45 protein-coding genes, 1 tRNA gene and 1 pseudogene (1 of these 47 running past the window's edge) are annotated in these 57671 nt (G+C 72.9%); 25 read left to right on the top strand and 22 right to left on the bottom strand.

Features of this window, described 5'->3' with window-relative positions; genetic code table 11:
- Positions 1-2 precede the first annotated feature (2 nt).
- A complete protein-coding gene (locus JXZ78_RS35405; RefSeq protein WP_238783588.1) occupies positions 3-1127 on the top strand; it encodes a metallophosphoesterase in 1125 nt (374 codons plus the stop codon).
- 28 nt (positions 1128-1155) lie between these two features.
- Here the strand turns inward: JXZ78_RS35405 and JXZ78_RS35410 are convergent.
- Positions 1156-1257: pseudogene (locus JXZ78_RS35410) on the bottom strand (IS5 family transposase); the annotation flags it as partial.
- A gap of 129 nt (positions 1258-1386) precedes the next feature.
- Here JXZ78_RS35410 and JXZ78_RS35415 point away from each other — a divergent pair.
- The 6 genes from JXZ78_RS35415 (at position 1387) to JXZ78_RS35440 (ending at position 9562) form a co-directional block, all read left to right on the top strand.
- A complete protein-coding gene (locus JXZ78_RS35415) occupies positions 1387-2181 on the top strand; it encodes an SDR family oxidoreductase (protein ID WP_030023967.1) in 795 nt (264 codons plus the stop codon).
- A 217-nt stretch (positions 2182-2398) separates the two neighbouring features.
- Positions 2399-3949, top strand: a complete 1551-nt coding sequence (locus tag JXZ78_RS35420; RefSeq protein WP_078624610.1) for an esterase/lipase family protein — start codon at positions 2399-2401, stop codon at positions 3947-3949.
- A gap of 126 nt (positions 3950-4075) precedes the next feature.
- Positions 4076-4513, top strand: coding sequence for a hypothetical protein (locus JXZ78_RS35425; RefSeq protein WP_030023965.1), 438 nt, complete (start codon positions 4076-4078; stop codon positions 4511-4513).
- Positions 4514-4623: 110 nt separating this feature from the next.
- Positions 4624-5769: a PLP-dependent cysteine synthase family protein gene (locus tag JXZ78_RS35430; RefSeq protein ID WP_275128544.1), complete on the top strand. Its 1146-nt coding sequence runs from the start codon at positions 4624-4626 to the stop codon at positions 5767-5769.
- Positions 5766-7016, top strand: a complete 1251-nt coding sequence (locus JXZ78_RS35435) for an MFS transporter (protein WP_030023964.1) — start codon at positions 5766-5768, stop codon at positions 7014-7016. Before JXZ78_RS35430 ends, JXZ78_RS35435 begins: the two co-directional genes overlap by 4 nt.
- 284 nt (positions 7017-7300) lie before the next feature.
- On the top strand, positions 7301-9562 hold the full coding sequence (locus JXZ78_RS35440) for a SpoIIE family protein phosphatase (RefSeq protein WP_050502945.1): 2262 nt from the start codon (positions 7301-7303) through the stop codon (positions 9560-9562).
- Here the strand turns inward: JXZ78_RS35440 and JXZ78_RS35445 are convergent, their stop codons facing one another.
- From JXZ78_RS35445 to JXZ78_RS35455, 3 genes are all read right to left on the bottom strand, one after another.
- Positions 9563-11224: a transglycosylase family protein gene (locus JXZ78_RS35445; protein ID WP_030023962.1), complete on the bottom strand. Its 1662-nt coding sequence runs from the start codon at positions 11222-11224 to the stop codon at positions 9563-9565.
- Positions 11225-11308: 84 nt separating this feature from the next.
- The gene (locus JXZ78_RS35450) at positions 11309-13435 is read right to left on the bottom strand and encodes an FG-GAP-like repeat-containing protein (RefSeq protein WP_050502944.1); all 2127 of its coding nucleotides are present in this window, start codon (positions 13433-13435) and stop codon (positions 11309-11311) included.
- A gap of 229 nt (positions 13436-13664) precedes the next feature.
- Entirely contained in the window at positions 13665-13928 is a 264-nt protein-coding gene (locus JXZ78_RS35455; RefSeq protein WP_106968908.1) for a hypothetical protein, read from the bottom strand.
- Between the two features lie 467 nt (positions 13929-14395).
- Between JXZ78_RS35455 and JXZ78_RS35460 the strand changes: the two genes are divergently transcribed.
- Entirely contained in the window at positions 14396-15382 is a 987-nt protein-coding gene (locus tag JXZ78_RS35460) for a helix-turn-helix transcriptional regulator (protein WP_030023958.1), read from the top strand.
- 69 nt (positions 15383-15451) lie between these two features.
- Here the strand turns inward: JXZ78_RS35460 and JXZ78_RS35465 are convergent, their stop codons facing one another.
- Complete coding sequence (locus JXZ78_RS35465) at positions 15452-16843, bottom strand: NADP-dependent succinic semialdehyde dehydrogenase (protein WP_030023957.1); 1392 nt, start codon at positions 16841-16843, stop codon at positions 15452-15454.
- A gap of 565 nt (positions 16844-17408) precedes the next feature.
- On the opposite strand from JXZ78_RS35465, the gene JXZ78_RS35470 reads away from it, so the two are divergent.
- The gene (locus JXZ78_RS35470; RefSeq protein WP_050502952.1) at positions 17409-18146 is read left to right on the top strand and encodes a L,D-transpeptidase family protein; all 738 of its coding nucleotides are present in this window, start codon (positions 17409-17411) and stop codon (positions 18144-18146) included.
- Here the strand turns inward: JXZ78_RS35470 and JXZ78_RS35475 are convergent.
- Genes JXZ78_RS35475 through JXZ78_RS35495 form a run of 5 tightly spaced genes read right to left on the bottom strand, consistent with a single transcriptional unit; the run spans position 18133 to position 24066 of the window.
- Positions 18133-19098, bottom strand: coding sequence for an ABC transporter ATP-binding protein (locus tag JXZ78_RS35475; RefSeq protein WP_238783597.1), 966 nt, complete (start codon positions 19096-19098; stop codon positions 18133-18135). The two genes, JXZ78_RS35470 and JXZ78_RS35475, sit on opposite strands and share 14 nt — an antisense overlap.
- Complete coding sequence (locus tag JXZ78_RS35480) at positions 19013-20368, bottom strand: ABC transporter ATP-binding protein (protein ID WP_238783590.1); 1356 nt, start codon at positions 20366-20368, stop codon at positions 19013-19015. Before JXZ78_RS35480 ends, JXZ78_RS35475 begins: the two co-directional genes overlap by 86 nt.
- A 10-nt stretch (positions 20369-20378) precedes the next feature.
- Positions 20379-21299 carry an ABC transporter permease gene (locus JXZ78_RS35485; protein WP_167745475.1) on the bottom strand — a complete coding sequence of 307 codons (921 nt, stop codon included), beginning with the start codon at positions 21297-21299 and terminating at the stop codon, positions 20379-20381.
- An 11-nt stretch (positions 21300-21310) separates the two neighbouring features.
- A complete protein-coding gene (locus JXZ78_RS35490) occupies positions 21311-22261 on the bottom strand; it encodes an ABC transporter permease (RefSeq protein WP_238783591.1) in 951 nt (316 codons plus the stop codon).
- A complete protein-coding gene (locus JXZ78_RS35495; RefSeq protein WP_238783592.1) occupies positions 22258-24066 on the bottom strand; it encodes a peptide ABC transporter substrate-binding protein in 1809 nt (602 codons plus the stop codon). The genes JXZ78_RS35490 and JXZ78_RS35495 overlap by 4 nt, the downstream gene beginning before the upstream one ends.
- 256 nt (positions 24067-24322) lie before the next feature.
- On the opposite strand from JXZ78_RS35495, the gene JXZ78_RS35500 reads away from it, so the two are divergent.
- From JXZ78_RS35500 to JXZ78_RS35510, 3 genes are all read left to right on the top strand, one after another.
- Entirely contained in the window at positions 24323-25501 is a 1179-nt protein-coding gene (locus JXZ78_RS35500; protein WP_033039650.1) for an ROK family transcriptional regulator, read from the top strand.
- Between the two features lie 63 nt (positions 25502-25564).
- Positions 25565-27064 (top strand): M81 family metallopeptidase, encoded by a 1500-nt coding sequence (locus JXZ78_RS35505; protein ID WP_030023947.1) that lies wholly within the window; start codon positions 25565-25567, stop codon positions 27062-27064.
- Between the two features lie 108 nt (positions 27065-27172).
- Positions 27173-29551, top strand: a complete 2379-nt coding sequence (locus JXZ78_RS35510) for a phosphoketolase family protein (RefSeq protein ID WP_030023946.1) — start codon at positions 27173-27175, stop codon at positions 29549-29551.
- Between the two features lie 52 nt (positions 29552-29603).
- Here JXZ78_RS35510 and JXZ78_RS35515 read toward each other — a convergent pair whose 3' ends face one another.
- The 4 genes from JXZ78_RS35515 to JXZ78_RS35530 all read right to left on the bottom strand — a co-directional run bounded on the left by JXZ78_RS35515 (position 29604) and on the right by JXZ78_RS35530 (position 35846).
- Positions 29604-30884 (bottom strand): MFS transporter, encoded by a 1281-nt coding sequence (locus tag JXZ78_RS35515; protein ID WP_063726168.1) that lies wholly within the window; start codon positions 30882-30884, stop codon positions 29604-29606.
- 69 nt (positions 30885-30953) lie between these two features.
- The gene (locus JXZ78_RS35520) at positions 30954-32126 is read right to left on the bottom strand and encodes an amidohydrolase family protein (protein WP_050502941.1); all 1173 of its coding nucleotides are present in this window, start codon (positions 32124-32126) and stop codon (positions 30954-30956) included.
- 85 nt (positions 32127-32211) lie between these two features.
- Entirely contained in the window at positions 32212-33621 is a 1410-nt protein-coding gene (locus tag JXZ78_RS35525) for a glutamine synthetase family protein (protein WP_033039647.1), read from the bottom strand.
- A gap of 161 nt (positions 33622-33782) precedes the next feature.
- The gene (locus tag JXZ78_RS35530) at positions 33783-35846 is read right to left on the bottom strand and encodes a SpoIIE family protein phosphatase (RefSeq protein ID WP_030023940.1); all 2064 of its coding nucleotides are present in this window, start codon (positions 35844-35846) and stop codon (positions 33783-33785) included.
- A gap of 224 nt (positions 35847-36070) precedes the next feature.
- Between JXZ78_RS35530 and JXZ78_RS35535 the strand changes: the two genes are divergently transcribed.
- From JXZ78_RS35535 to JXZ78_RS35570, 8 genes are all read left to right on the top strand, one after another.
- Positions 36071-36928, top strand: a complete 858-nt coding sequence (locus JXZ78_RS35535) for a TetR/AcrR family transcriptional regulator (RefSeq protein ID WP_030023938.1) — start codon at positions 36071-36073, stop codon at positions 36926-36928.
- Positions 36929-36967: 39 nt separating this feature from the next.
- Entirely contained in the window at positions 36968-37855 is an 888-nt protein-coding gene (locus JXZ78_RS35540; RefSeq protein WP_030023937.1) for a beta-keto acid cleavage family enzyme, read from the top strand.
- Between the two features lie 44 nt (positions 37856-37899).
- Positions 37900-38856 carry a 3-hydroxyacyl-CoA dehydrogenase NAD-binding domain-containing protein gene (locus tag JXZ78_RS35545; RefSeq protein ID WP_030023936.1) on the top strand — a complete coding sequence of 319 codons (957 nt, stop codon included), beginning with the start codon at positions 37900-37902 and terminating at the stop codon, positions 38854-38856.
- Entirely contained in the window at positions 38853-39311 is a 459-nt protein-coding gene (locus JXZ78_RS35550) for a thioesterase family protein (RefSeq protein WP_030023934.1), read from the top strand. Before JXZ78_RS35545 ends, JXZ78_RS35550 begins: the two co-directional genes overlap by 4 nt.
- A 142-nt stretch (positions 39312-39453) precedes the next feature.
- Positions 39454-39786, top strand: a complete 333-nt coding sequence (locus JXZ78_RS35555) for a DUF427 domain-containing protein (protein WP_030023932.1) — start codon at positions 39454-39456, stop codon at positions 39784-39786.
- 123 nt (positions 39787-39909) lie between these two features.
- Positions 39910-40890, top strand: coding sequence for a metallophosphoesterase family protein (locus JXZ78_RS35560; protein ID WP_030023931.1), 981 nt, complete (start codon positions 39910-39912; stop codon positions 40888-40890).
- A gap of 21 nt (positions 40891-40911) precedes the next feature.
- Positions 40912-42162 carry an MFS transporter gene (locus JXZ78_RS35565; RefSeq protein WP_030023930.1) on the top strand — a complete coding sequence of 417 codons (1251 nt, stop codon included), beginning with the start codon at positions 40912-40914 and terminating at the stop codon, positions 42160-42162.
- An 89-nt stretch (positions 42163-42251) separates the two neighbouring features.
- Positions 42252-43286, top strand: a complete 1035-nt coding sequence (locus JXZ78_RS35570; RefSeq protein ID WP_030023929.1) for a TolB-like translocation protein — start codon at positions 42252-42254, stop codon at positions 43284-43286.
- A 95-nt stretch (positions 43287-43381) separates the two neighbouring features.
- Here JXZ78_RS35570 and JXZ78_RS35575 read toward each other — a convergent pair whose 3' ends face one another.
- The 6 genes from JXZ78_RS35575 to JXZ78_RS35600 form a co-directional block, all read right to left on the bottom strand.
- Positions 43382-44074 (bottom strand): DUF309 domain-containing protein, encoded by a 693-nt coding sequence (locus tag JXZ78_RS35575; protein WP_372498473.1) that lies wholly within the window; start codon positions 44072-44074, stop codon positions 43382-43384.
- 168 nt (positions 44075-44242) lie between these two features.
- The gene (locus JXZ78_RS35580) at positions 44243-45493 is read right to left on the bottom strand and encodes a D-alanyl-D-alanine carboxypeptidase family protein (RefSeq protein ID WP_238783593.1); all 1251 of its coding nucleotides are present in this window, start codon (positions 45491-45493) and stop codon (positions 44243-44245) included.
- 337 nt (positions 45494-45830) lie between these two features.
- Positions 45831-47132, bottom strand: coding sequence for a cytochrome P450 family protein (locus JXZ78_RS35585; RefSeq protein ID WP_238783594.1), 1302 nt, complete (start codon positions 47130-47132; stop codon positions 45831-45833).
- 454 nt (positions 47133-47586) lie between these two features.
- Positions 47587-48891, bottom strand: a complete 1305-nt coding sequence (locus JXZ78_RS35590) for an MAB_1171c family putative transporter (RefSeq protein WP_030023924.1) — start codon at positions 48889-48891, stop codon at positions 47587-47589.
- A complete protein-coding gene (locus JXZ78_RS35595; protein ID WP_157851734.1) occupies positions 48884-49156 on the bottom strand; it encodes a hypothetical protein in 273 nt (90 codons plus the stop codon). Before JXZ78_RS35595 ends, JXZ78_RS35590 begins: the two co-directional genes overlap by 8 nt.
- Positions 49157-49507: 351 nt before the next feature.
- Positions 49508-49581, bottom strand: a tRNA-Pro gene (locus JXZ78_RS35600).
- Between the two features lie 139 nt (positions 49582-49720).
- Here JXZ78_RS35600 and JXZ78_RS35605 point away from each other — a divergent pair.
- On the top strand, positions 49721-50014 hold the full coding sequence (locus tag JXZ78_RS35605; RefSeq protein WP_030023922.1) for a YiaA/YiaB family inner membrane protein: 294 nt from the start codon (positions 49721-49723) through the stop codon (positions 50012-50014).
- On the opposite strand, the gene soxR is transcribed toward JXZ78_RS35605, so the two are convergent.
- Positions 49995-50534 carry a redox-sensitive transcriptional activator SoxR gene (gene soxR, locus JXZ78_RS35610; protein WP_033039642.1) on the bottom strand — a complete coding sequence of 180 codons (540 nt, stop codon included), beginning with the start codon at positions 50532-50534 and terminating at the stop codon, positions 49995-49997. The genes JXZ78_RS35605 and soxR overlap by 20 nt on opposite strands.
- A gap of 55 nt (positions 50535-50589) precedes the next feature.
- Here soxR and JXZ78_RS35615 point away from each other — a divergent pair, with 55 nt between their 5' ends.
- The 3 genes from JXZ78_RS35615 to JXZ78_RS35625 all read left to right on the top strand — a co-directional run bounded on the left by JXZ78_RS35615 (position 50590) and on the right by JXZ78_RS35625 (position 55786).
- Entirely contained in the window at positions 50590-51339 is a 750-nt protein-coding gene (locus JXZ78_RS35615; RefSeq protein ID WP_050502940.1) for a thiamine pyrophosphate-binding protein, read from the top strand.
- Between the two features lie 102 nt (positions 51340-51441).
- Positions 51442-52344, top strand: coding sequence for a transketolase family protein (locus JXZ78_RS35620; protein ID WP_030023919.1), 903 nt, complete (start codon positions 51442-51444; stop codon positions 52342-52344).
- Positions 52345-52540: 196 nt separating this feature from the next.
- On the top strand, positions 52541-55786 hold the full coding sequence (locus tag JXZ78_RS35625; protein ID WP_030023917.1) for an amidohydrolase family protein: 3246 nt from the start codon (positions 52541-52543) through the stop codon (positions 55784-55786).
- A 40-nt stretch (positions 55787-55826) separates the two neighbouring features.
- Here JXZ78_RS35625 and JXZ78_RS35630 read toward each other — a convergent pair whose 3' ends face one another.
- Positions 55827-57026, bottom strand: coding sequence for a Gfo/Idh/MocA family protein (locus tag JXZ78_RS35630; protein WP_030023915.1), 1200 nt, complete (start codon positions 57024-57026; stop codon positions 55827-55829).
- Between the two features lie 397 nt (positions 57027-57423).
- Here JXZ78_RS35630 and JXZ78_RS35635 point away from each other — a divergent pair, with 397 nt between their 5' ends.
- Positions 57424-57671, top strand: partial view of an acyl-CoA dehydrogenase family protein gene (locus JXZ78_RS35635; protein ID WP_030023913.1) — the start only. Its footprint extends 1039 nt past the window's final position; 248 of the gene's 1287 nt are visible here — the first part of the coding sequence; the start codon lies at positions 57424-57426; the stop codon falls past the right edge of the window.

Genomic DNA, 57671 nt, shown 5'->3' on the forward strand with positions numbered 1-57671 from the left:
GTGTGCACCGGCGGACGCTGCTGGGCGGGGCGGTGGCGGGAGCGGCGCTGGCCGCGCTGCCGTTCGGGGCGCAGCGGCCCGCGGTCGCCGCGCCGCGGGCGGGCGCCCCGGGGCGGTTTCCGCTCCCGTCCGCGCCGGGCCCCTCCGACGAGTACGCCGTCCTGATCACCGGCGACGCCGGGACGGGCACGGCGGAGCAGTACGCGGTCACGGCGGCGGCCGCGGAGGTCTGCCGCGCCGAACACGTCGGGCTGGCGGTCGGCCTCGGGGACAACATCTACGAGAACGGCCCGGAGTCCGACCACGACTCGGAGTTCACGGAGAAGTTCGAGCTGCCCAACACCGGTATCGACGTGCCGTGGCTGATGGTGCTGGGCAACCACGACTGTTCGGGGCTGATCCCCGGCAGCGGCGGCGACCCCTCCCGCGGTGACCGCGAGGTCGCGTACGCCGCCACGTCCCGCCGCTGGTACATGCCGGGCCGCTACTACAACGTCGCCCTCCCGGCAGACGGCTCCCAGGGGGAACCGCTCGTCGAGTTCTTCGCGCTCGACACCAACCCGGTCGCCTCCTACGTAGCGCAGACCGACCCGCACTACTACTGGAACGGCCCGTACATGCGCGAACAGCGCCGCTGGCTGGACGCCGCGCTGACCGCCTCCCGCGCGCGCTGGAAGGTGGTGCTGAGCCACCACCCGTACCTGAACAACGGCAAGCACGGCAGCGCCGGTGCGTACGACGGCTTCGTGATCGGGAACTACACCAGCGGCATCCACCTCAAGAAGCTGTACGAGGAGGTGGTGTGCGGCCGCGCCGACCTGATCATGTCCGGGCACGACCACACCCTGCAGATCCTGGAGCCCACCGACCGTACCCGCGGCACCCGGCAACTCGTCTGCGGCGCCGCGGCCAAGACAGGCGACGGCAGGGCCCACTTCACCCACCCCGCCGCCTGGCAGGACTTCACCCGGCACGGGTTCATGGTGCTGAAGGCGGGGGCCGGCGCGATGACGATCGACGCGTACGTGGTCGACATCGCCACGAAGAAGGCCCGGCTCGCCCACCGGACACGGACCGCTCGGCCGGTGGCTGCGGGGGCCGGGGTGCCGGCGGGGGCTGGGGGCTGAGGGCTGAGGGCTGTTGTGAAAGTACTGTTCACAGCCACTCGTTGAGGACCGCGACCAGCACGGTCGCCTCGTAGCGGACCGCGAGCTTGTCATACCTCGCGGCTACAGCCCGGCGGCGCATGAGGCGGTCGCGGACGCGGTCCGTCGGGACCGGGATCCGCTTGCTTGGAGTGCACTCCAAGGTCATAGCGTTGAGACAGCTGAACCGAACACCCGACGCGTCGGCATCGTCCCGCACGACCAACGAGAATGGCGGCAAGTGGTAGCCAACCAGTTCACAACGCATGCAGAACTTTTCGATCTGCGGGGAAAGCGCGCGCTCGTCACCGGTGGCACCCGGGGCATCGGAATGATGATTGCACGTGGCCTGCTCCAGGCGGGCGTCCACGTGGTCATCAGCTCACGCAACGCGGAAGCGTGCGCTCAGGCGCAGGAACAACTGTCCACCTTCGGTGAGGTGCGGGCCATCCCCGCCGACCTGTCCCGCCACGACGAGTGCCGGCGACTGTCCGACCTCGTCACCGCGGACTCGGAACGTCTCGACATCCTCGTCAACAACGCGGGCGCCATGTGGGACGAGCCGCTGGCGTCGTTCCCGGACGCGGCCTGGGACACGGTCGTCGACCTCAACCTGAAGTCGCCGTTCTGGCTGGTCCAGGCGCTGCTGCCCGCACTTCGCAGGGCGGGCACTGCCGATGATCCCGCGCGGATCATCAACATCGGCAGCATCGCCGCCATCCACGTCCCCCAGCGGCCCAACTACTCGTACTCCAGCAGCAAGGCCGCACTGCATCAACTCACCAGAGTGCTCGCCAAGGAACTAGGACCGCAGCACGTCACCGTGAACGCCGTGGCGCCGGGACCGTTCCCGTCGAAGATGATGGCCGCAACCCTCGACGAGTTCGGCGAGGCGATCGCGGCGTCGGCCCCACTACGCCGGATCGGCCGCGACGACGACATGGCGGGTGTCGCCGCGTTCCTAGCCAGCCGGGCAGGCGCATACCTGACAGGCGCCGTGATCCCCGTCGACGGCGGCATCGCCACCACCGCGTAGGCCGCCTAGGTCCTGTATGCGCAAATCAAGGCCACGATCCCGGTCCCGACGGACCGCGTCCGCCACCGCCTCGAGCGCGGATCGCGAGGCGGACGGCCGCCCAAGTCCGACAAGGACGACTCCACAGGACGACACCTCGGGTGGCGGTTTCCTGCCCTTGCCGCTGTCACATGTCAGCAGCACAGTGTGTGGCTCACCCACCGAAAGGCCGCTGAACATGCCCCGTAAGAAACTCACGTCCGCGCCCGTGTCGGCGAATCCGAGCGGCACCGCCTCGAAGAGAAGGCGGCCGAGTCCCGCTTGGACGGCCACGGCAGTCGGCGTCCTCTGCCTCTCTACGGCGCTGACCACCTCCGCCGACGCGCTGCCTGTGTCTGCCACCCAGGGGCAGGCCCGGACAGGTGCTTACGCCAAGGCCTCACACCGTCCCGTCGTCTTCGTCCACGGCTGGCACTCCGAAGGTGCGGTCTGGAACGGGATGCTGGGTTACGCCGAGACACAGGGATACGAGAGCAGCGCATTACATGTCTACGACTACAGCAGGATGACGAAGCCCGGTGAGCACAATCCTGGAATCGGCGAGATAGCCGGAGACTTCTCCAAAAGAGTCGACGAGATCGCGAGAACGTCGCCGGACGGCAAGGTCGACATCGTGGCCCACTCGATGGGGGGCCTCGTCGCGCGCGCCTACATCAAGAAGCTGGGCGGCGTGGACAAGGTGCAGCACTTCGTCTCCATGGGAAGCCCGCACCATGGCACCATCGTGGCTGACGTGGGGGTGGGTGGGTCCAATGCCGTCAACGCGATCGGGTTCTTCCTCGGAGAGAACAACGTCTTGGTCGGGCATGCGAGAGAGCTCGCCAAGAATTGCGACGCGCAGTGCTGGGACATGGCGAGCAGGTCACCTTTCCTGAGGTCGCTGAACTCGGGGACGGAAGCGCCACGCAGAGCCGACGGGTACCCCCGGTACACGACCTTCCGCTCCAACGTCGACGACGAGCCGGCCGTCCACAAGAACACCAGGGGCGGGTTGAAGCCCAAGATCGGCCTGTGCGACGGCGTCGTCTTCGGTATCACCGACCAGGGCTCCTGGGCCCTCGAAGGCAACGGCCCGAACGTGCGGGGCGGAAAGACCTCCGCCCTCGAGGGAGCGGACAACATCGTCACGACGTGCTTGCCGCACGGCGATTACCTCAACGACCCATGGACGCAGGAGAAGACCCTGGACGCGCTCGCCGAGACCGCCGGCGGCGAGACGGACAAGTACGTGCCCAGGGCACGTAATACCACCACGTGCAACGCGTTGACCCGGACTCACAGCGGCGGTGATTACGTTCAGGCGTGGCTGCAGTCCTGTCTGCAAGTCAGCCCGGCCAAAGAGGTGACTCCGGTCCTCCGGATCCGCGGCTGCGGGCACTACCGCAGACCCGGGTTTTTCGGCGGGCAACGCGTCTGGTACTACGCTCCCGAAGGGTGGGGGGACAACGTGCAGTGTGTGATGACTCGCCATGATCTCTCCCTCAAGAAGGAAACCCGCACCAGGCGAGAACCGGGCAACCATGAAGCGACGTTCGACACGCGTGCCGGTGAGGTGAAGGTCGGCAACCTCTCCCTCCAGGGTGCGGGGACATACCAGCTCTACAGCTCCAGTCTGAGCAGGCCGCACGGCTCGCCGCACATCTCTGTGAACGTCAGGACATGGAATGACGACGACAACTACACGACCTTGAATCCCTCGGTCGAAGGGCCCAGCGTGACGGTCCGGTAGCTGTACTGATCACGAGCGCCGCCGAAAAGGACGCGGGGGTGCGACCGGACGGACGGCACTGCCGACATCGGCCAACCTGCGCGCCCGGCGCGCCTTTCCGCGCATGAACGATTACTGTTGCCGCCGATGACGCCCGACCGTGCGGTACTGCCCGGCTGCTCCGCGTCCCGGACCGGAGCGGTGATCCTGGTACTGCTCGCTGCCCTGGCGCACGTGCTGGTCTGCGCGCACGGGCCGGTTCCGGCAGGCGGCGGCCAGGTCGACACTCCCGTCGCGGCCGCCGCCTTCGAGTGCGCGGGCGCGCCCGGGCAGTTCACGGACGCCGCGGCCGCCCACTCGCTGCACGGGCACGGCAGCGCCGAGCTCTGCTCGGGTCCGGACAGCCCGACGCTCCAGCCCCCACGGCAGATCGCTTCTCCCCTGCCGTTCCTTCCGAGCCTGGTGCCGGCCGTTTTCACCGGAGCCGGGCCGGACGACGTGGCGGCCGACCGGTCGCCGCCCCCGTGCCCCGGGCGCACGGCGGCCGGGCAGGAGCGGGCCCGCCTCGGCGTGTGGCGGACCTGATCGCTCCGGAGGCCGCGCCGGTGCCCCCGCGCGGCCAGTGAGCAGATCCGCCTTTCCCCGACTCACGGCCGGCCGCCGATGCACGGCGCCGGCCGCAGGAGAAACACGCCATGAACCAGCTCACCCGCACTCCCGTGCCCGTCTCCCCGGCCCAACTGCTGGCCGGCGCCCGGCGCCCGATGCACACTCCCGCCGGTCTCGTCGGCGACACCCCCGTCCTGTGGATCGGCGAGCCCTTCACCGCCCCCGGGCGGGGATTCTGGGCCAAGCTCGAAGGCCACAACCCCGGCGGCATCAAGGACCGCACCGCCTTGCACATGGTGCACGAGGCGCGGGCGCGCGGGCAGCTGCGGCCCGGCGCCCGTATCGTCGAATCCACCTCCGGCACCCTCGGCCTCGGCCTGGCGCTGGCCGGCGCCACCTTCGGCCACCCGGTCACCGTCGTGACCGATCCGGGCATGGAGCCCCTGATGACGGGGCTGCTCACGGCCTACGGGGCCGATGTCGACCTCGTGCACCGCCCCCACCCGGCCGGCGGCTGGCAGCAGTCCCGCCGCCACCGTGTCGAGGAACTCCTGGCCGTACAGCCCGAGGCCTGGTGTCCCGACCAGTACAACAACCCCGACAACGTGGCCGCCTACGCCCCGCTGGCCCACGAACTGACCGCCCAGCTCGGGCGGATCGACACCCTGGTGGTCTCGGTGGGCACCGGCGGCCACTCGGCGGGCATCGCGTCCGTACTGCGCGGCTTCTTCCCGCGCCTGCGGGTCGTTGGTGTCGACACCACCGGCTCCACGATCTTCGGCCAGCCCGCCGCGCCCCGCCTGATGCGCGGCCTGGGCTCCAGCATCTACCCCCGCAACGTCGCCTACCACCTCTTCGACGAGGTCCACTGGGTCGCCGCCCCCGAAGCCGTGTGGGCCGCCCGGCGCCTGGCCCGCGACCACTACACCACCGGTGGCTGGAGCGTGGGCGCCGTCGCCCTGGTCGCCCGCTGGCTGGCCCGTACCCTGCCTGCCGAGGAACGGATCGTCACGGTCTTCCCCGACGGCCCGCAGCGCTACGTCGGCACCGTCTTCGACGACGCCTACGGCCGCGAGCACCACCTGCTGGACCGGCTGCCCGCCGAAGATCCCGACGAGATCGACGACCCCGCCCGGCAGGTCGTCACCCGCTGGACCCGCTGCACCCGTGTCACCGACCCGACCCGCCCCGCCACCCCCGACGCACTGAGCACGGCGGGAGTCGCCCGATGAAGCACCTGTGGCGGCAGACCCGCTCCTTCCCGCCCGCGGCACGCCTGCTGATGGCCAACCAGTTCGCCATCAACCTCGCCTTCTACATGCTCATGCCCTATCTCGCCGCCCACCTGGCCGGCACCCTGGGCCTGGCCGCCTGGGCCGTCGGTCTCGTCCTGGGCGTGCGCAACTTCTCGCAGCAGGGCATGTTCCTCATCGGCGGCACCCTCGCCGACCGGGTCGGCTACAAGATCCCCATCATGACCGGCTGCCTGCTGCGCACCGTCGGCTTCGGTCTGCTCGGCTGGGTCGACAGCCTGCCCGCCCTGATCGCCGCCTCCGCGGCGACCGGCTTCGCCGGCGCCCTGTTCAACCCCGCCGTCCGCGCCTACCTCGCCGCCGAAGCGGGAGCGCGGCGGGTGGACGCCTTCGCCACCTTCAACGTCTACTACCAGGCCGGGATGCTCGCGGGCCCGCTCGTCGGCCTGGCGCTGCTGGCCGCCGACTTCCGCCTGGTGTGCACGGTCGCCGCCACCGTCTTCGCCGCGCTCACCCTGCTGCAATGGCGCGCTCTTCCCCGGCTCGGCGGTACGGCCGCCGCCACCCGGGAGCGCGTGCTCGCCCAGTGGCGCGCGGTCGCCTCGAACCGGCCCTTCCTGCTGTTCTCGCTGGCGATGATCGGCTCCTACGTCCTGACCTTCCAGGTCTACCTCGCCCTGCCCCTGGCCGCCTCCGACGCCCTCGGTGACCGGGGCACCCTGGCCACCAGCGGCCTGTTCGTCGTCTCGGCGGCCGTCACCGTCGCCGGCCAGCTCCGGCTGACCGGCTGGGCCAAGGCCCGGTGGAGCCCCAGCCAGGCCCTGGTGCGCGGCCTGGCCGCCATGGGGCTGGCCTTCCTCCCCCTGGCCTGCGTCTCGTCCGGCGTACCCGCGGCGGTCCTCACCGCGCTCGTCGCCGCCGTCGTGCTGCTCGCCGCGGGCAGCGCGGTGGTCCACCCCTTCGAGATGGACACCGTCGTCACGCTGTCCGGGGGACGTCTGGTGGCCACCCACTACGGCCTCTACAACACCGTCTCGGGGCTGGGCATCACCGTGGGCAACCTCGTCACCGGCGCCCTGTGGGACTTCGCCGCCCGCCACGACGCCCGCTGGCTGACCTGGACCGCCCTGGCCGCGACCGGCCTGGCCTGCGCGACGGCCCTGGCCGCCCTCGCCCGTGGCGGACACCTGGCACCGGGCCGCCAGCCGCAACCGGCCCCGGCGTAGCCGGTCGGCGCACCACCGGCATACCCCCCCATGCGCCCTGAAAGTGCGCATTCCGGACCGCTGTCCTAACGTGGGCGCATGGCCGCTTCCCGGTTGCGATGGTCCTCCTTCGGCGGGCCGCGCAGGGAAGCGGCGGGCGTGGTGGCCCCGGCGTCGCCGGCCCCGACTGCCTGGCGGGCAGCCGGGGCCGGCGCGCCTCCGGTGTGCGGCCCCCGCCCCCGGCCGGGAGACACGTCCGGCAGCCGTACGTCCGCACCGGCCGGGGGACAGGAGCGTCGCAGGTCATGACCGGACGGAACACCACTCCGCCCGGCCGCTACGACCCGCGCCGCGGCGTACCGCCCCCGGCTCCCGATCCGGGAAGTGATCCGGAGGCAGTCCCGGGGGCCGATCCGGGGGCCGATCCTGGCGGCGCCGCCTCCGCCCCGTCGCCCGATCCCCTCACCCCCCTCACCCCCCTCGACCTGCGCGAACGTCTCGCCCTCAACCGCACGGGCACGTTCGACTGGGATCTGGACGGCGCGACGCTGGAACTGGACGCGTGCGCGCTGGACGTCTTCGACCTGCGGCCGGACGAGTACGACGGACGGCCCTCGACGCTCACCGCCCGCCTGCCGCCCGAAGAGGGGTACCGGCTGGACGCGGCCGTGTCCCAGGCCGTCCAGGACGGGGCGCCCTCGTACGGCGCGTACTTCCGCGTCCACTGCCGCGACGGCTCACCCCGGTGGACGCACACCCAGGGCCGCATCCTGCGCAACGCGGACGGCCGCCCGTACCGGATCACCGGGCTCGTCCGGGAAGCCGGTACGGAGATGGCCGACTCCGTGCTGCTGCGGTCGCTCCAGGAGAACCGGCAGCGGCAGACCACGATGGTGCAGCAGACCACGGCGGCCCTCTCCCGTGCCCTGTCGGTCGCGGACGTCACCCGGGTGCTCACCGGGACCGGCGGCGCCCGGCGCTTCGGCGCCGACGCGCTGATCCTCGGGCTGGTCGACAACGACCGCTTCGAGGTCATCGCCATCACCGGCCTGCCGGGCACGACGCCCGAGGACATGATGGCCTCCCGGCTCGACGACACCCTGCCGCTGTCGGACGCCGCGCTGTCCCGCCGTGCCGCGTTCCTGTCCTCCCGCGGCGAGCTGATGGCCCGCTACCCGCGGCTGCGCCCGTATCTGGACCGGGTCCCCTCCGGCAGCGCCGTCTTCCTGCCGCTGGTCGCGCAGGACCGCGTCATCGCGGCGCTCGGCCTGTTCAACACCGAGCCCAAGCAGCACTCGGCGGAGGACCGCAACCTCGCGCTGGCGCTCGCCGGTGTCGTGGCCCAGTCACTCCAGCGGGCCATGCTCTTCGACCAGGAACGCGAGTTCGCGACCGGTCTGCAGGCCACGATGCTGCCGCGCCGGGTCCCCGAGATCGCCGGGGGCGAGGTCACCGTCCGCTATCACGCGGCGAGCACCGGGCGGGACATCGGCGGCGACTGGTACGACGTCATCCCGCTGCCCCAGGGGCGGATCGGGCTGGTCGTGGGCGATGTCCAGGGCCACGACACGCACGCCGCGGCCGTCATGGGCCAGCTCCGCATCGCCCTGCGCGCCTACGCCGCCGAGGGCCACTCCCCCGAGACGGTCCTCGTGCGCGCCTCCCGTTTCCTCGCCGAGCTGGAGACCGAACGGTTCGCGACGTGCACGTACGTCCAAGCCGACCTGGAATCCGGCGCGCTGCACGTGGCGCGGGCCGGGCATCTGGGCCCGCTGGTCTGGGACGCGGCCCGGCACACGGACTGGCACCCGGTACGCGGCGGGCTGCCGCTCGGACTGGCCACCGCGTTCGGCCAGGACCACTTCCCGGAGACCCAGCTCTTCCTGGAACCGGACTCCGCCCTGCTGCTGTGCACCGACGGCCTCGTCGAACAGCCCGGTCAGGACATCACCGCCGGCATCGACGCGCTGACCGCCGCGGTACGGGACGGTCCCGCCGAGCTGGAAGCACTGGCCGACCGGCTCTCCGACCAGCTCTGGGCCCGGTCCGGGTCCGGCGACGACATGGCCCTCGTCCTGCTGCACCGGGCGCCGGCGGCCGGGACGACCACCATCACCCCGCGCTTCCGGCTCCATGTCCACCAGGCCGACCCGTCCGGTGCCTCGGAGGTACGGGCGATGCTGCGGCGCACGATGGACCAGTGGCGGGCCGGCTCCATCGCGTACGACATCGAGGTCGCCGCCACCGAACTCATCACCAACGCGCTCACCCACACGGACAGCGGAGCCCTGGTGACGGTCGAACTCCTGCCGCCCGGCCCCGGTCCCGGCAGGGCGGGCGGCCCCCGGCGCCGTGTCCGTCTGGAGGTCGAGGACCGCTCCAGCCGCTGGCCCCGCCGCCGCACCCCCGGCGAGACCGCCACCTCAGGCCGCGGCCTGATGATGGTCGAAGCCCTCTCCGACGCCTGGGGTGCGGAACCGAGGGGCAGCGGCAAGGCCCTCTGGTGCGAGTTCGCGCTGCCGGGCGAGGAACAGCAGCACCCGCCCGCCCGGCCGCGGCCGGACTGATCAGGCCAGGTCGCTGCGGAACCAGTTCCAGGACTGCGCGCTCTCCCAGTTCTTCACGGGCGCCGCGAATCCGCTTCCCGTGCTGGTGAAGGACCACAGGCCGGTGCTGTTCGCGCCGTTGTCCTGCTTGCCGTAGTGGTAGAGAACGCCGAGGTCCGTCTTACCGTCACCGTTGAAGTCGCCCGAGGTGACCTTGCTGGCGTCGGCGTTCCAACTGTCGCTTCCGGAGTCCCACTTCTTGGTCGCCCGGGTGAATCCGGAGCCGGTGCTCGTCAGGGTCCACAGTGCCGTCGTGTTCTTTCCGTCGGCCTGCTGACCGCCGTTGTACAGAATCCCGACGTCCACCTTGCCGTCACCGTCGAAATCACCCGACGTCACCTTCGAACGGTCCCAGCTCCACGACCCCGTCGTCCGGTCGTCGTTGTCCCACTTCTTCACCGGACCGGCGAAACCCGAACCCGTACTGGAAAGGGTCCACAGCGCCGTCATGTTCTTCCCGTCGGCCTGCTGACCGCCGTTGTACAGAATCCCGACGTCCGCCTTCCCGTCACCGTCGAAATCACCCGACGTCACCTTCGAACGGTCCCAGCTCCACGAAGTGGTGCTCTGCCAGGTCCGGACCGGCTTCTTGAAGCCGGATCCCGTGCTGGTGAAGGTCCACAGCGCGGTGTGGTTGGTGCCGTCCGCGTCCTGGCCGTCGTTGTACAGAACCGCGATGTCCGCCTTGCCGTCCCCGTCGAAGTCACCGGTGGTGACCTTGGAGCGGCCCCAGTTCCACGAACCGGTGCCGGCCTCGACGTTGTCCCACACCTTCACCGGTTCGCCGAATCCGGAGCCGTTGGCGGTGAAGGTCCACAGGGCGGCGTGGTTGGCGCCGTCGGCCTCCTGCCCGTAGTCGTAGAGGACGCCGATGTCGTCCTTGCCGTCGCCGTCGAAGTCACCGGACGCCTGGGTCGCCGTGGCCCGGTTGGCGGTGTAGAAGGGCACCGCGGCCGAGAGCGGGCCGGTCTGTCCGGCGTCGTTGGCCGCCCTGACCGTGAGCGTGTGCGGGCCGTCGGCCAGCGTCCTGGTGTCGAGGGTGGTCCGGTAGGCCGGGCCGTGTCCGCTGTCGGTGCCGACGGCGGTGCCGTCGACGAAGAACGTGGCGGAGACCGGGGTGCCGACGGCGTCGGTGACGGACGCGGTCAGCTCGACGGTCCCGGTCGTCATGGCGCCCGTGCCCGGCCCGGTGGCCACGGACACCGGCGGGACGGGGGTGGGGTACGGGGTGCCGTGGTCGGAGCCGAGGCGGGCGGCCGGCCCGCAACGGGGCCAGGCCCGCTCGCCCTGGCCGGCGAGGACCTTCTCGGCTATCAGGACCTGCTGACGCTTGGTGGCGTGGTCCGCGCGGTCGGCGTAGGCGAGACCGCCGTAAGCCTTCCAGGTGGACTGCGCGAACTGAAGTCCACCGTAATAAGGGCCGGCAGGGTTGTACGCCTGCCAGTTCCCGCTGGACTCGCACTGCGCGACCTTCTCCCAGGTGCCGAGCGACGCGGCGGTGGCGGGTGCGGCGGTCAGGGGGACGGAAGCCATGACCGCCGCCGAGACGACGGAGAGCGCGGCGGCGAGGCGTGCGTTGCCGGTGGTGGACCGGCCTCGGGTGGAAGGCGTGCGTCGGGACATGGGGGTGCGTTCGCTCCTGAAGCGTAAGAGTGTGGTGGGACGACGGCCCGGGGGCGGGGCTGCCCGCCCCCGGGCCGGATCGGGTCAGCCGAGGTCGCTGCGGTACCAGTTCCAGCTGCCGGTGTCGCCGTTCTCCCAGGCCTTGACGGGGCCGTGCACGCCGTGCTCCCCGTCGGCGCGGCCGGAGAAGGTGAACAGTGCGGTGTGGTTGACGCCGGCGGAGTCCTCGCCCTGGTTGTAGAGGGCGCCGAGGTCCGTCTTGCCGTCACCGTTGAAGTCGCCGGTCACCAGCTTGGTCCGGTCGGCGTTCCAGCTGCCGGTGGTGCGGTCGTCGTTGTCCCATGCGCGCTTCGGGGCGCGCATACCGTCCGCGGTGCCGTAACCGATGTGGAAGGCCGCGTGGTTGACGCCCTGGGCGTCCTGGCCCTCGTTGTAGAAGATACCGAGGTCGGCCTTGCCGTCACCGTCGAAGTCACCAGCCACCGGCTTGCTGCGCTTCCAGCTCCAGCTGCCGGTCGTGCGGTCGTCGTTGTCCCACACGCGCTTCGGGGCGCGCATACCGTCCGCCGCGCCGTAACCGATGTGGAAGGCGGTGTGGTTGCCGCCCTCGTCGTCCTGGCCCTCGTTGTAGAGAATGCCGAGGTCGGCCTTGCCGTCACCGTTGAAGTCACCGGCCACGGGCTTGCTGCGTTCCCAGTTCCAGCTGCCGGTCGTGCGGTCGTTGTTGTCCCACACGCGCTTCGGGCCGCGGATACCTCCGTCGTAGGAGTAGAGGATGTGGAAGGCGGTGTGGTTGCCGCCCTGGTCGTCCTGGCCCTCGTTGTAGAGAATGCCGAGGTCGGCCTTGCCGTCGCCGTCGAAGTCACCGGCCACGGGCTTGCTGCGCTTCCAGTTCCAGCTGCCGGTGGTGCGGTCGTCGTTGTCCCACACCTTCTCCGGAGCCTTGAAACCGGAACCGGTGCTGATGAATTCGTACAGGGTGGTGATGTTCTTGCCGGAGTCGTCCTGTCCGTTGTTGTACAGGACCGCGATGTCCGCCTTGCCGTCACCGTTGAAGTCGCCGACGCTCAGCTTGCTGCGGTCGGCGTTCCAGCTGCCGGTGGCGGCATTGTCGTTGTCCCACACCTTTTCGGGGGCCTGGAATCCGGAACCGGTGCTGGTGAACTTGTACAGGGTGGTGATGTTCTTGCCGGAGCTGTTCTGCCCGTTGTTGTACAGAACCGCGATGTCTTCCTTGCCGTCACCGTCGAAGTCGCCCGTGGTGGTCGTCGGCACCGCCTTGTTGGCGACGAAGAACCCGGCAGCCGCGGAGACCGGGCCGGCCTGCCCGGCGGCGTTCTTGGCCCGCACGGTCAGCTTGTGGGCGCCGTCGGCGAGTTCGGTGGTGTCCAGCGAGGCGGCGAAGCTGTTCCCCTTGCTGGCCACGGAGTCCACCAGCTCACCGTCGACGTAGAAGTCCGCGCCCGTCGGCGTGCCGACGCTCTCGGCGACCGAGGCGGTCATGGCCACCTGGCCGTCCAGGACGGCGCTGTTGGACGGCCCGGTCACGGTGGCGACGGCGGGGGTGGCGGACGGCGCTCCCGGGTCGCTCTCGGGGTCGACCGCACCGTCGACGATCTTCTTGTAGCGGTAGGCCCGGTAGGTGCTGGTCGGGTGGCCGGACAGCATGGAGGCGTTGAAGTTGCCCACGTAGCGCTGGGTCGGGACGCTCCGGCCGCTCTCCGAGTAGAAGTAGAAGGTCTGGGCCGACCGGTCCTTCCAGCCGGCGAACAGGACGACGTGGGTGTTGGTGTCGTTCAGGATGTCGCCCGGCTGCAGATCCGACCGGCTGATCTGCGTCGACACGTCCCGCAGGCTCCAGGTGTTGCGGCTCTCCGGCAGCTGCCAGGCCATGGATATGTAGCCGGAGCAGTCCTGGCGGTAACGGCCTCCGGTCGCGGAGTCCTGCCAGAAGTTGTACGGCGAGTTGAGCCCGTTCGAGCTGTACGGGACGCGGGCCTGCGCCCAGACCTTGGCCCGGTCGATCACCTGCTGTCTGGTCACCTGGCCACCGGGGGCGGCCCCGTGACCCAGCGTCCCGGTCGACGTCACCGAGCGGTACCCGGCCTGGACCGAGTCCGCGTGTGCGGTGCCGGTCACCAGGGCGACGGACGCAATGGCGGTGGCGAGCAGCAGAGAGGTACCGCGGAGCGCGGTGTTGCTCTTGGACATGGATGTGTCTCCGAACAGCGAGAAATTGCAGGAAAGGGAAAGGGAAAGGGAAAAGAAGGGAAGGAAGAAGAGCCGCGGAACCGGCGTCGCACCACGGGGGAATTCCGGCGCCGCACCACGTGACCACGTGGCAAAGCCGGCCCGCACGGTGCGGCACCCGCCGGTGTCCGGCGGGCCGGTCAGGCCGGACGGACCGGTCAGGTCGGACGGGTCAGACGGATCAGACGCGTCAGACGGCGGGGACGGTGAGACCGCGGGCGGCGAGCGGCCTCCGGGCGCGGGTCAGCAGGGCGCACGCCTGGCGCGCACCGGACAGGTCGTCCTCGGCCCGTACGAAGAAGAAGAGGACCATCCCGTCCTCGACGCCGCGCGCCCGGACGTGTTCCAGACCGTCGGAAGGAACGGCGTGCGCCCACAGCAGGTCGTGGACGAGGGTGGCCTCGTCCTCGGAAGCGGGCCCGTGATCGTCGCGTCCGAGGCGGATGCGGAACACCCGCACCGATGCTCAGTCCCAGCTGATCACGTTGCCGGCGAGGCCGGCCGCACGACCGGCCGCACGACCGGCATCACGACCGGCCCGGCGGGCGCCCGCGGAAGCGGAGCGGGCGGAACCGGGGAACGAGGCAGCCGCGAACGGCCGGGGAAAGCGCAGCACAAGGAGCTCCGATGCACGTCGATGTGGGTGACGGGGTGGCTCGCCGAGGCACCGGGCCGGCCGGACTTGCCGGTGTTGCCGGTGATTCCGGTCCTCGGCCGGGGCAGGGTCGGCGGCACGGTTCCGCCTCGTCCACCCCGTACGACACACCCTGTCGCCCCGTCCTCCGGGCCGGAAGGGTTTTCCACCGGCACCAAGGAGCCAGGCACCTTGGTGCCATTTGCACACTCCTGCGAAAGATCACATAAAATCGCTCGGCCGACGGCAGTGACCGACGGTGCTGACGCCGTCACAAGGGGGAGAGGATGCTCGAAGCGCTGGGGCTGGACGCCCACGCCGAAGCCGTCTATCGGGGGATGCTGGCGCACCCGGCACACGGAGTCGCCGAGCTCGGCGCGCAGCTCGGCCTGACCGAGAGCCAGGTGCGGGAGGGGCTGGACCGGCTCGTGGACCTGAACCTGCTGCGGGCCTCCCGCGACGCCCCCGGCGCGCTACGGCCCGTCAGCCCCGAGGCGGGGCTGGAGGAGCTGCTCTGGCGTCAGGAAGCCGACCTCGTCCGCCGTCAGCAGCAGTTGATGCAGAGCAAGGCGGTCGCGGCCCGGGCCGTCGCCGAATTCGCCGGCCTGCGGCCGCCCCCGGAGAGCCGGCACACCGAGCGGCTGGTCGGGCTGGACGCCATCCAGTCCCGGCTGGAGACCCTCAGCCGGGACCTGCGGCAAGAGTGCCTGTCGATCATGCCGGGCGGCGCCCAGTCCCCGGCCGGCCTCGACGCCTCCCGGCCGCTGGACGAAGAAGCGCTGGCCCGCGGCGTCCGGATGCGGGCCGTCTACCAGGATTCCGCCCGCAACGACGCGGCGACCCTCGCCTACGCGCGGTGGACCGTGGCGCGGGGCGGTGAGGTACGCACCAGCCCCGTCCTGCCGCCCCGGCTGCTGGTCTTCGACCGCACCACCGCCATGGTCCCGATCGACCCGGCGCGCTCCCGTGACGGCGCCCTGTGCACCACGGCTCCCGGCATCGTGGCGTCCCTCGTCGCCCTCTTCGAACTGACCTGGGAGGCCGCTGCGCCCCTCGGGCAGCCGCGCAGACGGACGGCCGAGGACGGGCTGACCACGGGAGAGAGGGAGCTGCTCAAGCTCCTCGCGTCCGGGCTGACCGACGAGGCGGCCGGCCGGCGGCTCGGGGTGTCCCTGCGCACCGTACGCCGCCAGATGGCCTCGCTGATGGAACGCCTGGAGGTGACCAGCCGCTTCGCCGCCGGGCTCAAGGCCGGCCGGCGCGGGTGGGTCTGAGGTCCCCGGCAGCCCGGCCGGAGCCCCGAAAACTTCAGGGGCTCCGGGGGCTCCGGGGGCTCCGGGGACTCACGCCCCGTGCCACACCGTGGTCGCGTTGCAGAACTCGCGAATGCCGTGGCCGGCCAGTTCGCGGCCGTAGCCGGAGCGTTTGACGCCGCCGAAGGGGAGGGCGGGGTGGGAGGCGGTCATGCCGTTGAAGAAGAGCCCGCCGGCTTCGATGTCGCGGACGAGGCGCTGCTGTTCCTCCTCGTCGCGGGTCCACGCGTTGGAGCTGAGGCCGAACGGGGTGTCGTTGGCGGTGGCGATCGCCTCGTCGAGGCTGTTGACCCGGTAGAGCGTGGCGACCGGGCCGAACGCCTCCTCCCGGTGGATGCGCATCTCGGGGGTGATGCCGGCCAGCACGGTCGGCTCGTAGAACCAGCCGGCGGTCAGCTTCTCCGGGCGTTTGCCGCCGCACAGTGCGGCCGCACCCCGGTTCACCGCGTCGTCGACCAGTTCCTCCAGGTCGGCGCGGCCCTGTTCGCTGGCCAGCGGGCCGACGTCGGTGGACTCCTCCATCGGGTCGCCGACGGTCAGGGCGGCCATCCGCTCGGTGAAGCGCACCGCGAACTCGTCGTAGACGTCGGTGTGCACGATGAAGCGCTTGGCGGCGATGCAGGACTGGCCGTTGTTCTGGACCCGGGCGGTGACGGCGGTGCGTACGGCCGCGTCGAGGTCGGCGGAGGGCAGCACGATGTACGGGTCGCTACCGCCCAGTTCCAGCACCGTCTTCTTGATCTCGTCACCGGCGATGGACGCCACGGAGCGGCCGGCCGGTTCGCTGCCGGTGAGCGTCGCGGCGGCGACCCGGCGGTCGCGCAGGATGTCCTCGATCGCGCCGGAGCCGACCAGCAGGGTCTGGAAGCAGCCTTCGGGGAAGCCCGCCCTGCGCAGCAGGTCCTCCACGTACAGCGCGGTCTGCGGCACGTTGGAGGCGTGCTTGAGCAGGCAGGTGTTGCCGGCCATCAGGGCGGGTGCGGCGAACCTGATCACTTGCCAGAGGGGGAAGTTCCACGGCATGACGGCCAGGACGGTGCCCAGCGGCCGGTAGCGGACATAGGCGCGGGACGCCCCAGCGTCCTTGGCGTCGGCGGGGTCCGGTACCTCGTCGGCGAGGAGTTCCTCGGCGTGGTCGGCGTACCAGCGCATCGTCTTCGCGCACTTGGCGGCTTCCGCGCGGGCTGCCGCCAGCGGTTTGCCCATCTCGGTGGTCATGGTGCGCGCGATGCCGTCCTGGCCGGCTTCGAGCAGGCCGGCGGCGTTGCGCAGCAGTTCGCCGCGTTCGGCGAAGGTCGTCGTCCGGTAGGCGCGGAACGTCTGCTCGGCCCGGGCGAGCCGGTCCTCGATCCCGCTCGCGTCGAGGGCGTCGAACGTCTTGAGCGTCTCACCGGTGGCCGGGTCGACCGTGGCGATGGCCATGGGGGTGCACCTCCCGTGGGGTGGTGGGCGGGCTTCGTGAAGGAGTCGGGGCCGCCGGGCCCGCGATTGCGGGCCCGGGGGCCGGTACGGGCCTGGGCCCAGGTGGTCTAGCTGATCGGCCCGGGGGCCGGGGACGGCTCCGGTACGGGGTCGGGGCCCGGCGGGCGCGGTACGGGGTCGGGGCTGGGCGTCGGCGGCTGCGGCGTGGGCGGGGCCGGTGTCGGGCCGGGCGGCCCGGGCACCGGCGGCCCCGGTGTCGGCCCCGGCACGGGGCCGGGCCCGGGGCCCGGCTCGGGTCCGCCGGGTCCGGGGGACGGCGTGGGTGTCGGCGGCACGGGCTCGCTCTCCTGCCCGGGCTCGCGCGTACGGTGCGGTGTCGGTTGCCGCTCCACAGCAGACCTCCTGGGTCGGACGGCACGTGGTTCTCCGGCCCCGGTACCCGGCTTTCGCCGGTCTATCGCACTGACGCACGACGGATTGCGCCCCGGGCGCCCGCCCCGCTCCTTCGGGTGGCTTGTCCGGTTCGTTCGGCTACGCGTGGTCCCCGGCCGCCTACATTGCGGTCATGACCTCCGCGAGGACCCTGGCGGCCGCGGCCTGCGCGGCCGTGCTCGCCCTGTCCGTGCCCGCCTCCGCCGTGGCCGCACCCCGCTCCCTCACACCCTTTCCCGACGGCCGGCCGCTGCCCACCCGTATGGCCGACACCGGCGGCGGCAGTCAGCTCATCACGGCTCGCGCCGCGAGCCTGCGCTCCACGACCGGCACGGTCAGCTGGTGGCAGCGGCACGGAAGCCGCTGGCACCGGATCGGTACGGCGCCCGCGCGCTTCGGGGCGAACGGGCTGGCCGAGGGCGCGTCACGGGAGCAGGGCACCTCGACGACGCCCACGGGCCTGTACGACCTGCCGTTCGCCTTCGGCCTCGCGAGGGCACCGGCCGGGACGAGGATCCTGTACCGGCCGGTACGGGACACGTCCTGGTGGTGTCAGGACAACGGCTCCTCCTCGTACAACCGCTGGGTGGACCCGCGCCCGCGCGACTGCGCGGCGAAGGAGGCCGAGCGGCTGGCCGACTACCCGACGCAGTACCGCCGGGCTCTCGTCATCGGCTTCAACTACCACCGCCCGGTGCGCGGCCGGGGCGCGGGGATCTTCCTGCACGTCCACGGGCGTGGGGCGACGGCGGGCTGTGTGTCGGTGCCGGCCCGGGCGATGGCCCGCATCGTGGCGTGGGTGCGGCCGGCCGCCCGGCCGCACATCGCGATCGGTACGGATTCCGGGCGGACGGCCGTCACGCGTTACTGACCGCTCCCGGGCCGGGGGCCGCCCCGAGGGGGAAGTGGCAGGCCACCCGGTGTCCGGGAGCGGTCGGTTCAGTGGGCTCCGGCTCACTCTCCGCGCAGCGCGCGCGGGCCACCGGGCAGCGGGTGCGGAAACGGCATCCGGAGGGTGGTGCGGTGGCGGACGGGGTCTCACCGGTGAGCGGGGTGCCCGCGGCGGGGGCCGCCGGGTCGGGGGCGTTGACGGTGTCGAGGAGGCCCCGGGTGTACGGGTGCAGGGGGCGTGCGAAGACGTCCCGGGCCGGGCCGGTCTCCACGAGTTTGCCCAGGTACATGACGCCGACGGTGTCCGCGAGGTGCCGTATCACCGCCAGGTCGTGGGAGATGAAGAGGTACGTCAGCCCCTTGTCGCGCTGCAGGTCGCGCATGAGGTTGAGGATCTGCGCCTGGACGGAGACGTCGAGCGCGGAGACCGGTTCGTCGGCGACGACGAGGGAGGGCGAGAGGGCGAGCGCGCGGGCCAGTCCGAGGCGCTGGCGCTGGCCGCCGGAGAATTCGTGCGGGTAGCGGTCCACGGCGCCCCGGGGCAGGCCGACGTCGTCGAGCAGGGCGGCGACCCGCCGCTCCTGCGCGGCGCGGTCACCGATGCCCTGGATGACCAGCGGCTCGCGCAGGATCGTGCCGACGCGCATCCGGGGGTCCATGGACGCGTAGGAGTCCTGGAACATCAGCTGGACGTCGCGGCGGTGGGCGCGCAGTTCGCGCCGGGTCAGGGCGCCGATGTCACGGCCGGCGAAGCGGATCGTGCCGCCGGTCGGCGGTTCCAGGCCGACGGCCATCCGGCCGAGGGTGGACTTGCCGCAGCCGGACTCGCCCACGATGCCGAAGGTCTCACCGCGGGTGACGGTGAGGCTGACCCCGGCGACGGCGCCGACCTCCCTGGCGCCCTTGCGCCGGGCGAAGGGGCCGGCGTGCAGGGCGTAGCGCTTGGTGACGGCGGTGAGGTCGAGGAGGGGTTCCCGGGCCGCGGGGGCGGAGACGGGTGGGGGCGGGGTGGTGGCCGTACCGGGTCCGTGGCCGGTCGCCCGTTCCTCCGCCGCGCTCTTCACCGGGTGGAAGCACGCGAACCGGTGCTCCGCTGCCCCCGGCAGCTCCGGCCCTTCCGCAAGCCCCGCCTCCCCCGGCAGCTCCGGCCCTTCCGCAAGCCCCCGCCTCCCCCGGCAGCTCCGGCCCTTCCGCAAGCCCCCGCTCCTCCGACAGCTCCGGCTCCTCCGTACGGCACCGTTCGCTCGCGAAGGCGCAGCGCGGCGCGAAGCGGCAGCCGGCAGGCCTGGTGGAGAGCGTGGGCGGCAGGCCCGGGATGGTGGCGAGGGTGGTCCGTTCGCCCGTGGCGCGTTCGGGGAGGGCGGCGAGGAGTGCCTGGGTGTAGCGGTGTCGGGGGGTGGCGAAGAGGCGGCGCACGCCGGCGCGTTCGGCGACCTTGCCGCCGTACATGACCGCGACCCGGTCCACGCGCTTGGCGATGACGCCGAGGTCGTGGGTGACCAGGATCATGGCCATGCCGAGACGGGTCCGCAGGTCGTCGATGAGTTCGAGGATCTGGTGCTGGGTGGTGACGTCGAGGGCGGTGGTCGGTTCGTCGGCGATCAGCAGTCTGGGTTCGCACACCAGGGCCATGGCGATGGCGACGCGCTGCCGCATGCCGCCGCTGAGCTGGTGGGGATGGTTCCGCATCCGTTCGGCGGGCTGCGGCATGCCGACCAGCCGCAGGGTCTCCTCGGCCTTCTCCCAGGCCTGCCGCCGGGTGACCTCCTTGTGCAGCAGCAGGGGTTCGGCGACCTGGGCGCCGATGGTCATGGTCGGGTTGAGGGAGGTCAGCGGGTCCTGGAAGACCATGCCGACGGTGTTGCCGCGGACCTCCCGCAGGACGGGCCCGGGCGCGGCGGCCAGGTCGGTCGCGCTGTCCGCGCCGATGCCGCGGTCCTGGAAGAGGATGCGTCCCCGGGTGATCCGGCCGCCCTTCGGCAGCAGGCCGAGGACGGACAGCGCCGTCATGGTCTTGCCGCAGCCGGATTCGCCCACGATGCCGAGGGCTTCCCCCGGGGCGAGGTCGAGGTGCACGCCGTCCAGGGCGTGCACGGTGCGGCCGTGGCCGGTGATCTCGACGTGCAGGTCCTCGACGCTGAGCAGCGGTGCGGCGGTCCCGGACGGCGGGCGGGTGGTCGCGGACAGGGGGTCGGCGGTCATGGGCCCTTCCTCAGCTCTTCTGGAGGCGCACGTCGAAGGCGTCCCGCAGGCCGTCGCCGACGAAGTTGAACGCGGCGACGACGAGGACGACGGCGAGGCCGGGCGGGAAGATCAGCCACCAGTGGCCGACCTGGGTGTAGGTGATGCCGGCCGAGAGCATGGAGCCCCAGTCGGCGGCCGGCGGTGGGATGGACAGTCCCAGGAAGGAGAGGTAGGCGACGTAGAGGATGGCGTCGGCGATCTGGAAGGTGGCGTTGACGACGACGGTGCCGACGGCGCCGGGCAGGATGTGCCGGAAGACGGCCCGGCCTCCGCCGCCGCCCATCAGGCGCATGGCGTGCACGTAGTCGCGGCTGCGCAGGGCGAGTGCCTCGCCGCGGATGAGACGGGCCGGGGACAGCCAGGCGACCGAGGCGATGATGAGGATGAGGACGGGTTTGCTGGGCGTGACGATGGCGGCGACCACGACCAGCAGGAACAGCGCGGGGATGGCGAGCGCGGCGTCGGTGACGCGCATCATGGCGGCGTCCGCCCAGCCGCCGAAGTAGCCCGCGACCGCGCCGTACACGGTGCCGAAGAGGGTGGCCAGCAGCCCGGCGGCGAGGCCGACCTCCAGGGAGGTCTGTCCGCCGTACATCAGCCGGCCGAGCATGTCGTAGCCGAGGTCGGTGGTGCCGAGGAGGTGGCCGGGGCTGCCGGGCGGCAGGCCGGCCTGGGACAGGTCGGTGTGCGTCTGGTCGGTGGGGTGCAGCAGCGGGCCGAGGTAGCACAGGGCCAGCAGGCCGAGGAGGACGGCGGTGCCGATGAGGGCGAGTCTGCTGCGGGCGAAGACGGCGAGCGTGCGGCGCAGCGGCCCGGGGGCGGCGGGTGCCGCCGCGGACAGGTCGTCGTCCCCGGACCGGGCGGCCCCGGCGCCGCTCGGCGCGTCCATGGAGGGTGCGGTCACGAGACGCTCCTGATCCGGGGGTCGAGTACGGCGTAGGCGATGTCGGTGATCAGTGAGCCGAGCACGGTGGCCACGCCGACGATCAGGGTGACGCCGAGCAGTACGGGGAAGTCCGAGCCCTGTGCGGCGTTCCAGAACAGCAGGCCCATGCCGGGGTAGTTGAACATCGACTCGACGACGAGGGTGCCGCTGAAGAGGGTGGGCAGGTACAGCCCGAGGAGGGTGGCGAGCGGGATCAGCGCGTTGCGGAGCACGTGCCGGGCCAGGACGCGGGTGCCCGACTGCCCCTTGGCGTGCGCGGTGCGTACGTAGTCCTCCTGGAGGTTGTCCAGTACGGCCGAGCGCATGTAGCGGCTGAACGCGGCGATGATGCCGAGGGCGGTGGTCACCACCGGCAGGACCAGGGCCGGGGCCTCGGCGAGCAGGCCGCCGACCGTGTCGGCCTGCGGCGCCTCGGCCGGGAAGATCTGGAGCTGCTGGCTGAAGACGAGAACGAGGACCAGGCCGAGGAAGAAGACCGGGGTGGCGTAGGCGAGGAAGGCGGCGCCGGTGAGCAGGTAGTCGGCGGCCTTGCCGCGGCGTACGGCCTGGAGGATGCCGAGCGGGACGGCCAGCACGGTGGCGAGCGCGATCGACAGGCCGGCCAGCAGCGCGGTCTTCGGGAGGCGTTCGCCGAGCAGGGAGGCGACGGTCTGGTTGAGTTTGTAGGACTCGCCGAGGTCGCCGGTGAGCAGCCGCCCGAGGTACATCACGTACTGCTGCGGCAGGGAACGGTCGTAGCCCTGCTGGTGGTTGAAGTGCGCGATGGCTTCCGGGGTGGCCTTGACGCCGAGGATGGCGCGGGCCGGCCCGCCGGGCAGCAGGTGCAGCAGGACGAAGACGATGACGGAGACCAGCAGCAGCACGACGACGGCCTGGGCGACGCGTTTGACCAGGAAGCGGATCACCGGCCCGCACCGCCCTTCTTGACGAAGTACCAGTCCTGCGGCGCCAGGCCGAGAGTGGGGTTCTGGTCGATGCCGCGCAGGTCGTTGCGGATGACGGAGACCTGGTAGGCCGGGTTGGGCGTCCACAGGACGGGCACCTGGTCCGCCGTGTAGCGGGCGTAGTCGCGCAGCGCGGTCGGGTCGTCGGAGTACTCGGTCTTCTTGATCAGCTCGTCGGCCTTCGGGTCGGACCAGTTGCCCATGTTGGAGGGCGCCCCGGTGGCGAAGAGCGAGTCGCCGCTGGCCACGGTCGGGAAGTACCAGCTGCCCTGGGTGCCGAAGAAGCCCGTCTGCCAGGCGGAGCACACCGGTTCGGCCGGCTTGCAGGGGACGGTGGTGCCGAGGACGGTGTTCAGCGGCTGCTGCCGGATGTCCAGGGTGATACCGGCCTTGTCCATGGCGGACTTGATCTCCTGCATGGTGTTGGACGTCTCGGTGGAGCCGGACTGGGAGAGGAGTTCCAGGCGCAGCGGCTGTCCGCCGGGGATGTCCTTGCCGCACTGTCCGGGGCCGGTGCCGGGGCGGGCACAGCGCAGCCTGCCGTCGGTGCGCTGCCAGCCGTGCGCGGCGAGCAGGGCCGCGGCCTTCTTCGGGTCGTACGGGAACGGGTCGCGGTCCAGCTGCGCGGCGGGCACCGGGCCGCGGGTGGGTGCCGCGCTGCCGTGCCAGACGACCTCGGAGATCGTCTTCTGGTCGACGAGGTGCTGGAGTGCCTGGCGCAGGTAGGTCTGGCGGAGCAGCGGTCCGGCGGTGGGGTGGTTGAGGTTCAGGACGATGTAGGTGATCGCCCAGCCTTCCCACGGGTCGATGCGGTAGCCCAGTTTCTTGAAGCGTGCCGACTGTTCCATGACGGACGGCGGGATGTAGCCGTAGTCCACGCCGCCGGCGCGCAGCACGTTGAATTCGGAGTCGGCGGTGGTGAAGGGCTTGAGGACGACGCGGTCGAGGTGGGGTTTGTCGGGGCCGCCGTACTGCTTGTTGGGGACCAGGGACACCTGTCCGGAGGTGGTCCACTTCTCGATGCGCCAGGGTCCGCTGACGGTCTTCCAGAGCGGGTCGGTGGCGAACTTCGAGAGCTGCTTGGCGTGCTGGAGCAGCCGCGCGAACACCTTCTTCGGGTCCTCGTCGTGCGGGTCCCAGGCGTGTTTGGGCAGCGGGGTGAAGTTGTCGAGCTGGTTGCCGGTGAACCAGGCGGGGTTGTACGCGCGGTCCAGGCGCAGCCGGAAGGTGCGCTCGTCCAGCACCTCGAACTTCTTGACGTTGTCGGGCAGCAGGCCCGGCGAGTAGCCCGCCCACTCCTCCTTGTCGTGCTTGATCAGGTCGTACCAGAACTCGACGTCGCGGCTGGTCACGGGGGTGCCGTCGGACCAGCGGTGGCCCTGCTTGAGCGTGATGGTGACGGTGGTGTTGCCGTCGCTGTAGCGGGGCTGCCCGGCGAGGTTGCGCGGGCTGTCCATGGTCAGGCCCGCGCCCTTCTTCTCGGCCGTGTAGAGCGGTGGGTAGAGCAGGTCCTGTACGGAGTTGTTGTACGACGCCAGGTAACCGGCCGTGCCGATCGGGAAGATCCAGTTGGGGGTGGCGGCGGGCGGCAGCGCCATGGTGGCCGTGCCGCCTTCGACGCGGGTGCCGCCGGTGGCCCCGACGTCGGTGACGGCGCCGTCCGCCGGGCCGCACCCGGTGACCGCGACCATGCCGAGCAGCAGCGCGGTCACCGCGCGGAGCAGGGCGTGCCGGGGCCCGCGTCGGCGGGTACTGCGCGGGCCCATACTGCCTCCGGAAAGGGTCGGCCGGTCGAAGAATGCGAGAAAAGTACGGACGGCCGCGAAAAGAAGTCAAGGGTCTGGCGGAACATCGGCAATTGGGGTGTACTGAAGGCCACTTGATTCCTCTTCTTTCTTCGGCGATCGAATAAAGAAGAGGAACTACCCGCCGGTTTTCCGGCGTTCCTCGCCGTTCACGGCCGAAAGGCACCGCCATGACCGCTGCCCCGAACGCCACCCCGTCCGCCGCCGAGGCCCCGACGTGACCGCCGCCGAGGAACAGCCCGGCTCCGCCGCGCACGTCCTCGAACTCGTCGCGACCGGCACCGCCCGCTCGCGCGCCGACCTCGTACGGGAGCTGGGGCTCGCCGCCTCCACCGTCTCCGCCCGCGTCCAGGAACTGGTCGACGCCGGGCTGCTGACCGAGTCCGGCGAGGGCGCCTCGCGCGGCGGGCGCCGCCCGCGGCTGCTGCGCGTCCCGGACGGCGGCACCGTCGCGCTCGCCGCCGACCTGGGCAGCCACCACATCCGTACCGGCGCGGTGGGCCTGACCGGCACCGGCTTCGACATCGACGAGTGCGCCCTCGACCTGACGACCGGCCCGGAACCGGCCGTCGGCCTGCTCGCCGGACGGCTGACCGCGCTGGCCGACCGCCAGCGCGCGGCCGGGCGCACCGTGTGCGGCGCGGGCATCGGCTTCCCCGGGCCCGTCGACCCCGTGTCGGGCCGGGTCGTCGCACCGTCGCGGATGCCCGGCTGGCACCTGTACGAGCTGCGCGACCGGCTCGCCGAGCTGATCGGTCTGCCCGTACTGGTCGACAACGACGCCAACGTCCTGGCCCTGGGCGAGCACCGGGCCGCCCACGCCAGTCTGCGGCATCTGGTGGTGGTCAAGGCGGGCCGCGGCATCGGCTCCGGCGTGATCAGCCACGGCCGGCTCTACCGGGGCGCCCGCGGCTGCGCCGGGGACATCAGTCACGTACGGGTGGACGCCGCCGCCGAACGCCCCTGTTCCTGCGGGAACATCGGCTGTCTGGAGTCGGTGGCCAGCGGCGCCGCGATCGCCGCCGCGCTGCGCGGCCAGGGCATCGAGGCGGACTCCACCACCGACATCCTGCGGCTCGTCGAGGACGGCGAACCGCACGCGACGACCCTGGTGCGGCAGGCCGGCCGGCACATCGGCGGGGTGCTGGGCGTCGTGGTGAACTTCTTCAACCCGGAGGCCGTGGTGCTGGGCGGCGCGCTCGCCGCGGCGGAGCCGCTGGTCGCGGCGGTGCGCGGGGTGCTGTACGAGCGGTGCCTGCCGATGGCGACGAGCGAGCTGGCCATCGTCGCGGCGAGCTGCGGCCCCGACGCGGGGCTGCTCGGCGCCGGCCATGCCGCGCTGCGCGAACTGGCCGCCGAGGGCGGCCTCCCGGCCCTGCCCGTCGTCCGTACGTAGATCCCCCGTGATCCCCCGACCGTCCCAACGGAAGACCGTCCCAACGGAAGGTGCCCGACCAACATGCGCATCGCCATCGGCGGCATGGCCATCGAGTCCAGCCAGTTCTGCCCGCACCGCTCGACGTACGACGACTTCCGCGTCACCCGCGGCACCACGCTCCTGGACCGCTACACCTGGACCCGGCCGGACAGCGACCTCGCGGACCAGGTGGAGTGGGTGCCCCTGGTGCACGCGGTGGCGCTGCCCGGCGGCCCCGTCGAGCGGGATACGTACGACCGCATCAAGTCCGAACTGGTCAGCCTGATCCGCGAGGCCGGGCCGCTGGACGGCATGGTCTACGACATCCACGGCGCCATGAGCGTCGCCGGCCTGGACGACGCCGAGGCCGACCTCACCGAGGCCGTACGGGACGCGCTCGGCCCGGACGTCCTGCTCTCCGCCGCCATGGACCTGCACGGCAACGTCTCGCGCCGCTTCGCCGACCGCCTCGACCTGCTCACCGCGCACCGCCTCGCCCCGCACGAGGACGCCTGGGAGACGCGCGAGCGGGCCGCCCGCAAGCTGGTCGGGCGCCTGGCGTCCGGGAAGGGCCGCCCGTACCGCGCCTGGGTGCAGATCCCGGTCCTGCTCCCCGGCGAGAAGACCAGCACCCGGCTGGAACCGGCCAAGTCCCTGTACGGCAGGCTCGCTTCCGTCGAGGCGCTGGACGGCATCGTGGACGCGGCGGTCTGGGTGGGCTACGCCTGGGCCGACGAGGCGCGCTGCCGGGCCGCGGTCGTGGTGACCGGCGACGACCCGGACCTGGCGCTGGAGCAGGCCCGCGGCCTGGCCCGGGAGTACTGGGACGTGCGCCGCGACTTCGTCTTCGTCGGCCCGACCGGCGACGCCGACGCGTGCATCGCCCAGGCCGTGGCGTCCCCCGCCCGCCCATTCCTGATCAGCGACTCCGGCGACAATCCCACCGCGGGCGGCGCGGGCGACCTCGCATACATGCTGAGCCGCCTGCTGGCCGACGAGGACCTGGCGAGCGGCCGGGTCACCGCGCTGCACCCCGGCATCACCGACCCGGCCGCGGTGGCCGCCTGCTTCGAGGCCGGGGTGGGCGCCCGCGTGTCCCTGAGGGTCGGCGGCCACGTCAGCGCAGGCACCGGCCCGCACGCCGAGCCGTACGAGCTGACCGGCACGGTGACCGCCCTGGAAGACCCGGCCGCACCCGCCGCCGGTGCCCCGCGCGGCAACCCGGCGTACGACGACGGCGGCCGCACCGCCGCCGTCACCCGGGGCGGCGTGACGGCCGTGCTCACCGAGCGCCGCAAGCCCTTCCACACCCGGGCCGACTTCGGCACGCTCGACCCGACGGCGTACGACATCGTCGTGGTGAAGATCGGCTACCTGGAGCCGGAGCTGTACGCGATGGCCGCCGACTGGCTGCTCGCCCTCACCCCCGGCGGCGTGGACCAGGACCTCTTGCGCCTGGGCCACCACCGGGTGGTCCGCCCGCTCTACCCGTTCGACGACGCGGGCTTCGAGGACCCGGATCTGACGCCGGTGCTGCTCTGAGCGGACCCCGGCGCCTCCGGTCGGCCCGTTATGTGCGGCGCCGGTGCATGACGGCCCGTACGGTGGAGAGGCGCTCCCTGATCACCTTTCCCCCGACGGAGGGCCCCGATGGAGTCGCCGACCCCGCTCACCGAGAGCGAACTGCTCGATCTCGACGCCCACTGGCGGGCGCTGAACTATCTCGCCGCCGGTCAGATCTATCTGACCGGCAACCCGCTGCTCACCGAGGAACTGCGCCCCGAGCACATCAAGCCGCGGCTGCTCGGCCACTGGGGCACCTGCCCGGGCCTGAACCTGGTCTACACCCACGTCAACCGGGTCATCAGCGCCCACGGGCAGGAAGCGGTGTGCGTGTGGGGTCCGGGGCACGGCGGGCCTTCGGTGTTCGCCGGTGCCTGGCTGGAGGGGACGTACGGGGAGCTGTATCCGGACGTCGGGCGGGACGCGGCCGGGATGGGACGGCTGTTCCGGCAGTTCTCCTTCCCCGGCGGGGTGCCGAGCCACGCGGCGCCGAACGTGCCGGGCTCCTTCCACGAGGGCGGCGAGCTGGGCTACTCCCTCGCGCACGCGTACGGCGCCGCGCTGGACAACCCGGATCTGCTGGTGGCGTGCGTGATCGGGGACGGCGAGGCGGAGACCGGGCCGCTGGCCGCCTCCTGGCACGCGAACAAGTTCCTGGACCCGGCGCACGACGGCGCCGTGCTGCCGATCCTGCACCTGAACGGCTACAAGATCGCCAACCCGACGGTCCTGGCCCGGCTGGACGAGGACGAGCTGGACGCGCTGCTGCGCGGCTACGGGCACGAGCCGCTGTACGTCACCGGCTCCGACCCCGCGCAGGTCCATCAGGCCATGGCCGCCGCCATGGACACCGCGCTGCACCGTATCCACGACGCCCAGCGCACCGCCCGCGGCGACGGCGCGCGGTCCCGCCCCCGCTGGCCGATGATCGTGCTGCGCACCCCCAAGGGCTGGACCGGCCCCGACGAGGTGGACGGCGCGCCCGTCGAGGGCACCTGGCGCGCCCACCAGGTCCCGCTGTCCGGCGTCCGGGACAACCCGGACCATCTGCGCCAGCTGGAGGGCTGGCTGCGGTCGTACGCGCCGGGCGAGCTGTTCGACGGCGAGGGGCGGCCGGTGGACCGGGTGCTGGCCTGTGTGCCGCACGGCGACCGGCGGCTCGGCTCCTCCCCGCACGCCAACGGCGGCCGCCTCGTCCGTACGCTGCCGCTGCCCGACCCCGAGAAGTACGCGGTGCCCGTCGACAAGCCCGGCACCCGGATGCACGAACCGACCCGTGTCCTCGGCGGCCTGCTGCGCGACCTGATGGAGCGGACCGCCGACCGCCGCGACTTCCGGCTGTTCGGCCCGGACGAGACGGCCTCCAACCGGCTCCAGGACGTGTACGACGCCACCGACAAGGCGTGGCAGGCCGCCACCGAGTCCACCGACGAGCACCTGGGGCGGCACGGCCGGGTGATGGAGGTGCTCTCGGAGCACCTGTGCCAGGGGTGGCTGGAGGGGTACGTGCTCTCCGGCCGGCACGGCCTGTTCTCCTCGTACGAGGCGTTCGCGCACATCGTGTCCAGCATGGCCTCGCAGCACGTCAAATGGCTCCAGTCGGCCCGCGACATCCCCTGGCGGGTGCCCGTGGCGGGTCTCAACTACCTGCTGACCTCGCACGTCTGGCGCCAGGACCACAACGGCTTCTCGCACCAGGACCCCGGCTTCGTCGACCACATCCTCAACAAGGACCCGCACACCGTACGGGTCTACCTCCCGCCGGACACCAACAGCCTGCTGTGCGTGGCCGACCATGTGCTGCGCACCCGTGACGTGGTCAACGTGGTGGTCGCGGGCAAGCAGCCGTGCTTCGACTGGCTGGACATCCAGCAGGCGCGGGGGCACGTCGCGCGCGGCGCCGGCATCTGGGAGTGGGCGGGCACCGAACAGCCCGGCAGCCGGCCCGAGGTGGTGCTCGCCTGCGCCGGTGACGTGCCGACGCAGGAGACGCTGGCCGCCGCTTCCCTGTTGCGCACCCACCTGCCGCAGTTGTCGGTACGGGTCGTCAACGTCGTCGACATGACGCGCCTGCAACCCCACGAGGAGCATCCGCACGGCATGACGGAGCGGGAGTTCGAGGCGCTGCTGCCGCACGACGTGCCGGTGGTCTTCGCGTACCACGGCTACCCGTGGCTGGTGCACCGGCTCACCTACCGCCGGGCCGTCCACCCCAACCTGCACGTGCGGGGCTACAAGGAGATGGGCACCACGACCACGCCGTTCGACATGGTGGTCACCAACGACATGGACCGCTACCGGCTGGTGATGGACGTGATCGACCGGGTGCCGGGGCTGGCCGTACGGGCCGCCGGGGTGCGGCAGGCGATGGCGGACGTACGGCAGCGCCACCACGCCTGGATCCGCGAGCACGGCACGGACCTGCCGGAGGTCGAGGAGTGGAGCTGGCCGGGCGGCGGCCGGTGACGGCGGCGGGTGGTTCCGGGGCCGGGCACCGGGCCGGCCCCGGAGCCGCCCGTCAGGGCTGCGGGTCGCGGGCGTCGTAGCGGGCGAAGTCGCGTCGCCACAGCGCCAGCAGCAGCACCGTCACGACGCAGGCGAGTCCCCCGCCGACGACCGCCACGGCCGGTGTGGCGAGGTCGGCCGCCGATCCGGCCAGGAAGTCGCCGAGCCGGGGGCCGCCCGCCACCACGACGATGAACACGCCCTGGAGGCGGCCGCGCATCCGGTCCGGCGCGGCGGCCTGGAGCATGGTGCCGCGGAAGACCATCGAGACGGTGTCGGCGCAGCCGGCGACGGCGAGGAAGAACAGGCCGAGCCACAGGTGGCGGGTCAGGCCGAAACAGGCGACGGCCGCTCCCCAGGCGGCGACCGAGACGAGGATCGCCAGCCCGTGCCGGCGTACCGCGCCGAGCCACCCGGAGAACAGCGCGCCGAGCACCGCGCCGACCGCGGGCGCCGCGACGAGCAGGCCCACCGTCTTGGCGTCGCCGCCGAACCAGAGCACGGCGACGGCGGGGAACAGCGCGCGGGGCTGCGCCAGCACCATGGCCGCCAGGTCGGCGAAGAAGGTCATGCGCAGATTGGGCCGGGTGGCGAGGAAGCGCAATCCTTCCAGGACGGAGGGGCGGCGCGGCGCCTCGTCGCCGTCGCCGTGGTCGGGGCGCATGGCGGGCAGCCGCCACATGGCGTACAGCGCGGCCGTGAAGCAGCCCACGTCGATCAGGTAGGCGGCCTGGTAGCCCCACAGGCCGACGAAGACGCCGCCGAGCATCGGGCCGCCCATCATCCCGAGGTTGCTGGTGAGCGAGCTGAGGGCGTTGGCGGCGGGCAGCTGCTCGGGCGGCAGCAGGCGCGGGATCATCGACGAGCGGGCCGGCGAGTTCATCGCGAAGCAGACGGCCTGGAGCGCGACGACCGTGTAGAGCACCCAGACCTGCCGGACGTCCGCGAGCGCGGCGGCGGCCAGGGCGACGGACAGGACGGTGGCGCCCACCGCGCTGTACATGCCGAGTTTGCGGCGGTCGACGGTGTCGGCGACGGCCCCGCCGTACAGTCCGAAGACGACCAGCGGGACCAGGGAGCACAGGCCGACCGCGCCGACGGCGAAGGTGGAGCCGGTGAGGGCGTACACCTGGAGGGAGACGGCCAGCGCGGTCATCTGCTGGCCGACCCAGGAGACGGTGTTGCCGAACCACAGGCGCCGGTAGTCCGCGGAGGTGCGCAGCGGGGTGATGTCGGCGAAGAGGCGGGTGTGCAGCGGAGGGCGGGGCTTGGGGTCGGATATGGCAGGAGGCACGGGGCAGTAAAGCACGGTCCGTGGTGATGCCACTTACCTGGGTGGTTAATCATGACACCGGCCGTACGGCTACCGGCTCTCCGAAAGGCCGTACACCCGGCGGGCGTTGCCGGCCGCGACCAGCGCCGCGACGCGTTCGGCGTCCGCCGCCGACCAGGCGCCCGCGCGCACCCAGCCGGTCAGCACCTCCGCCAGCGCCGTACGGAAGGCGGCGCTGCCGACGGTGTACAGCTCCGGCAGGCCGTAGGCGTCGGTGGAGAAGAGGAGCTTGCCGAAGGGGGCCAGTTCGAGGAATCCGGCGAGCACGGCTGCCGCGCGGGGCCCGGTGTGGCCGAGGGCCAGGCCGACGTCGGCGTGCACGTGCGGGAAGGCGTGGGCCAGGTAGGCGGCCTGGCGGTGGTACGGGTAGCAGTGCAGCAAGATCAGGTCGGTGCCGGTGCCCGCGGTGGCGTGGACGAAGTCGGTGAGCAGGGCCGGGTCGGCGTGGTGCAGGCGCAGATCGGGGTCACCGAAGCCGGTGTGCAGTTGGAGGGGGCGCCCGGTGGCGGTGGCGAGCCACAGGAGGTGGCGCAGGAGGACGGGGGCGGTGAGACGGTGGGTGCCGGCGGCGAGCCAGGCGCGGGCGGCGGTCGTCACCTCGTCCGCCCGCGGGGGCTCCGGGGCGAGGGCCAGCCCGTGGCGGTAGGCGGCGACGGACTTGAAGCCCACGGCGGTGCGGGCCGCGTCCCGTACGGCGTCGGCGAGCCGGGCCACGAACACCTCGGCTGCCGCGTCCACGCTCCGCTCCCCCGCCGCCCGTACTCCTGCCGCGACCCGTTCCGCCAGCGTCTCCAGGCGGACGATCTCGTGCCCGGTGCCGCCGCCCGCCTCGGCCGTCTCGTGCGCCCCGGTGAGGTCGCCGGGCAGGCCGGTGTCCACCAGGTACGTACCGATGCCGGTGCCACCCAGCAGCAGACGCCGGGTCTCGGCCGCGCCCAGTTCGCGCCGCCGGGCGAGATACGCGCCGGGCGTGCAGTGCGGCGCGAGGCCGAGCAGGGGCGGGCACCAGCGGCGGACGGCGAAGCCCGTCTGGGTGTCGAAGAAGGTCGTGCCCGCGGCGGCGGGCCGGTCCGACTCGGTCAGGTACGACTCGAACTCGGCGGCCGACAGGTCGCCGCGCAGCACGCCGTGGCAGTGCTGGTCGATCAGCGGCGGCAGGTCCGGGAGCGGGTCCGGGGCGCCGTCGGCGGTCCGCGCGGTCATCGGTCCCACCGGCCGGGGGCGCCTGGCGCGCCGGGGGCGGGCGACGCGCCGCGGACGGGCGCCCCGGTGGGAACGTACGCGGCCATCAGTACCTCCAGCGCGTCGCCGCGGTGATCTCTTCGGGCTCGCTGTCCGCGAAGTGCGCCGCCTCCGCGCGGCGTACGGCGATCACGGCGCCGTACAGCACCTCGCCCATGGCCTCCCGCAGCACCGCCGACTCCGCCAGCCGGTCGGTGGACTCGGTCAGCGACGAGGGCAGCCGGACGATGCCGCGCCGGGCGCGTTCCCGGACCCCCAGGACGCCCGGGTCGCCGGTGACCGGCGGAGGCAGCACGGCGCCCGTGGACAGGCCGTGCAGCCCGGCGGCGATCACCGCGCCGACCGCCAGGTACGGATTGGCGGCGGCGTCGAACGGCTTGATCTCGGCGTGCCCGCCGTCCGGGTCGTCGGGGGCGCCGGTGACCAGGCGCAGCGCGGCCTCCCGGTTCTCCACGCCCCAGCACTGGTAGGCGCCGGCCCACACGGACGGGCCGAGCCGCAGGTAACTCGCGGGCGAGGGGCAGCCGACGGCGAGCAGCGCGGGCATCGTCTCCAGGACGCCGCCGAGGAACCGTACGGCGTCCGGGTCCAGGCCCCGGTCGGCGTCCGGCGCCCGGTGCAGGCTGCGTTCGCCGCGGTGCAGGCTGAGGTGGAGGTGGCAGCCGTTGCCGACCTGGCCGGCCACGACCGAGGGCGCGAAGCTGGCCCGCAGACCGTGCCGGAGCGAGACGGCCCGTACGGTCTCCCGGACGAGGACCAGGTCGTCGGCGGCGCGCAGCGGGTCGGCCGGCGCGGTGGAGACCTCGAACTGGCCCGGCGCGTACTCGGGGTGGAGCTGGAGGACGTCGATGTCCTGGAGGGCCAGTGCCTCGGCCACGTCGCGGAGGTAGTCGGAGAGTTCGACGACGCGGGTCATGCCGTAGGCGGGGCCCGCGCAGGGGTGGTCCAGGGTTTCGTCGGCGCCCGCGGGACCGTCGGAGCGCCTGGCGCCGGCCTCCGGCGCGCGGGTGACCACCCACTCCGTCTCGAACCCCATCCGCAGGACCAGCCCCGCGTCGGCGGCCCGCCGCACCATGCGGCGGGCGAACTGCCGCTGGCAGCCGGGGTGCGGCGTGCCGAGCTGGTCGTAGCGGTCGACCGGCGCCCAGGCCCAGCCGGGCTGCGCGGCCAGCACGGTGACCCGCTCCAGGTCGGGGAAGAGCCGCAGGTCGCCGTCGGGCCCGCCGAGGTGCGCGGACGCGGTGATCGCGTCGTCGGAGGTGAAGACGTCGAAGACCGGTGACATGCCGACACCGCGCTGCACCGCGGGTGCCAGCCGGGCCGTCGGCACGGTCTTGGTACGGGCGATGCCCGCGTTGTCGACCCAGGTGAGGGCGATCGCGCGGACGTGCTCCGCGTCCAGCCGTGCCGCCGTCCGGCGGGCGTCGCCCCACTGCTGTGCAGGCCCCGGTTCCATAGCGCGTGTCCCCATTCCGCCATGCCGCTCACTCGGCGGCCGATCGAACTGTGCCCTGGTCCGCTGTCCGCGCCAGGGTGCCCCCGGTCAGGCGCGGTTGCCGCGGGTGCCCTGCCGGACGGCAGGCGCGGCCGTCCCGTTCCCGGAGGCCGTACCGGCCGTCACGGACAGTCGAACTCGCACCATACGCACTTTCCGTTGCCGCGCGGTTCCACACCCCAGACATCCGACAGCCGGTCCACCAGCAGCAGCCCGCGCCCGGACATCGCGGACTCGTCGCTGTCGCGGCGGCGCGGCAGGGCGCTGGAGCGGTCGGCCACCTCCAGGCGCAGCCGCCGGTCGGTGCCGTGCGGCATCCGCACGGTCACCACCGCCGCGCCGTCGGTGTGCAGCAGCGCGTTGGTGATCAACTCGTCGGCGGCCAGTTCGATCTCCTCGGCGCGCTCCCGTGCGCCCCAGGCCCGTACCGCGGCGCGGATCATGTGACGGGCGGCGGACAGCCCTTGGGCGTCGTCGGGGGCGACGTGCTGCTGGAGCCGTCCGGCGGCCGGCGCGGCGGGCTCCCCGCCGCGCCGCAGGATCAGCATCGCCATGTCGTCCTCGCCGGTCTGCTCGGCCGCCAGCTCGCAGAGCCGGTCGGCCAGTTGCTGGACGTCCTGGGGGCCGTCGCGCACCACCCTGGCCAGGTGCCGTACGCCGTCCTCGATGTCGGCGCCCGGCTGTTCCACCAGCCCGTCGGTGTACAGCACCAGGGTCTCCCCGATGCCCAGGTGGACGGTGGTGACGGGGTAGTCCAGGTCGCGGAAACCGGTCGCTATGCCCAGCGGCAGGCCGCCGGCCAGCTCCAGGCGCCGGCACAGGCCCTCGGCGTGCCGCAGCAGCGGGTCGACGTGTCCGGCGCGCACCAGCCGCACCGTCCCGGTGGCCAGGTCGGCGTCCGCGTAGGTGCAGGTGGCGAAGCGGTCGGTGTCCAGTTCGCCGAGGAAGGCGGAAGCGCGGGCCATGACGGTGGCGGGCGGGTGCCCCTCGGCGGCGTAGGCGCGCAGCACGATCCGCAGCTGGCCCATGACGGTCGCGGCGTGGGTGTCGTGCCCCTGGACGTCGCCGATGACCGCGGCGACCCGGCCTTCGGGCAGCGGGATCACGTCGTACCAGTCGCCGCCGATGTCCCGGCCGATCCGGGCGGCCCGGTAGCGGACGGCGATCTGGGCGCCGGGGATGCCGGGGATGCGGCGCGGCAGCATGGCCTGCTGGAGGCCCTCGGCGAGGTCGTGCTCCTGGTCGTAGAGCATGGCGCGGGCCAGGCTCTGCGCGACGCTGGAGCCGAGGGCGAGCAGCAGGTTGCGCTCCTGTACGCCGAACGGGTTCTCCGAACGGTAGAACAGGCCCACCACTCCGATCGGCCGGGCCTGCGCGATGAGCGGCAGGTACGCGGCGGAGCCGAAGTCCATCCTTTCGAGGTGCGGCCAGAGCGCCGGGTAGCGTTCGGCGAACTCGGCGCGGGAGCGGATGAAGCACGGCTGGAGGGTGCGCACCGCCTCGCTCATCGGGAACTCCTCCTCGACCCGCAGCACCTCGTGCTGCGGTACGAAGCTGCCCGCCTGCCCTTCGTGCACCACCCGGATGCGGCCCGCCTCGACCAGTCCGACGATGACGTTCCGCGCGCCGAGCCTGGTCAGCGCCTGGTCGTCGCCGAGCACGCCGATGACGTCGTGGACGGTCCTGGCGTGCGCCAGGGCCGCCGTGGTGCGCTCGACGAGGCCGGTGTTGCGCAGTCTGCGGGCGTGCGCCTGGGCCCGTTCCGCCGCCTGGGTGTACTCCTGGCTGGCGTCCCGGACGACGCCGATGATGCGGTGCGGCTTGCCGGTCCCGTCCCGGCGGATGCTGGCCTGGGTGTGGGTCCAGCGCACCGTGCCGTCCCGCAGCCGGACGCGGAAGTAGGCGCCGTAGGAGTCGCTGCCGTCCTTCAGCGCCTGGGAGACGACGCTGTCCAGGCGGGCCGCCTCGTCCGGCGGCAGACGGCAGCCCAGGGTGGCCGGGTCGGAGTCGTACTCCTCCGGCGGCAGGTCGAAGACCTCCAGAGCGGAACCGTCCATGTGCATACGGCCGCTGTCGAGGTCCCAGTCGAAGCCGCCCATGCCGTTGAGGGCCAGCGTCAGGTCCGGATGAGCGGGCCAGTCGTCCGGCACCGACACGGTCGGCCGCTTCGCGCCCCGGTCAGCCATGTCCGCAACTTTGCCACATTTGTCCTGTACGTGGCCGGTCCACACGTGTCCCGTACGACGTCGGGCGACGAAGCCGGGCCGGCGGGGCCGCGCACCTGACTTATGCATCAGTCAGTGCTCAACACAACAGTCACGTCCCAGCCATGACCGGCCTTTATGGCAACGTCTTCCGCAGCGGTCGTTGCGGTTACCTCAACACACTGTTACGGTCCCTGACCATGTCCATGGACGAAGACCCCGGCACCCGGGTCCCCGACGACAGCGAGATCTGCGACCGCGTCCGGCAGGTGGTCGACAGCCTCGGTATCAGCCGCCGCGAGTTCGCCCGGCGCATCGTGATGGACCCCTCGAAGCTGTCCAGGTCGCTGGGCGGCACCCGGCGTTTCACCCTCGCCGAGATCGTGCGCGTCGCGGACATCGGCGGCGTGGACGTGGCGTGGCTGCTCGGCTCCCGGGGCGGCTCCCCGGCGCCGGCCCGGGACCGGGAGCCGGTCGCGGTGCCCGAGGGCGGCCGGCCGCTCCAGATCGTCCGGGAGACCGTCCGGCTGATCGCCGAGCACGGTTTCCACGGCGTACGGGTCGCCGACATCGCCGCCGCCTGCGGCACCAGCACGGCCGCCGTGCACTACCACTTCCCCGGCCGCGACGAGCTGCTGGAAGCGGCCGTGCGCTGGTGCATGGACGAGGACACCGCGCGGCGCGCCGCGGGTCTGGCCGACGCGCCGGACGCCCACGCCGAGCTGCTGCACCTGATCGCGCTCCAGACGCCGCGCACCGCACAGCAGCGGCGGCAGTGGCTGGTCTGGCTCGACCTGTGGGCGCAGGCCGCGCGCTCCACCGCCGTCGGGCAGCTGCACGAGCACTACTACCGGCAGTGGCGGACCACCGTCGCCGAAGTGCTGCGCCGGGGCGTCGACCAGGGCGTCTTCCGTGCCGTGGACCCCGAGCCCACCGCACTGCGGCTGACCGCGCTCATCGACGGCCTGGCCACCCAGGTGCTGGCCACCGCGCCCGACAGCACCGGCCCGGACACCATGCACGCCGCGCTGCTCACCTTCATCGACCACGAACTGGCCCCCTGAGCGGGCTGCTCCCCCGCCCCACCGACCGAAGGACCCGCCGTGAACAACGAGGTCATCATCACCTGCGCGCTGACCGGAGCCGGTGACACCGTGCGCCGCTCGCCGCACGTCCCCGTCACCCCCGAGCAGATAGCCAGGTCCGCCGTCGAGGCGGCCTCGGCCGGCGCCGCCGTCGTCCACATCCACGTACGCGACCCGGAGACCGGCGCCCCGTCCCGCGACCCGCGCCTGTACGCCGAGGTCGTCGAGCGCGTCAAGGAGACCGGCACCGACGTCGTCATCAACCTGACCGCCGGGATGGGCGGCGACCTCGTCGTCGACCCGGACGAGCCGCTGCGGCACCTGCCCGGTACGGACCTGGTCGGCGGCCTGGAGCGGCTGCCGCACGTCGAGGAACTGCTGCCCGACATCTGCACCCTGGACTGCGGCTCGCTGAACTTCGGCGACGGCTCCAACCTCTACGTCTCGACGCCCGACATGCTGCGCGCGGGCGCCAAGCGCATCCAGGAGCTGGGCGTACGGCCGGAGCTGGAGATCTTCGACACCGGACAGCTGTGGTTCGCCAAGCAGCTGCTCGCCGAGGGGCTGCTCGACGACCCGACCGTCTTCCAGCTGTGCATGGGCGTCCCGTGGGGCGCGCCGGCCGACCCGGGCGTGCTCCAGTCGATGGTCGCGATGCTCCCCGAGGGCGCCCAGTGGGCCAGCTTCGCGCTCGGCCGGATGCAGATGCCGTGGGTCGCGCAGTCCATCCTGCTCGGCGGCAACGTCCGGGTGGGCCTGGAGGACAACCTCTATCTGAGCAAGGGCGTCAAGGCGACCAACGGGCAGCTGGTCGAACGGGCCGTGCGGATCACGGAGTTGCTGGGCGCGACAGTCGCCACCCCGGACCAGGCCCGGGCCCGCCTCGGCCTGAGGCCGCGCGGCTGAAGAGCCCGGTTCCCCCTCGCCCCTCTCACCCTCAGGAGTCGCCCGTGTCCCCCACCCCTCCCTCCTCCGTACGCCGCGTGGCGTGCATCGGCGCCGGCGTCATAGGCGGCGGCTGGGTCGCCCACTTCCTCGCCCGTGGCTACGACGTCACCGCCTGGGACCCCGCGCCGGACGCCGAGGACAAGCTGCGCCGACTGGTCACGGCCGCCTGGCCCGCGCTGGAACAGCTCGGCCTGGCCGAAGGCGCCTCGCCCGACCGCCTGACCATCGCGCCGACCCTCGCCGCGGCCGTCGCCGACGCCGAGTTCGTACAGGAGAGCGCCCCCGAGAAGCTGGAGCTCAAGCGCGATCTGCTCGCCCAGCTCGACGCCGCCGCCCCGCCCGGCGTGGTCATCGCCTCCTCCACCTCCGGCTACCCGATGACCGACATGCAGACGGCGGCCGCCACGCCCGGCCGCCTGGTCGTCGGGCACCCGTTCAACCCGCCGTACCTGATTCCGCTGGTCGAGGTGGTCGGCGGGGAGCGGACCGACCGTACGGCGGTCGAGTGGGCCGCCGAGTTCTACGAGGCGGCGGGCAAGTCCGTGATCACCATGGACCGTGAGCTGCCCGGGTTCATCGCCAACCGCCTCCAGGAGGCCCTGTGGCGCGAGGCGCTGCACATGGTCGCCAACGGCGAGGCCACGGTCGAGGACATCGACACCTCGATCACCGAAGGGCCGGGGCTGCGCTGGGCGTTCATGGGCCCGATGCTGACGTTCGCGCTGGCCGGCGGCGAGGGCGGGATGGCCCACATGCTCGACCACTTCGGCCCGTCGCTGAAGTCCCCGTGGACCCGGCTGGAGGCCCCGGAGCTGGACCGGGCGTTGCGGGACGCGGTGGTCGACGGCTGCGACCGGGCCGCCGACGGCCGTACGTACGCGCAGCTCGTCGCCGAGCGCGACCAGGGCGTCATCGACGTGCTGCGGGCGACCGGCCGTCTGGACGGGCCCGCCCGGTGACGGCGGGGCTGCCGCTGTTCCGGCGGACCGTCCAGGACGACTGGATCGACTACAACGGCCATCTCTCCGAGGCGTACTACGTCCTGGTCTTCGGCTTCGCGACGGACGCCCTCATGGACGCGGCCGGCCTCGACGCGGCCTACCGCACCCGCACCGGCCATTCGCTCTACACAGTCGAGGCGCACGTGCGCTACCTCGCGGAGGTGCCGCGGGGCGCCGAACTCCTCGTACGGACGACGGTGCTGGGCGTGGGCGCGAAGAAGGCGCGTTTCGTCCACGAGATGTACGTGGGGGACGTGGCCGGCGGCCCGGTGGCCACCGAGGAGATCTTCGCCCTGCACGTCCACCAGGGCGAGGGGCGCGCCGCGCCGCTGCCGGAGGGGGCGTACGGGCGGCTGGCGGAGCTGGTCCGGCCGGCGCCGGAGTGGGCCGGGCGGGGGATCCGCGAGGTGTAGGCGCGGGGAATCCGAGAGGCGTGGCGCGGCGTTGTACGGCGTGTCCCCGGTCCGCCGGGGGCGCGCCGTCGCCGGGTCGGCCGTCCGCCCGTCGCGCGGTGCCACTCTAGGAGCCCCGCACCCCGTCCGGAGAGGAACCGTCATGCCGTCCGTACCAGGTCACCGCATCACCGTCGAGCAGGGCACCGAGCACGTCCGGGTCGTCCAGGACGGCCAGGTGGTCGCCGACAGCCGCCGTCCGCTGCTGCTGCACGAGACCGGGTATCCGGTGCGCTACTACCTGCCGCCCGAGGACGTCCGGACGGATCTGCTGGTCCCGTCCGGGACCCGTACCCACTGCCCGTTCAAGGGGGACGCCTCCTACTGGTCGCTTTCCGGTGGCCCGGAGGACATCGCGTGGACCTACCCTGCGCCGAAGTCAGCGGTCGAGCAGATCAAGGACCATCTGTGCTTCCACGGGGCGGAGTTGGTGTGAGCGACGCCGCACGGTGGTGAGTAGGAAAGTTTCCTAACTATTCTCCGTCAGGCTTATTGACGCGTACATGCGCCGTCGTCAAGATTCCTCCGAACGGCACCTCCGCCGACCGAGGAGACGGACATGACGCCCACCCCCCGCGCCGCGAAGTCCCGCAGCACCCGCCCGGCCAGGCCCTTTCTCACCAACCCCCGCACCGGCATACCCACCGCCGCGGGCGCGGTCCTCGCGCTCGTCGGCGGTGCGGTGCTGTGGTCGCCGGCCGGCCGGGCGGACGCCGCGCCGGAGCGGACGGCCGCGCGGGCCGGCGGGTTCACGGTGGTCGCCGCCGGTGACATCGCCGAGCAGTGCACCGCGAGCAGCAGCAGCTGCGTGCACCCGAAGACCGCCGCCCAGGTCGAGAAGATCGACCCGGAGTTCGTCCTGACCATGGGCGACAACCAGTACGACGACGCCCGGCTGAAGGACTTCAAGAAGTACTACGACACCTCCTGGGGCGCCTTCAAGGCCAAGACCCGCCCGGTCGCCGGCAACCACGAGACGTACGACCCGGCCGGCAAACTGGCCGGGTACAAGTCCTACTTCGGCTCCATCGCCTACCCCAAGGGAAAGAGCTATTACAGCTTCGACCACGGCAACTGGCACTTCGTCGCGCTGGACTCCAACAGTCTGAACTCCACGCAGACCAAGTGGCTCAAGGACGACCTCGCGGCCAACTCCAAGAAGTGCGTGGCCGCCTACTGGCACCACCCGCTGTTCTCCTCCGGCGAGCACGGCAACCAGCCGGTCAGCCGCTCCGTGTGGAAGCTGCTGTACGACGCCAAGGCGGAGCTGGTGCTCAACGGGCACGACCACCACTACGAGCGTTTCGCGCCGCAGGACGCGGACGGCAAGGCCGACGACAAGGGCCTGGTCGAACTGCTCGCCGGTATGGGCGGCGCCAACCCGTACAAGATCGAGGAAGTCCAGCCGAACAGTGAGAAGCGGCTGACCAAGACCTTCGGCGTGGTCAAGCTGAACCTCACCGACGACGGGTTCTCCTGGGACCTGATCGGCACGGACGGCAAGACCAAGGACAGCAGCCCGTCCTACCGGTGCCACTGACCGGCCCGGGACCCACCCGCCATGTATCTCGCCACCACCGGCGCGGCCGCCGCCACCGCCCAGGTGACGCGCGGCCGCGTCGCCGGACCGGTCCTCGCGCTCGGCACGGTCAGCCTGGTCACCGACATCTCCTCCGAGATGGTCACCGCGGTGCTGCCGCTCTACTTCGTCCTCCAGCTCGGGCTCTCGCCCCTCCAGTTCGGGTTCCTGGACGGGCTCTACAACGGCGTCACCGCGCTCGTACGGCTGGCCGGCGGGCACGCCGCCGACCGCGGCGGGCGGCACAAGCTGGTGGCCGGCACCGGCTACGCGCTGTCCGCGCTGTCCCGGCTGGGCCTGCTGCTCGCGGGCGGCGGTACGGCCGGGATCAGTGCGGCCATCGCCGCCGACCGCATCGGCAAGGGCGTACGGACCGCCCCGCGCGACGCGCTGATCTCGCTCAGCAGCCCGCCCGACGCCCTGGGCCGGGCGTTCGGCGTGCACCGCGCGATGGACACCACGGGCGCGCTGCTCGGCCCGCTCGCCGCGTTCGCCCTGCTGTGGGCGACCGCGGACGCCTACGACGCGGTGTTCGTCGTCAGCTTCTGCGTCGGGCTGCTGGGCGTGCTGCTGCTGGTCGCGTTCGTCCCCGGACGAGCCGCCCTGGGTCCGGTGGCCGCGCCCGCCGCCGGACCACGGGTCCCGCTGCGCAGCAGAATCGCCGAGCCGCTGCGTGACGCCGCCTTCCGGCGCATCATGGCGGCAGCCGCCCTGCTGGGCGCCGCCACCATCGGCGACTCGTTCGTCTACCTGCTGCTCCAGAAGCAACTGGACTTCGCGGTGCGCTGGTTCCCGCTGCTGCCGCTCGGCACCGCCGCGGTCTACCTGCTGCTGGCGGTGCCCGCTGGTCGGCTCGGTGACCGCATCGGGCGGCGGGTTCCGTTCCTCTTCGGCCATGCGGCGCTCCTCGCCGCCTATCTGCTGCTGCTCACCGTCGGCGACGGCACCGTCCTGCTGGCCGGTGTGCTGGTACTGCTCGGTGTCTTCTACGCCGCCACCGACGGTGTGCTCATGGCCCTGGCAGGGCCCGCCCTGCCCGCGGCACGGCAGGCGAGCGGCATGGCCCTGCTGCAAACGGGCCAGGCACTGAGCCGACTGCTCGCCGCGGCGGGCTTCGGCGCCGCCTGGACGCTGTGGGGCAGCCCGGCAGCGTTGGCCATCGCCGTCGTCGTCCTCGCAGCCGCCTTGGCGGGCGCCGCCGCGCTGCTTCCCCGTACAGAAAGGCGCTTCTAGTGGTCATGACGGACAGGGCGGACCCACCGGAGACGGAGGCGGGGGACGTGAGGGACGAAGCCCGTAAGAGCCGCCCAGGCGGCTTCTCGATGCGCGCCCGCATCATTGCCATCGCGGTGGCCACGGCCGTCCTCACGACGGTCGCCGTGGTCTACACGGTGACGGCGGCCCGGCGCGCCGATTCCGCCGATCCTCCTTCGGCGTTCGGCCTGGACCGCGGGCAGTTGTACTTCCGCAGCACGCGGGACGGGGACGGCGCCGGCCGGGTCGCCCGCCTGGCCGCCGCTGCCTCCGGGCCTTCCGCCCACGGCGCCGCCGCCATGAGCGCGGCAGCGGCCCCGGCGCCGGACCACCGCACCACCGGAGGCCCCTCCTGCGAGCGCTTCCACGCGGCCGGGGGCACCGCCCTGTGCCTCCAGCGCCGCCCCGGCATTCCCCCGGCCTCGTACGCCGTCGTGCTGGACGGGCGGCTGCGCGAGAAGCGCCGGATCGCGCTCACCGGCATCCCCAACCGGGCGCGGGTCTCCGCCTCCGGCCGGATGCTGTCCTGGACGATGTTCGCCACCGGCGACTCGTACGCCACCACGTCCTTCTCCACCCGTACCTCGATCCTCGACACCCGCACCGGCTACCTGATCAAGAACATGGAGGACATCCCGCTCATCCTCGACGGCCGCCGCTACCACTCCCCCGACGTCAACTACTGGGGCGTCACCTTCGCCCGCGACGACAACCGCTTCTACGCCACCGTCTCCACCAAGGGCCGCACCTACCTCGTCGAGGGCGACATGCGCCGCTGGACGGCCCGGACCCTGCGCGAGAACCTGGAGTGCCCGTCCCTCTCGCCCGACAACACCCGCCTCGCCTTCAAGAAGCGGGTACGGGAAGGGGCCCGCGACCCCTGGCGGCTGTACGTGCTCGACCTGCGCACGATGCGCGAGCACCCGCTCGCGGAGCAGCGCAGCGTGGACGACCAGGCGGCCTGGCTGGACGACCACACGCTCGGCTACGCGCTGCCGGGCAGCGGCGGCGAGGGCAGCGACATCTGGACCGTACCGGCGGACGGCACCGGCAGTCCGGCGCTACGGGTGGCGGGGGCGTCGTCGCCGGCGCTGGTGCGCTGAGCGGGGGCGCGTCGGGGCAGGCCGGGCCGGGTCAGGGCGGTCCGGTCCGGGGGCGTGTCCACGGTCAGAGGCCGTGTCCTGTCTGGCCCCGGGCGTCAGTCCGCCGCCTGCGGGCCCTTGGCGGTGCACAGGCGCGGCGCGTTCCCGGCCGCCGCCACCGGTCCGTCGAGCCGGTCCGCCAGATCCCGCGCCCAGTCCGCCAGTCCGGGGACGTCGATGTCGTACGGAACGGTGTCCGCGTACGGGGCGATGGCGCCGGCGCCCCGGAGCAGCAGGGCCGCGCCGCCCTTGGTGTTGCCCCGGGCGGCGTGGGTCAGGCCGACGGCGAGCTGGGCGAGGCCGCGCCACAGCTGCCGCTCCGGTTCGGGCGACATCTTCCAGGCGTCCTCCAGCACCTCGTGGGCGTGGAAGGGCAGACCGCGGTCCAGGAGGTCCTGGGCTTCGGTGAGCGCCTCGCGGGGGCTGCGTTCGACGCCTTCGGGCTGGCGGGCCACGCCCGGCGTGCCGTACGGGAGCGGGCGTCCGAGACCGTCCCGCGGCCGGGCGTTGCGGGCCCGGCCTTCGGGGTCGCGGTCCCGGGCGGCCGGGGCTTCGTCCGTTCCTTCGTTCGGGGCGCGGGCAGCCATGGTCCGTCCTTCCGGTTCGGGGGCGTGCGCCACGGCAGCGGCGCTCCCCGCTCCGCAGTGTTCGCAGCCGGGCTCCGCCGGCCGGTCCGTGATCCGGCCGCACTCCTGGCACACCTGGTCCAGCCAGCAGGCCGGGTCACCGCCCTCGTCGCGTCGTGTCACGTTCACGGTTCGATTGTGCAGCGTGCGACGGCACGGTATGCGCACGGGGCGGTGTGCGCACCGTACGGAGGGGCCGGACCCGGTACGGAGGGCGCCCGGCCCGGCCGCGTCATTGGCCGGATTTCGACGGTGCCGCGCACCCGCCTGCGACGGGTGGTGCGCCGCCGGTCAGGAGCCGCCCCCGGGCGTGCGCCGGCCGCGTACGTACATGCGCCAGCCGAAGACCGCGCCCACCGCCAGGGCGACGGCGAAGCCTCCGGCCACCGCCCACCCCGTGGTCTGCGACCACCGGCCGGGTTCCCGGGAGACCTGCGCGGCGACCGGCCGCACGGAGGCGGAGGAGCGCTCGGCGCCGCTCCGCGCTCCGTCGGCCGAGGGGGCGGCCCGGCCGCCCGGCGCGGCGGCCACGAGGGAGCCGACCGGGCGGGCCTTGCCCGCGGCACGGAATCCCCAGTCCAGCAGCGAAGCCGCCTCGTGGTACACGGCGTTGGACGCGCCCGACTGCGGATTCAGCACGGTCACCAGCAGCGTCCGGCCGCCCCGTTCGGCCGCGGCGATCAGCGTGTTGCCCGCGTTGCTGGTGTAACCGTTCTTCACACCGACGATGCCCGGATAGCGCCGCAGCCCGTCCGCGCCGGACAGCAGCCGGTTGGTGTTCTGGATCTCGAACGAGGGACTGCCCTTGCTGGGGAACCGGGCCGTCGTCGTGGCGCAGTACCTGGCGAAGTCGGTGTGGGCGAGGCCCGCGCGCCCGAAGACGCTCAGGTCGTACGCCGAGGACACCTGCCCCGGGCTGTCGTACCCGTCCGGGGACTTCACCGAGGTGTCGCGGGCGCCCAGTTGCCGCGCCCTGGCCTGCATCTCGCGGGCGGTGGCCGTCCAGCCGCCGTTCATCGCGGCGAGCACCCGTACGGCGTCGTTGCCGGAGCGCAGGAAGACCCCGCGCCACAGGTCGGCGACCTGGTAGCTGCGGCCCTCCTTGAGGCCGACGAGGCTGCTGCCCGGGCCGATGCCCGCCAGTTCCTCCGGGGTGACCTTGTGCACGGCTGCCGCGCGGAACTTCGGCAGCACGGTGACCGCGAACAGGGTCTTGAGGGTGCTGGCCGGCGCGAGTCGCTGATGCGCGTTCCTGGCCGCCAGGACGTCGCCCGTACGGACGTCGGTCACCGTCCAGGCGCGGGCCGACACGCCGTCGGGCAGCGCGGGGGCTCCTGCCCCCGCCACCGTGCGCCCCGTACGGTCCCCCAGCTGGTCCGCCACCTGCCCCTTGGCCGCTCCCGCCCCCGGGTCCACGGCCAGCCGGCCCACCGCCGCCTGCTCGGCGTGGCCCACCGCCGGTATGGAGGTGAGCATCAGCCCGGTGGCGGCGACGACGGCCAGCACACCGGCTTTCCGGGACAGAAGCGTCTCAAGTGCCATGCCTTCACGCTAGGAAGCACGCACTTCGCCCGCAGAGGGACCTACGCCAGACGGCCGAAGCGCCGGACCCGGCACCACGAAGGCCGAACCCGGCACATCAGAGGCCAAAGGCTCACGGGCGGCCACGGCGGCGGGAGCGGCCCGGCCGGCCCGCGGCACGGCAAGGGGAGCACATCCACCCCGTACGCACCTCATGCGCACCCCGCGCACACGCCGCACCCACCCCGTACGCACGAGGACCCGCCCGGTGCGACGGGGGATGCACACCGGGCGGGCCTCACGACCTTTCTACCGCATGAAGGAACGGTTATGCCTCAAAAACTTGTTCGTCCCGCGATTACCAGGCGACGGGGAGCGAGATCAAGCCATGTGCGCGCAGCGTCCGGCGGTGGCGCAGCGCGGCCCGCGGAACGTCCAGCCGCAGACCGGGAAAACGGCTGATGAGAGCGGCCAGCGCGGTCTCCGTCTCCATCCGCCCCAGCGCCGCGCCGAGGCAGTAGTGGATGCCGTGCCCGAACGTGAGGTGGCCCCCGGCGTCCCGGCCCGGATCCAGCGTGCCGGCGTCCGGGAAGCGGTGCGGGTCCCGGTTGGCGGAGGCAAGGGAGAGCAGCACGGTCTCCCCCTGCGGCACCCGCACGCCACCAATTTCCACGTCCTCGACGGGGAACCGGCGGATGGCCAGCGAGACCGGCCCGTCGTAGCGGGCGAACTCCTCCACGGCCTTCGGCAGTTCGGCCGGATCCGCACGCAACGTTCTGAGCCGTTCGGGGTGGTCCAGCAGGGCGAGTACGGAATTGCCGATGAGGTGGACGGTGTTCTCGTAGCCGGCGAGGAGCAGGAGGAAGGCCAGCGAGGTCAGCTCGTCCTCGGTCAGCCGGTCCGCGCCGGCGTCCGGGTCCGCACCGAGGTCCGGGCGCGCACCGGCGTCCGGGCGCGCACCGGCGTCCGGGGCCGCACCGCCGTCCGCCGCCCCCTCCGTACCGCCGTCCCTGACCATGATCAGGTCGGACAGCAGGTCGTCCCCCGGCGCGGTCCGCTTGGCCGCGATCAGGCCGGTGTAGTACCGCATCATCGCCCCGACGGCCTCCTTCGTCTGCTCCGGCCGGGCCGGGTCGGGCGTGAACATCGCGTCCGTCCAGCTCCGGAAGTCCGGGCGGTCCCGCTCCGGTACGCCGAGCAGGTCGCAGATGACGACGATGGGCAGCGGACCAGCGTAACTCGCCATCAGGTCGGCCCGGCCGGCCTCCGCCACCGCGTCCAGCAGCCCGTCCGCGAGCCGCCGCACGGGCTCCCGCAGCTTCTCGACCCGGGCGGGGGTGAACGCCTTCGCCACCAGGCGGCGCACCCGCGTATGGTCCGGCGGATCCATGTTGAGCAGGTTCGCGTCCAGCGCGGGCGGCAGCGAGAACCCGCGATAGCCGCTCCGGGCATGGCACTTGTCGAGCGAGAGCCGCGGGTCGGACAGTCCGCAGCGCACGTCCTCGTACCGGGTCACCAGCCACGCGGGCTGCCCGTCGGGGCCGGCGATGCGGTGTACGGGTCCGGCGTCCCGCAACGCCGCGTAACCGGCGTACGGATCGTCCAGAAGGTGCGTCACGTCGATGAGGTCGTCGGGGCCGGTCTCGGCGGTGTTCTGCATGGTGCACGACTCTAGACACGGCGCCCGCCGGCGCGGTCGGCGCCCGCCGTACCACTCGTGAGAACCCGCCGGGCGCACGGCCCGGCGCGGCAGCCGGCTTCGGCCCAGGTACTTCACACAGCACTCGCTACGGAAGTCGTCATGGTCCGGGTCGGTGGCGAAGCCCCGGGCACCGGGTGGCAGGTCACCGGTGAGCGAGGGCGGACGCGCCAGGCAGCGACCGGCATCGAGGATGCCGGACAGGCCGCCGGCCTGCGCAGCGGGGTTGACGTACTTCCTCAGGCTTCGTTCCCGCTCGTGACGCTCCGCCGGCCGGCCCACCGTCGCACGGCTCCCCGAGATCGTGAACGGAACATCCGCGGCGCAGTACTCGCCGCGGCGCTCCGACGGGGCCGCGGGCACGCGTGGCCACGTCGGAGTCACCGTGTGCGCAACCGGCACGTGCAGGACGAACTCAGTGCCGCTGCATGGCGCTGCGCTGCCGTAGCTCGGTGAGTACCGTGTCCGTCAGCGGTGAGTGGTAGACGTCCGCGACACGCGCCAAGTGCTCGAACTCTGTCGCGAGTTCGGCCACGCCTTCGGTACGGGGGCAACCTGCCCGGCCGTGCGGCAGCTGCTCCCGGCCTTCGGCCGTGCCCTGCGGCGAGCGCTCCCCCGCACGCTCCTCGGCCCTCACCACCACGCTGTCGGAACCGAGGACGGGCACGAGACCGATCGCCCGGTTCTCCAGCCCGCGGCGCAGGGCGGCCGCCTCCGCGACGGCCGCCAGCTGACGTTCGTCCGCCACGACCGCGCGCCCCCGCTCCCGCGCGATGTCGATGGTGTCCGACTCCACGTACCGCCGGATGCCGCGTTGCACGTCCCGGATCTCCGCCATCTGCCGGTCGGCGCGCCGCTGGAGGCCGGTGAGCCCCCACCGGCCGGCCCCGGCCGGACGCCGCGCGGCCACCTCGGGAGCCCGCGCGGCGACGTCCTTCCACAGCGGATGCAGACGGCGCAGCCGGCGCCAGGCGTACGCCCGGGTGCCGGCGGCCGGCAGCGCGAGTCCGGCCAGTACCAGGGCCGCGGCGACCGTAGCGCTCAGCGGCGCCACCCCGTTGGAGAGCCACAGCGCCTCGTGCCCGGCCCAGGACAGCACGGAGCCGGCCAGCTTGCAGGCGCAGTACACCAGGCCGATCCAGCAGCCCGTGGCGAGCACCCGCAGGCCGCGGGCGAGCCAGGACGGACCGACCTGGCGGGCGTAGCGCGGGCAGAGGGTGCCCAGGCCCGCGAGGCTCGTGCCGAAGATGGCCAGGTACAGCACCAGGAACGTCATCACTCCCGGCGACGCCGTGTACGCGGTGGTGAAGTCGCGTGGGTGTTCCACGCCGTCCGCCCGCCCGGCGGCGAAGCACAGGACCGCGGCCGCCCAGGCGACGGCCACCACCGCCACGGCCACGCGGGAGCGCGCCCGGGCCCGCGCCCGGCCTTCCGCTCCCGTGCCGCTGTTCCAGCGCAGCAGCAGGACGAACGCGCCGGCCGCGAAGACCACGACCGCGGAGTGGAGGAGGACCATCGACAGGTTCGGCACCCCGGTCAGCCGGTCGCATCCCTCGTAGACGCTGGGGGCGGAGAAGACGAACACCGTCGCGACGCCCGCGCTCATCACACACGTCAGGCCCAGGTCCGTATTGCCGCGGTCGCCGAGCCAGGCGCGCGCCTTGAAGGCGACGACGGTCCAGGCCGCCCCGCCGAAACACAGGTACAGCACGTCAAACACCCGTTCCCCCGTCCGTGTCAGCTGTGCCGGCGCCGCTCGCGGCGTCGTCCTTCCCGTCGACGCCGCCCGCGCGCCCCGCGCCGTTCCGCTCGGTGCGCCGGTGCCGCGGCGCGGGTTCCAGGGACGCGGCCAGGTCAGCGGCGCACACGTCCGCCGGGACCGTCGGGACGGGCAGGTCCCGTTCGGTGATCAGTCGCCGGTCCAGGTACCGTTCGCGCCGGGCCCACGCGCCCGCGCGCAGGCGGCCCCACCGTCTCGTACGCACGTTCCGCGCCCCGTTACCGGTCCGCGCGCCCCCCATCAGCATCTGCCCCCCGGCGGTGCTCCCCCGGATCCCGGCCGCCCGCGCCCCGCACGCAGTTACCACCGCCGAAACCGCAGCCCGCATCCTGTCACGCACGCGATATCGCGCACCAGTGCACTTACGGACAGCGAAAAGCGCGGGGACCACGTCCCATGACCAAGGATTCCCAGCCGGGGACAGCTCGAACGGCCAGGACCCGGCCCGGCCCGGACCGCGACCGTCCGCCGCGGCCGGGCCGCGACATGACCGAAAGAACACGGAAAACAGCCCCCGGCCTGAGATTTCTCCCAAGCCGGAGGCTGTTCCGTCCAGTCGGGACGACAGGATTTGAACCTGCGACCCCTTGACCCCCAGTCAAGTGCGCTACCAAGCTGCGCCACGTCCCGATGCCCGGTCTGTCCGGTTTTCCCCGGCCGACCGCGCAGAAAGAACAATACCGCATGTCAGGGGGTGTCCGCCGCCAGGTTCGGCGCGACGGTCCCGCCCGGCCGCTCCGATCCGGCACCACGGCGGGACGCTACGCGCATGACCACTCCATCGATACAGCGGCCGACGACCACCGCCTTCTTCGTGCAGTCCGCGATCTCGTTCGGGCTCTCCCTGGTCGCCCTGATGATCGGGATCGCCAAGCTGCCCGTGGGCGCCTGGGAGCGCGGGTTCCTCGGGCTCGGGCTGGTCTTCGTGGTCTCGTCGGCGTTCACGCTGGCCAAGTGCGTACGGGACCGGCAGGAGGTCGAGGAGGTCACCAACCGGGTGGACAAGGCGAGGATCGACAAGCTGCTGATCGAGCAGGACGTGTTCAAGCCGGGTCAGGTGTGACCCGAGCCGGGCCGGGGGCGGCACGAGCCGCCTCGGGAGCGGCGCCCGGTGTCTCGACGCCGACCGTCTCCGGGCGGTCCCCCAGCAGATAGCGGGCGCCCGCGCCGCTCACCGCCGCCGCGTCGCCCGGGTTGTACAGGCCGCACTTGCGCAGGCTCAGACAGCCGCAGCCGATGCAGCTGGACAACTGGCCGCGCAGCTTCTGGAGTTCGGCTATCTGCTGGTCGATGCGGCGGGTCCAGGTGCGGGCCACCTTGTTCCACTCGGTGGCGTTGGGCGCGCGGTCCCGCGGCAGCCTGGCCAGCGCTGCGCTGGTCTCCTCCAGGGAGAGGCCGACCGCCTGGGCCGCCCGGATGAAGGCGATGCGGCGCAGGGTGGCGCGGGTGAAGCGGCGCTGCCCGCCGCCGGTGCGTTCGGAGTGGATCAGCCCCAGCTGCTCGTAGTAGCGCAGCGCGGAGGCAGCCAGCCCGCTGCGCCCGGCGAGCTCGCCGATCGGGAGCCGGTCGTGGGGTGAGGTCATGGCCGCAAGATTAGCGCTTGACTTCAAGTGAACTTGAAGTTGCAGGCTCTCTTCCATGACTTCCACGCCCCTGAACGGGACCACCGCACATGACACGGGCTTCGGCGAACTCCCGCACCTGATGAGCCTGATGACCGGGGACGAGAAGCACGGCCCGGCCGCCACCTCCACCCTCGACGCCCTGTGGGTGCTCTACGACCGGGTGCTGCGGGTCTCCCCCGCCACCGCGGAGGACCCGGCCCGGGACCGCTTCCTCCTCTCCAAGGGCCACGGGCCGATGGCCTACTACGCGGTCCTCGCCGCCAAGGGCTTCTTCCCCACCGCGTGGCTGCCGGGCTTCGGCTCGTACGACTCACCGCTCGGCCACCACCCGGACCGGGTGCTGGTACCGGGCGCGGAGATCGGCAGCGGTTCGCTGGGGCACGGCCTGCCACTGGCCGTGGGCACCGCGCTGGGACTGCGGGCCCAGGACTGCACCGATCCGGCGGTGTGGGTCCTGATCGGCGACGCCGAGCTGGACGAGGGCAGCAACCACGAGGCCATCGCGTACGCGGGTGCCGCCGGCCTGTCCCGGCTGCACACGCTGGTCGTCGACAACACCTCGTCGAGCCACGGCTGGCGCGGCGGGATCGCCTCGCGGTTCGAGGCCGCCGGCTGGTCGGCGGTGACCGTGGACGGGCGCGACCACGAGGCGCTGTACGCGGCGTTCACCGCGCCCCATCCGGGCCGGCCGCACGTGGTCGTCGCCCGGGTGGAGGCCAAGGAGTACTCGGGCGAGCCGAAGCCGAAGGCCGCGGCGGCCTGAGGCGCGCCGCCCGGCCCGTACGCGCATCCGTATCCGTATCCGTACCTCCCGCACCGCACCGCACCGCGCCGCTGCGCGCCGACTTTGAGAAGGATTCCTCTGATGGACACCATGCGCGAACGTTTCGCCTCGGTCACCACCCAGCTGCTGGACGAGGACCCCCGGCTGGCGGTCGTCCTCGCCGACATCGGCGTCGACGGCTTCCGGTCCGCCCTGGAACGCCACCCCACGCGGGTGGTGAACGTCGGCATCAGGGAGCAGCTGCTCGTCGGGGTCGGCGGCGGCCTCGCCCTGGCCGGGATGCGGCCCGTCGTGCACACCTTCGCCAGCTTCCTGGTGGAGCGCCCCTTCGAGCAGGTGAAGCTGGACTTCGGCCATCAGGACGTGGGCGGGGTGCTGGTGAGCGCGGCGGGCTCGTACGACTGGCCGGCCGGCGGTTTCACCCACATGGCGCCGGGCGACGTCGCCCTGCTCGACACCCTCGACGGCTGGACCGTGCACGTCCCCGGCCACCCGGACGAGGCCGGCACGCTGCTGCGGCAGGCCGCCGCGGCCGGTGACGACAAGGTCTACGTACGGCTGTCCGTACAGACCAACGCGACGCCGCGGCCGGTCGACGGGGCGCGCTTCCTGACGGTGCGCGAAGGAACCGGCGGTGTCGTGGTGGCGGTCGGGCCGATGCTGGACAACGTGCTGGCCGCGACCGAGGGCCTGGACGCGACCGTGCTGTACGCGACGACCGTCCGGCCCTTCGACGCCGCGGCGCTGCGGAGCGCGGTGGCCGGTGCGACGGCGGCGGACGTGGTGATCGTCGAGCCGTACCACGAGGGCACCTCGACCCGGCACGCGAACGACGCGCTGGAGCAGGTGCCGCACCGCGTCCTCGGCCTCGGCGTCGGCCGCCGGGAACTGCGCCGCTACGGACAGCTCGACGAGCACCTGGCGGGCCAGGGCCTGGACGCGCGGTCGCTGCGCGAGCGGATCACCGGCTTCCTCGCCCGGTGACGCCGGACGCCCGGTGACGCCGGGCCGACGGCGCCCGCGCCGGCCTCGGGCCTCGGTCCCCGGTACCTCCCCCGTCCCGCGACGCGCCAAGCAGCGCGCGCCGCGGGGTGTTGACCTCGGACCGTCGGTGCGTGACACGATCGGTCGGCTCGCCCCAGGCCACCGACCCACGTAACCCCCCATGGCTGGAGGACCGTTGGACACCACGGACAGATCTGAGGACGCTCCCCGGGCCGCGCGCCTTCCGCGGCCCTTCTCCCGGCGCACTTTCCTGCAAGGGACGGCTTCCGCCGCGGCGGTCACAGGACTGGCCGGGCTGCCAGGGCCGCTCGCCGCCCCCGCCCGGGCCGCCGAAGCCACCCGGCTGCCGACCCTCTCCTTCACCGCCGCCACGAACGGCGCCGCCACCCTCTCCCCCGCCGGCGACCGGTTCGTCGCCGAGGTCCAGAACGTCCTGTGGTCCGTGCCGCGCGAAGGCGGCGAGGCGCGCGCGCTCACCCCGCCGGACCTGGAACCCACCCGGCCGGTCTTCTCCCCCGACGGCACCCGGCTCGCCGTCTGCGCCTACCGCGGCGGCGGCTTCCACCTGTGGACGCTGCGCCCCGACGGCTCGGACCTGCGGCAGCTGACCGACGGGCCGTGGGACGACCGCGGCCCGGCCTGGTCACCGGACGGCACCAGGATCGCCTTCGCGTCCGAGCGGGGCGGTGATCCGGTGGCGGGCAGCCCGTACCGGATCTGGGTGCTGGACGTACGGACGCGGAAACTGACCCGCGTCACCGGGCGCCCCGGGCAGGCGGGCCCCCACCAGGGCGGCGCGTGGGAGGACTTCGACCCCACCTGGTCGCCGGACGGCGAGCGGCTGTGGTTCGTGCGCGGCGCGGTGTCCGGCACCACCCTGGACAGCCGTACCGTCGCGTCCGTACGGGCCGACGGCGGCGGCGAGGTCGTCACCGAGCACACGGCCGCGGCCGGCACCCAGGCCATGGTCCCGGCCCTGGCGCCCGTCGCGAAGGGCGGCGCGCCCCGGCTCGCCTACCTGCGCACCACCGAGCGCCCCGGCGCCACCTGCGTCCTCGTCGTGGACGGCGCGGAGGTTCCGGTGGACGGTGACGTGGAGCCGGTACCGCCGCGCTGGATCTCCCGCGAGGAGCTGCTACTGACCGTGGGCGGGCAGTTCACGGTGTTGCGGCCGGGCGCGCCGGACGGCGCGGAAACCCTTCCCTTCACCGCCGACATGCCCGTCCGGCGGCCCCGTTACGAGGTCAAGGACTACGGTTTCGAGCGCACGGGCGTCCGGCCGGTGCGCGGCGTCCACCTGCCCGCGCTCTCCCCCGACGGGCGCCAGGTGGCCTTCGCCGCCCTCGACTCGCTGTGGCTGGTGTCCGCTTCGGGCGGCCGGCCGCGACGGCTCGTCAGGGCGGGCGCCACCCGGTACGTCCTCGGGCCGAGCTGGGCCCGCGACGGCCGTTCCCTGGTGTACGCCGACGACCGGGACGGGCTGTTCGCGGTCCGGCGGCACGACCTGGCGACCGGCGAGGAGACGGTGCTGGCCGACGGCGGCCGGGTACAGCCCGCGCTGTCCCCGGACGGCAGACGGCTCGCCGCGATCGACATGTCCGGAAATCTCGTCGTACGCAATCTGGCCGACGGCAAGGAGACCACGACCGCCCCGCTGGGCGGCGGCGGTGTGCCCGGCCGGCCCAGCTGGTCCCCGGACGGCCGCTACGTGGCCTTCTGCGACCGCAACCGCCTCAACCGGCGCTTCCGTGAGGGCTACAACCTCATCCGGGTCCTCGACACCCGCACCGGCAAGGACCGGCTGCACGCCCCGGACCCGGGGCACACCGTGCGGTCGATCGCCGACCGCTACGACTCGGGCCCCGTCTGGTCCCCGGACGGCCGGTGGATGGCGCTGATCGCCGAATCCGCGCTGTGGGTGCTGCCCGTACGCCCGGACGGCACCCCTGACGGCGCGCCGCGCCGGCTGACCGACGAGAGCGCCGACCACCCGTCCTGGTCCGGCGACTCCCGCACCCTGCTGTACCTGTCGGCCGGCCGGCTGCGGCTGACCGGTGTGGACGGCGGCGCCGCGCGTACGGTCCGGGTGGCCCTGGACCACCGCGGTTCGCGTGCCCGGGACACGGTCGTGCACGCGGGCCGGTTCTGGGACGGCACCGGCGAGGAGGTGCGCGAGGACGTCGACGTGGTGGTGCGCAACGGCCGCATCGCCGACGTCGAGCCGCACGGCCGGGCCGCAGGCCGGCGCGCCGCCCGCCGCGTCGACGCCTCGGCGCGCACCGTGATCCCCGGCCTGTGGGACTCGCACACCCACCCCTGGCAGACCACGTACGGCGGTCGGCAGACCGCGCTCCAGCTCGCTTACGGCATCACCACCGCCGTCTCCTTCGGCGGCTTCTCCTACGAACAGGCCCGCGTCCGGGAGTCCGTCGCCGCCGGCACGCTCGTCGGGCCGCGCCTGCTGGCCTGCGGCGAGCTGCTGGACGGCAGCCGCGTCGCGTACAGCATGGGCCGTGCCCACGCCACGCGGGAGGGCCTGCGCCGGTCGCTGGAGCGGGGCGCCGCGCTCGACTGGGACTTCGTCAAGACGTACGTACGGGCCCCCGGCTGGATCATGGAGGAGGCCGCGCGCTTCGCGCACCAGCGGCTGGGGGTGCGGTCCGGCAGTCACCTGCTCTCCCCCGGCGTGCAGCTCGGCCAGGACCTGACGACCCATCTGCAGGCCACACAGCGTCTGGAGTTCGGGCACGCGATCACCGCCACCGGCCACGCCTACCAGGACGTGGAGGAGATCTACACCGGTACGGACTTCCACCTCATCGCCACCCCCTTCACCGCCTCCGTGCTGCTGGGGGAGGACCCCGGCCTCGCCGACGACGAACGGGTCACGACCCTCATGCCGCCGTGGGACGCCGCGCTGACACGGGAGAACGCGGGCCACCGCCCCACCCCGAAACAGCTGGGCGACCTCAAGACCGAGATCGGCGTCTACCGGCGGGTGCTGCACGGCGGCGGCCTCGTCGCCCTGGGCACCGACCAGCCGCTGACACCGGTCGGCCTGCACCTGCACCTGGCGCTGCGCGCCCTGCACCGCTACGGGCTCACCCCGGCGCAGGCGCTGCGCACCGCCACCGCCCTGCCCGCCCGCGTCTTCGGCGCCGACCGCGACCTCGGCACCCTGGAGGAGGGCAAACTGGCCGACCTGGTGATCGTGGACGGCGACCCGTTCACCGACTTCGACACGCTGGTCCGCACGGCGGCGGTGCTGCGGGGCGGGCGGCTGTACGAGCAGGAGGAGCTGGTGGCGTCCTTCCCCGCGCCGGACAGCCGCGCGGTCCGGGCTGCCGGGGCGGGCGCGGTGGACTGGCTGGAGGTCGGGCGGCAGCACCGGCGCGATTCCTGCTGCGGGGCGGCCGACTGAGGGACGTGATCCCTGCTGCGGGGCGTCCGAGGGGGAGGGCTCACCCCTCCTTGGTCTGGCCGCGCTCGAAGTAGTCCACCAGTTCCGGGTCCAGGGGCGGCACCTCGTGCGGGGTGCCGCCGTCGCGGAGCGAGGCGGTGGCCCGGTCGCCGGCCGCCACCGCCATCCGGGCGGCGACCGGTGAGGTGTCGGTCGGCCCGCCGTGCCGGACGAACCGCAGGAACTCGTCCACCAGCAGCGGGTCGGCGCCGCCGTGCCCGGCCTCGTCGTCCGCCTCGCTCGCGGGGAGTTCGTAGACGGCGTCGGCGTCGGCGCGGTAGCCGGACTGGCGGGAGTTCCACACCCGTACCGCACCGCCCGGCCCGTCGCCGAAGTTCTCCAGACGGCCCGCGTCGCCGATGACGGTGTAATTTCTCCAGTAGTCAGGGGAGAAATGGCACTGCTGGTAGGCGGCCAGTACCCCGTTGTCCAGGCGCATGTTGACCAGGGAGACGTCCTCGACGTCGATCAGCGGGTTCAGGCCGCGCTGGCTGCCGGGAGGCCAGTGCGCGTCGTGCGCCAGCCAGTCCTCCGGCCGGGGCTCCCCCGGCGCCCGCCGCATGCCGGGATCACCGTAGACCGTCAGGTCGCCCAGCGCCTGCACCTGCCGTGTGTAGCCGTTCGCGAGCCAGTGCAGCGCGTCCAGGTCGTGCGCGCCCTTCTGGAGCAGCAGCCCGTTGGTGTGCCGCCGCTCGGCGTGCCAGTCCTTGAAGTAGTAGTCGCCGCCGTGCCCGACGAAGTGCCGTACCCACACGGTCCGGACCCGGCCGATGTCGCCGCGCGTGATCAGTTCGCGCATCAGGCGGATGACGGGCATGTGGCGCATGTTGTGGCCGACGTACAGGCGCGTACCGGTCTCGCGGGCGGTGCGCAGTATCGCGTCGCAGTCCTCGATGGAGGTGGCGAGGGGCTTCTCCACGAAGACGGGGCGGCCGGCGCGCAGCGCCTGGCGCGCCAGGTCCGCGTGGGTGTGGTCGGGTGTGAGGAGCAGGAGCGCGTCGAGGCCGGGGTGGTGCAGCAGCGCCCGGTGGTCGGCGAAGGTCTCGGCGCCGGGGAAGCGCCGGGTGGCATACGCCAACGCGTCCGGGTCGGGGTCGGCCACGGCGGCGACCCGGGCGCCGTATCCCGGCCGGTGAGCGGTGCGCGCGAGATCACCGCGCAGCCCGAAGCCGATGACGCCCAGGCGCAGATCGTCGGTCATGAGGTGCCTCCAGAAGCTGCCGGACTCCATGGTCGGCGGGGTGCGGGACCAAGGAACGAGGGGCGGCGGGGGCCGGGGGCCACCGGTGTCGCGCCTCCCTTCGCCACCCCACGAGAACCCCCACGAGAACACCGCCGGACGTGCTGCACGCACCGTAGACCACAGGGGTGGTGAACGGGTTCCGCGCGCTCCCATTGCTCGCATAAATGCACGGTGTTGATGTTTTATGCGCCGTGCAGCAGGTATGCCAACGGGTATTGCACGAGGTAAGCACCCCATGACGGTCCGGAGCGGGGTCGCGGACCAGGACGACCGACGGCGCACTGGCGGAGTGCGCCGCCCAGCAGGAAGGCGGCAAGCAGCACGGCGCAGGGGCGTTCGACGGAGGAGGCTCGTCTTGCATCGCTACTTCACCGACCAGCGGCATGAAGCACTCCGGCACCGGGTCAGGGACTTCGCCGAGAGCGAGGTCCGCCCCCGGATAGCCGAGATGGAGGCGTCCCGTACCGTCTGCCACGATCTGTCGCGCCGGATCGCCCGCCAGGGGTGGATCGGCGCGACCGTCCCCCGGGCCTACGGCGGCATGGGCGCCGGACACCTGGCCAAAACCCTGATCATCGAAGAGCTGTCCCGGGTGAGCGGCGC

It is taken from the genome of Streptomyces monomycini (assembly GCF_022271435.1).
GTDB classification, from domain to species: domain Bacteria; phylum Actinomycetota; class Actinomycetes; order Streptomycetales; family Streptomycetaceae; genus Streptomyces; species Streptomyces monomycini.

What these genes read in the sequence shown, in the direction of transcription:
- JXZ78_RS35520 (WP_050502941.1), bottom strand. Translation starts at nt 32,126, where the DNA reads ATGACCGCGCGGACCGCCGACGGCGCCCCGGACCCGCTCCCGGACCTG.
- JXZ78_RS35420 (WP_078624610.1), top strand. Translation starts at nt 2,399, where the DNA reads ATGCCCCGTAAGAAACTCACGTCCGCGCCCGTGTCGGCGAATCCGAGC.
- JXZ78_RS35505 (WP_030023947.1), top strand. Translation starts at nt 25,565, where the DNA reads ATGCGCATCGCCATCGGCGGCATGGCCATCGAGTCCAGCCAGTTCTGC.
- JXZ78_RS35430 (WP_275128544.1), top strand. Translation starts at nt 4,624, where the DNA reads ATGAACCAGCTCACCCGCACTCCCGTGCCCGTCTCCCCGGCCCAACTG.
- JXZ78_RS35470 (WP_050502952.1), top strand. Translation starts at nt 17,409, where the DNA reads ATGACCTCCGCGAGGACCCTGGCGGCCGCGGCCTGCGCGGCCGTGCTC.
- JXZ78_RS35525 (WP_033039647.1), bottom strand. Translation starts at nt 33,621, where the DNA reads ATGGAACCGGGGCCTGCACAGCAGTGGGGCGACGCCCGCCGGACGGCG.
- JXZ78_RS35605 (WP_030023922.1), top strand. Translation starts at nt 49,721, where the DNA reads ATGACCACTCCATCGATACAGCGGCCGACGACCACCGCCTTCTTCGTG.
- JXZ78_RS35450 (WP_050502944.1), bottom strand. Translation starts at nt 13,435, where the DNA reads ATGTCCAAGAGCAACACCGCGCTCCGCGGTACCTCTCTGCTGCTCGCC.
- JXZ78_RS35460 (WP_030023958.1), top strand. Translation starts at nt 14,396, where the DNA reads ATGCTCGAAGCGCTGGGGCTGGACGCCCACGCCGAAGCCGTCTATCGG.
- JXZ78_RS35510 (WP_030023946.1), top strand. Translation starts at nt 27,173, where the DNA reads ATGGAGTCGCCGACCCCGCTCACCGAGAGCGAACTGCTCGATCTCGAC.
- JXZ78_RS35530 (WP_030023940.1), bottom strand. Translation starts at nt 35,846, where the DNA reads ATGGCTGACCGGGGCGCGAAGCGGCCGACCGTGTCGGTGCCGGACGAC.
- JXZ78_RS35580 (WP_238783593.1), bottom strand. Translation starts at nt 45,493, where the DNA reads ATGGCACTTGAGACGCTTCTGTCCCGGAAAGCCGGTGTGCTGGCCGTC.
- JXZ78_RS35615 (WP_050502940.1), top strand. Translation starts at nt 50,590, where the DNA reads ATGACTTCCACGCCCCTGAACGGGACCACCGCACATGACACGGGCTTC.
- JXZ78_RS35485 (WP_167745475.1), bottom strand. Translation starts at nt 21,299, where the DNA reads ATGGACGCGCCGAGCGGCGCCGGGGCCGCCCGGTCCGGGGACGACGAC.
- JXZ78_RS35465 (WP_030023957.1), bottom strand. Translation starts at nt 16,843, where the DNA reads ATGGCCATCGCCACGGTCGACCCGGCCACCGGTGAGACGCTCAAGACG.
- JXZ78_RS35570 (WP_030023929.1), top strand. Translation starts at nt 42,252, where the DNA reads ATGCGCGCCCGCATCATTGCCATCGCGGTGGCCACGGCCGTCCTCACG.
- JXZ78_RS35620 (WP_030023919.1), top strand. Translation starts at nt 51,442, where the DNA reads ATGGACACCATGCGCGAACGTTTCGCCTCGGTCACCACCCAGCTGCTG.
- JXZ78_RS35555 (WP_030023932.1), top strand. Translation starts at nt 39,454, where the DNA reads ATGCCGTCCGTACCAGGTCACCGCATCACCGTCGAGCAGGGCACCGAG.
- JXZ78_RS35535 (WP_030023938.1), top strand. Translation starts at nt 36,071, where the DNA reads ATGGACGAAGACCCCGGCACCCGGGTCCCCGACGACAGCGAGATCTGC.
- JXZ78_RS35565 (WP_030023930.1), top strand. Translation starts at nt 40,912, where the DNA reads ATGTATCTCGCCACCACCGGCGCGGCCGCCGCCACCGCCCAGGTGACG.
- JXZ78_RS35560 (WP_030023931.1), top strand. Translation starts at nt 39,910, where the DNA reads ATGACGCCCACCCCCCGCGCCGCGAAGTCCCGCAGCACCCGCCCGGCC.
- JXZ78_RS35480 (WP_238783590.1), bottom strand. Translation starts at nt 20,368, where the DNA reads ATGACCGCCGACCCCCTGTCCGCGACCACCCGCCCGCCGTCCGGGACC.
- JXZ78_RS35630 (WP_030023915.1), bottom strand. Translation starts at nt 57,026, where the DNA reads ATGACCGACGATCTGCGCCTGGGCGTCATCGGCTTCGGGCTGCGCGGT.
- JXZ78_RS35495 (WP_238783592.1), bottom strand. Translation starts at nt 24,066, where the DNA reads ATGGGCCCGCGCAGTACCCGCCGACGCGGGCCCCGGCACGCCCTGCTC.
- JXZ78_RS35585 (WP_238783594.1), bottom strand. Translation starts at nt 47,132, where the DNA reads ATGCAGAACACCGCCGAGACCGGCCCCGACGACCTCATCGACGTGACG.
- JXZ78_RS35435 (WP_030023964.1), top strand. Translation starts at nt 5,766, where the DNA reads ATGAAGCACCTGTGGCGGCAGACCCGCTCCTTCCCGCCCGCGGCACGC.
- JXZ78_RS35445 (WP_030023962.1), bottom strand. Translation starts at nt 11,224, where the DNA reads ATGTCCCGACGCACGCCTTCCACCCGAGGCCGGTCCACCACCGGCAAC.
- JXZ78_RS35425 (WP_030023965.1), top strand. Translation starts at nt 4,076, where the DNA reads ATGACGCCCGACCGTGCGGTACTGCCCGGCTGCTCCGCGTCCCGGACC.
- JXZ78_RS35440 (WP_050502945.1), top strand. Translation starts at nt 7,301, where the DNA reads ATGACCGGACGGAACACCACTCCGCCCGGCCGCTACGACCCGCGCCGC.
- soxR (WP_033039642.1), bottom strand. Translation starts at nt 50,534, where the DNA reads ATGACCTCACCCCACGACCGGCTCCCGATCGGCGAGCTCGCCGGGCGC.